Here is a 56,902-nt window from a genome sequence, read left to right on the forward strand (position 1 = left end):
TCGGACAAGTTCCTCGCCCGCTTCGCCGCGCCCGTACTCGAGGCGCGCACCGACATCGTCGGCACCCCGCTGTATCTGCCCAGCCTCGCGCCCCTGCTCGAGCAACTGCTCGACGAGACCGGCGTGGTCCACCTCGCCGGCCCGGAGGCGGTGAGCCGCTACGACCTGCTGACCCGGGTGCGCGACCGCATCGGTGCCCCGGCGCGCATCGTGCCCACCGACGCCGATTCCGGACCGCCGGACTGCCCGCGACCGCGCCGACTGGTCCTGCGCAGCGTCCGGCACCCGCTCACCGGGCCCGATATCGACACCGCCCTGGCCGATCTCATCGACCGGGCGTCGCCGCCGTCTGGGCGCTGATCGCGATCCCCATCCACCGGCGCAGGTAGCGCCGGAGTTCGTCGTCGGTCCGCGGTGGATCGCCCGGCGAGAGGAAGAACGACTGCATGGTGCGCAGCGCGTATTCGACGAGGTCGCGCAGGGCCGCGTCGTCGTATCCGTGTGCGGCCCAGTCGACATCGAAGCGCCGGATCATCGTCATGCCGAAGGCCTGCGCCTCGTCGGAGGTCATGCGGTCGGCGTGCTGGCTCGAGTACGAGCCCGAGAGCAGGATGCCCAGGTGCGGGGTCCGGCGGACCTCGGTGAGGGTGTAGACGACGGCCTCGATCATCGCGTCGGCCGGGTCGCCGAGTCCGGTGACGTGCGCGGTCAGCCGGTCGAGGAAGCCGTCCACCGAGGCGATGGCCGCGGCCGTCATCAGCGCGTCGGCGCTGGGGAAATACCGGTAGACGGTCTGGCGGATGACGCCGAGCGATTCCGCCACGTCGGCGATGCTGATCTCCGCCCCGGTCCGGCCGATGAGATCCACTGCGGCGGCGATGATCCGGCGCGACGCTTCCGCATCGTCCGCCGGTGGACTGCCACCCCATCCACGTCTGCGCGCCACCGGGTGGACGCTAGCACAACCCCAGGTCAGCGCGAATTCCGCGAAAGTGATCATACACATGGATATACATTCGTATGATTACGTCACTCCAGCCGAGCGGCTCGCGCACGCCCGAGAACAACGAGGTACTCCACCGTGACCGATCTCCACGTCCGCAAAATGGACTTCGCCTTCGCCGACTACGATGTGCCGTTCCTGTGGAACCCGCAGAACCCGGCCTTCTCCTCCATGGCCAATGCCGTGTCGTTCCTGGCGATCGGCTTCGAGAAGATGATCGTGCAGCTGATCACGCAGGCGAAGCCGCAGATCACCGACCCCGAGGTGGCCGAAGAGGCCGACGCGTTCATGCGGCAGGAGGGTCAGCACTCGACCGCGCACCGCCAGCACGTGAAGGCGCTGATCCGCCGCTACCCCGGCCTGCAGCAGACCCTCGACGCGGTGATCGCCGAGTTCGACAAGCTCACCGCGAGCACCCCGGTCAAATACCGCCTCGCCTACACCGCCGATCTCGAGGCCACCTTCACCCCGGTGTTCAAGCTGATGCTCGACAACGACGCGAGCCTGTTCGCCCCCGGCGACGACCGGGTGGCCTCGCTGTTCATCTGGCACTTCGTCGAGGAGGTCGAGCACCGCAGTTCGGCGCTGATCATCTTCAACTCGGTGGTGAACAGCGAGCTGTACCGGATGCGGGTGGCGCCCTCGATCTTCCGGCACGTGCTGCAGGTGATCCGGGTGGCCTGCGAAGGCTTCAACGAACATGTGCCGCTGGCGGATCGGCAGGTCGACGCGCTGTCGATGTTCGCCAACTACCGGCGCGGACAGACCCTGCGCCGGCTGCTGCCCGGGCTGCGGCCCGCCGACAACGGCACCATGCCGCGCGCGTTCGACGATCTGGGCCTGGGCGAACAGCTCGTCGCCCTGGGCGGCATCATCCGCAGCCAGATGCCCCGGCACAATCCCGCGCACGAGAACCTGCCCGCGCTCGCCGACGAGTGGTTCCGCCGCTACGACGATGGCTACGACGTGACCCGCTGGTACACCGCCGATTCCGTGAGTTCCTAGGAGCACCCCGATGGCCGAGCACTGCTCCCCCACCTTCGCCGATCTCGCCTCCCAGCTCGGGTTCTCCTGTGCGGAGGCAGGTGGGCTCGTCGAGTTCCGCAATCCGTTCGCCCTGGAGAACTGGACGCTGCCCGTTCTCGAACTCACCATCGTGGTCGGCGCGGTGCTCGCGCTCGTCTACGCGATCGTGCGCCTGCGCCGCCACGGCGACCCCACCGATCTGGTGCTGTGGTTCGGCGCGACCGCCTACCTGTTCGTCATCGAGCCGCCGCTGTACTTCCCGGCCGCGTTCGGCATCGAGGACCACGTCGACACGATGTTCGCGCACAACGTGTTCACCGTCGACTTCCTGTGGGGCAGGCTGCCGATCTACATCATCGCGATCTATCCGCTGATGGCCACGCTGGCCTTCGGGATCGTCCGGATGCTCGGCGTCTTCCGCCGCTACGGCGTCCTCGTCGGCGCGACCTGCGTGGGTTTCGTGCACCACGCGTTCTACGAGATCTTCGACCATCTCGGGCCGCAGCTGCGGTGGTGGGAGTGGTCGATCGACAATCCGATCAACCAGCCGATGTTCGACTCGGTCCCGGTGGGCAGCGTCGTGGTGTTCGCGGCGCTGTGGCCGATGTCGCTGGCGTTCTGCGTGCAGTACTTCGTCGGGCGTCAGGTCGACCAGGGCCGCGACTTCTCCGGTGTCGAATTGGTCTGGCGCACCGTCGTGATCGGCCTGCTGGCCTCGGTCGGCACCTTCCTGCTGCCGCTGCCGGCGACGGTGCTGGGCGCGGGCAGTACGACGGTGCGCGGCGTGGTCTACGCGCTGGAGCTGATCACGCTGTCGGTGGTGGCGGCGGTCGTGCTGGTCCGCCGGTGGCGGGACCTGCGCCGGGGTGAGACGGCGGAACCGCGCTACACGAACCCGTTCGTCCAGCGCTACGCCGTGGTGTACCTGGTGGCGTTCGCCGGACTCTGGCTCGCCGCGCTGCCCGACTTCTTCGACGCGGTGAACGGCGAGACCGCCAACGGCGATCCGATCGGCAATCTCTGGTACACGCTGGCCTGCTTCGTCATCGCGATCCTGTCCGTGCTCGCGACCTTCACCCTGCCGCGCGCCGACACCGCCGTACCGGCACCCACGGTGGCCGACCCGGCGGTGACCGGCTAGGCCCCGGGGCACCCGACGCGTCCGGCCCGCCCGCAGCGGTCACCCCGCGGGCGGGCCGTCGGCGTTAGCATCACCGTCGCGGATGCCGAACCGGAGGAGGACGCCGATGACTGCGCAGCGCACGCCCGACGCCCGTGCCGTCTCCCCGCTGGAACTGTTCTTCGACCTGGTGTTCGTGCTCGCGCTGGGACAGCTCACCCACCATCTCGTTGCGCACCTGACCTGGCGCGGCGCGGCCGAGACCCTGGTGGCGCTCATCGCCGTGGTCGGTATCTGGACCTTCACGACCTTCGAGGTCGCGATGCTCGACATCGAGCGGCGCGGCACCAAGGCGGTCACGGTGGTCGTGATGGCGCTCGGGCTGTTCGCGAACGCGGGCATCGCGCACGCCTTCGACGACAGTCCGTGGCTGTTCGTGATCCCCATGCTGGCCGCGCTCATCGGGCCCTCGGCCTACGCGACGCTGACCGCGCCGAACGCGCCGCTCCGCGCGCATTTCGGCCGGGTGCTGATCTGGTTCGCGGTGTCGACGCCGTTCTGGCTCATCGGTGCCGCGATGGCACCGGACGCCCGGCTGGCGTTCTGGGCGGTGGGCGCCGCGATCGACCTCGTCGGCACGTGGCTGGCGCATCCACTCCCCGGGCACCGGATGCGCAGCACCGCACTGTCGTTCGATGCCGAGCACATCGTCGAACGCATGCGGCTGTTCCTGATCATCATGCTCGGCGAGACGGTGCTGACGCTCGGCCGCGTCATCGCCGACCACCACGACGACGCCCTCATCCTGACACTCGCCTTCGGCTGCTTCCTCGCCCTGGTCTGCCTGTGGCAGATGTATTTCGCCCGCGCCGAACAACAGGTGGTCGACCATCTCACCGGCAGCGCCGACCCGATCGCCGCCGTGCATATCGGCCTGAGCGCGATCTACGGCGTGGTCGCGGGTCTGGTCCTCTTCGCCGCGGGTGCCGAAACCCTGCTGGCCCACGCCCATGAGCCGGCCGCGCACGTCGCAGGCGTCCTCATTCTGCTCGGCCCGGCCGTCTACCTGCTGTCACAGGCCTTCTACTTCCGCCGCGAGACCGGCACCGGCTGGATTCCCCGGGTCGTCGGCGCGGCGGTGCTGTGCGTCGCCGCGGCCGCCGCCTACTGGCTCCCCGCGTGGCTCGTCGTCCTCACGCTGGTGGTGATCCTCGGCGCCCTGGCCATCCAGTTCTCCCGCGACACCACCCGCGCCACCACCGGATAGCCGCGCCGGTGCGACCACTGGTCGGGGCGACCCGCGCGGCTCCGTACGATCGATCCATGAGCGTCACCGACCATACCGAGCAGCGGGCCGAGACGAAGACGCCCGAGGCCGGTCCGCAGACGGCGGCGCCGGAGCGGGTGGTGCGGCGGCGGCCGAAGAACCGGCGCGCCCAGATCGCGGCGGAAGCGGCCACCGCGTTCGGCGCGCACGGGTATCACGGTGTGAGCATGGAGGACATCGCCGGTCGGCTCGGCATCAGCTCGGCGGCGCTGTACCGGCACTATCGCAGCAAGTACGCCCTCTTCCGCGAGGAGCTGTTCCGGCTGGCCGAGGTGACCGTGCAGGCGGTGACCCTGCCCGACGACGCCGCGAGCTGGACGCCGCGGGAGCGCCTCGATCACGTCATCGACGCCATCATCGCCAAGACCATCGGCAACCGGTCCACCACGGCGCTGGTCCGCTGGGAACGCCGCTACCTCGACGACGAGGACCGCCAGGCGCTCGACGACAAGTTCGCCGAGGCCGTGCGCCTGCTCGGCGCCATCGTCCGCGAGCTGCACCCCGATTTCGCCCGCGACGATGTCGCGGTCCGCTCGGTCGCGGTGTTCAGCGTGGTCAGCAGCATCGGCGATCACCACGCGACGCTGCCGACCCGGCTCCTCACGCCCCTGCTCGCCGCGACCTGCCGGGCCCTGATCGACGTCGAGCTGCCCGCACCGGAGCCGACGCCGGCCCCGCCGGAGCCGGAGCCGGGATCGCCGTTCATGCACGAAGTGCTGCTGACGAAGTCGGTCGAGTTGTTCCACGAGCGCGGCTACCAGAACGTCAGCGTGGAGGACATCGCCACCGCCGCCGAGCTGGCCACCGCCTCGGCCGTGTACCGCTACTACCGCAGCAAGAGCGACCTGCTCGCCGCCGCCTTCCGGCGCGCGGCCGATATCGTCTCGGGCGCGATCGGACCGATGGTGACCGCGTCGGCCACCCCCGCCGACGCGCTGTCGGGCCTGATCGACCTGTATGTCGACGGCTCGTTCGCCGAGCGGGCGCTGACCTACGTCTACTACGCCGAATTCGGCAATGTCGCGGCCGAGGACCGGGTGACGCTGCATCACATCCAGCAGCTGGTCATCGCCGAGTGGACCAAGCTCCTGGTCCAAGTCCGCCCCGAGCTCTCCGACGCCGAGGCCCGCATCCTCGTCCATGCCGGGTTCGCGCTGGTCGTCGACCTCGGCCGCGCCTTCGGCGACGACGGCATCGCGCCACGCAACCGCGTCACCACGCTGCACCGCACCACGCTGTTCGGCCACGCCTGACCCCTCGCCGCCGCCGGGAGAGGGTGCGGCGGCGAGGGGTCGGTGGACCGCTACAGACCCAGGGTGCGACCGATGATGTCGCGCTGGATCTCGCTGGTACCACCGAAAATGGTCGACACGAGCGCGCCGCGGACGTGCTTCTCCATGTCGAACTCGCGGGCGTAGCCGTAGCCGCCCATCATCTGCATGCCTTCCAGCGCCACCCGCTTGCTGACCTCGGTGGCCTTCAGCTTCGCCATCGACGCCTCCCTGGCCAGCACCTTGGTCGGGTTGGCGTCGGCCTCCTTGGCCACGCTGTAGATCAGCAGCTTGGTGCACTCGATCTCGGTGGCCAGATCGGCGAGGCGGTGCCGCAGCGACTGGAACGAACCGACCGGACGGCCGAACTGCTTGCGCTGGGTGACGAAGGCGATCGTGTCCTCGAACGCGCGCTCGGCGGCGCCCAGGCTCATGGCGGCCAGGATGAGCCGCTCGAAGTTCAGCCCGGTCATCAGCTGACGCCAGCCGTTGCCCTCCTCACCGACCACCGCGTCCTCGGGCAGCACGCAGTCGGTGAAGTACAGGTCGTTGGTCTCCTTCTGATTGCCCATCAGCTCGATCGGCGAGATCTGCAGACCGGGCGTATCGGCGGGCACGTGGAACATCGTCATGCCCTCGTGCTTGCCGCCCTCCTTGGAGGTCCGCGCGACGAGCAGGATGTTCTCGGAGATGTGCGCGTTGGAACACCAGGTCTTCTGGCCGTTGATCAGCCAGCCGTCGGCGGTCTTGACCGCCTTGGTCGACAGGTTGCCCACATCCGAGCCCGCCTCGGGCTCCGACATCGAGATCGACTGCGACGCACCGCGCACGATGCCGCGCAGCACGTTGTCCTTCTGCGCCTCGGTACCGAACTTGGCGTAGGCGCCACCGGTGATCAGCGTCGGGCCGATCGCGCCGATCGGCAGCATGCCGCGCAGCGACTCCTCGAGCAGGATGCACATGTCGACCATCGAGGCGTCCGAGCCGCCGTACTCCTCGGGCACCGTCAGCCCCAGCCAGCCGAGCTCGGCCATCTTCGCGTACACGCCGGGGTTGTGCTGTTCCCTGTCGTGGTCGGTCAGCGCGTCGCGCTGTTCCCGCGTCCCCGCCTCACGCTTGGCGAACGCGGCCACGGCCGCGGCGAAATCCTTCTGTTCCGGGCTGAATTCGACGCCCATACTGTCCCTCTTCTTTCCGTACCGATCGATGGATGGGTCTACTTGGCTCGCCCGAAGCGGCGAGCGGTGAGCTTGCGCACCGTCGACAGCGTCGACTCGGTGCGGGCGAACGAGAGCAACGCCATGCCGGGAATCACGAAGCGCTGCCGCGCGATCGAGTGCGGCCGGGTGAACCCGAGCAGGCCGGCGGCGCCGTGGATGCGGCCGATCCCGGACTCGCCGACACCGCCGAAGGGCAGCGCCGGGATCGCCGCGTAGGCGGCCGGGCTGTTCACCGAGGTCGCGCCCGCCCGCAGCTGCCGGGCGATCGCCATGCCGCGCTTGCGCGAGAACACCGAAGAGGCCAGCCCGTACTCGGAGGCGTTGGCCAGCTCGATCGCCTCTTCGACATTGCGCACCGAGCGCACGGTGAGCGTGGGCCCGAAGGTCTCCTCGCGGACCGCGATCGAGTCCTCCGGCACATCGAGCAGCACGATCGGCCCGACGAACGGCGCCTCGATCGATGCGGGCCCGCCCACCACGGCGGTGCCGCCCTTGGCCAGCGCGTCCTCGACATGCTTGGTGATCACGTCGACCTGGCTCGGCAGCGTCATCGGACCGTAGGAGGCGTCCGTGCCGGAGCCCGGCCGCAGGTCGGTGACCCGCTTGGTCAGCTCGGCCAGGAACTCGTCGAGCACGGAGGCGACGACGTAGCAGCGCTCGGTACCCACACAGGTCTGCCCGGAGTTGGCCATCGCCGACCAGGCGATCGCGTCGGCGGCGGCCGCGATGTCGGCGTCCTCGGCCACGATCGCGGCGTCCTTGCCACCGCATTCCAGCACGACCGGGGTCAGCCGCGCGGCGGCAGCGGCCATGATCCGCTTGCCCGTCGCGGTCGACCCGGTGAACGCGATCATGTCGACGCCCGACTCGACCAGCGCCCGGCCGGTCTCCCCCGGACCGCTCACCACACTCAGAATGCCCTCGGGCAGTGCGGGATTCGCCGCGGCGAAGGCGTCGGCGTACCAGTGGCCGACGCCGGTGGTCAGCTCACTGGGCTTGAAGACGACGGTGTTGCCCGCGGCCAGCGCGTAGGCGATCGACCCGTTCGGCGTGTACACCGGGTAGTTCCACGGCCCGATCACGCCGACCACGCCGTGCGGGCGCTGCTCGATCACGGCCTCGTGGTTGGCCATCATCATTCCGGGCCACACCTTCTTCGGCCCCAGGATCTTGCGGGCGTTCACCGCGGCCCAGTTCAGGTGCTCGACGGCGGTGACCACCTCGAGGTAGGCGTCGTCGGCGGTCTTGCCGTTCTCGGCGCTGATCAGCGCCACGAACTCGTCGACATTGACGACGAGGTGGGCGGCCCATCGTTGTAAGGCCCGCTTCCGCTCCGTGAACCCGAGTTCACGCCAGGTCTGCGCCGCCACGCGGGCACGCTCGACCGCCGCGGCGACCGCGGCGGCGTCGTCGACCGGCCAGCTGCCGACCGGCTCGCCCGTCGCCGGGTTCGCGGTGGCGATCATTGTCGCAGAAATAGGTGCGGTAGTGGGGGTTTCGGTCATCCTCGACCATCCTTCGGCCAACTCGGTGATCATCCCGCGGCCGGACGGCCGAGCGGGACGCTCCTGGGATCCAACGGGGCGGCGCGGACTGTTGACAGGTCGCGCCGACCGCCGTTAAGTTAATCACAATTCTCGTTAAGTTAATCATGGTTCTCGTCGGTTGCAAAGCATTCCCAGCGGACTGCGGCCGACGGGAACGTCGAATCCGGAGGGAGGGCGCGATGTTGCGCACCCGATTCACCGAGGCTTTCGGTGTCGAGCACCCGATCGTGCAGGGCGGCATGATGTGGGTCGGCCGAGCCGAGCTCGCCGCGGCCGTGTCCAACGCGGGCGGCCTCGGCATCGTCACCGGGCTGACCCAGCCGACGCCGCAGGCGCTGCGCGAGGAGATCGCCCGCACCAGGGACCTCACCGACAAGCCGTTCGGGGTGAATCTGACGATCCTGCCGTCGATCACGCCGCCGCCGTACGAGGAGTACCGGCAGGCGATCATCGACGGCGGTGTGCCCATCGTGGAGATCGCGGGCGGCAACCCGGCCACCCACCTGCCCTTCCTCAAGGACGCCGGGATCAAGGTGCTGCACAAGTGCACCAGCGTCAAGCACGCGCTCAAGGCGCAGCAGGTCGGCGTCGACGGCGTGAGCATCGACGGCTTCGAATGCGCCGGTCACCCCGGCGAGAACGACACCCCGGGCCTGGTGCTGATCCCCGCAGCCGCGCGCGAACTCGAGATCCCGATGATCGCCTCCGGCGGCATCGCCGACGCGCGCGGCCTGGTCGCCGCGATGGCGCTGGGCGCCGACGGCGTCAACATGGGCACCCGGTTCCTGTGCACCGTCGAGTCGCCGATCGCGCACGCGGTCAAGGAGCAGATCGTCGCCAATACCGAGCTCGACACCAAGCTGATCTTCCGCACCATGAACAACACCGCCCGGGTCGCCGACAACGCCGTCAGCCGCCAGGTCGTCGAGATCGAGCGCGGCGGTGGCACCTTCGCCGATGTGCGCGATCTCGTCGCGGGCGCGCGGGGCCGCAAGGTCTACGAGGAGGGCGATGTGGACGCCGGCATCTGGAGCGTCGGCCAGTGTCAGGGCCTGATCCACGACATTCCCACCTGCGGTGATCTGGTCGCGCGGATCGTGCGCGAGGCCGAGGACCTCATCGCGGGCCGGCTGTCGGGCAGCATCGTCGAGGCGGTCGCCCGATGAGCGATAGCCTGCACGTCGACACCGAACACGGCGTCCTGCGCATCACCATCGATCGGCAGGCCAGGATGAACGCGGTCGACCTCGCGACCATGGCCGACCTGTCCCAGGCGATCAGGGCGGCCGCCGACGACCCGACCACCCGGGTGATCGTGCTGACCGGCGCTGGCAAGGCGTTCTGCACCGGCGCCGATCTCGCCGCGGCGGCCGCCGCGGGCGGCAACGAGGCGTCGCCGGAGGTGGTGATGGACACCGCCAACGGCGTGATCCGCGCGATCGTCGACTCGCCACTCCCGGTGATCGCGCAGGTCAACGGCCCCGCCGCCGGGGTGGGCACCTCGATCGCGCTGGCCGCCGATCTCATCTACGCGGCCGAGGACACCTATCTGCTGCTGCCGTTCACCTCCATCGGCCTGATGCCCGACGGGGGCGCGACGGCACTGGTCGCGGCGGCGATGGGACGGGCGCGGGCCGCGGAGATGGCGCTGCTCGGTGCCCGCCTGCCCGCGGGCGAGGCCGCCGCGGCCGGCCTGATCACCGGCAGCGTGCCCGCCGCCGACCTCACCGAGCACGTCGACACCGTCGCCGCGAAGCTCGCGACGGGCCCCCGCCGGGCGCTCGAGCTGACCAAGGCCGCGATCAACGCCGCCACCCTGTCCGAGCTCGACGGGGCGCTCGCGCGAGAGAAGGACGGCCAGTCCGAACTGCTCACCTCCGCCGACTTCCTGGAGGGGATGACCGCGATGCTCACCCGTCGCGCCCCGAATTTCGCCGGCGCTCCCCGCCCGATCGCCGACCCGGCCTAGCTCTCTCGAGGAGACGACGATGTCCATTGCCGCAGAACCGATGCGCTCGCGACGCAATCACTGGATGAACCAGATCGCGATGCACGCCACCGCCATCCCGGACGCGCCCGCGCTGCGCTACCTCGGCGAGACCACCACCTGGCGCGAGCTGCACGAGCGGGTGCAGAAGCTGGCCGACGCCCTGTCCCGGCGCGGTGTCGGCGCCGGCGACCGGGTGCTGATCCTGATGCTCAACAACACCGAGTACATCGAGTCGGTGTTCGCCGTCAATACGCTCGGCGCCATCGCGGTGCCGGTGAACTTCCGGCTCACCCCGCCCGAGATCGCCTACCTGGTCACCGACAGCGGCGCCACGACGATCATCACCGAGGCGATGTTCGCCCCGCTGGTCACCGCGGTCGCCGCCCAGACCGGTGGCCTGGACACCCGCATCGTGGTCGGCGTCGGCACCTGCGAGGGCATGCTCGGCTACGACGACCTGCTCGCCGAGGAGGGTGACCCGCACGAGCCGATCGACGTGCCCGAGGACACCGCCGCGCTGATCATGTACACCTCCGGCACCACCGGCAACCCCAAGGGCGCGGTGCTGACCCACCTCAATATGAACGCGCAGGCGCTGACCTGTATCCGGGCCATGCGCTACGGCCCCGACGACATCGCCTTCTGCGCCTCACCGCTGTTCCACATCGCCGGATTGGGTTCGATCGCTTCCTGTTTCGTGCTCGGCTCGCTGACGGTGATCCATCCGCTCAAGGCGTTCGACGCGACCGAGGTCCTCGACGCGTGGGAGCGCGAGCGGGCCACCTCGGTGTTCCTGGTCCCGGCGCAGTGGCAGATCGTCTGTGCCGATCCCTCGGTGCCGCAGCGTGATCTGCGCCTGCGGGTGATCAGCTGGGGCGCCGCGCCGGCCTCGGACACGGTGCTGCGCGCCATGGCCGAGACCTTCCCCGACGCGCTCAATGTGGCGGTCTTCGGCCAGACCGAGATGTCGCCGATCACCTGCGTGCTCGACGGCGAGGACGCGATCCGCAAGCTCGGGTCGGTCGGCAAGCCGATCCCGACCATCGCCACCCGGATCGTGGACGACGAGATGAACGATGTCGCACCCGGCGAGATCGGCGAAATCGTCTATCGCGGACCGACGTTGATGCGCGAGTACTGGAACAACCCGCGTGCCACCGCCGACGCGTTCGCGGGCGGCTGGTTCCACTCCGGGGATCTGGTCCGCCGGGACGAGGAGGGGTTCGTCTACGTCGTCGACCGCAAGAAGGACATGATCATCTCCGGCGGTGAGAACATCTACTGCGCCGAGGTCGAGAACGTGCTCTTCAGTCATCCCCGCATCCGCGAGGCCGCGGTGATCGGCCGGGCCGACGACAAGTGGGGCGAGGTGCCGGTGGCGATCGTCGCCGTCGAGGACACCGACGTGATCACCCTCGCCGATCTCGAAGCGCACCTCAACGCCCACCTGGCCCGCTACAAGCATCCGAAGGATCTCGTCGTGGTGGACACGCTGCCGCGCAATGCCGGCGGCAAGGTGGTCAAGCACGAACTGCGCAAGCTGCACGGTTCGGCGCCGGTCGCCGGCTGACGAGCCGATGCGACAGGGCCCGGTGACGCCACGTCACCGGGCCCTGTCGCGTGGTGGAACCGGTCAGCCCCGGAGGAATTCCTCGATCGCGGGCCAGGTGGTCTCGGCGGCGGCCGGACCCGCGAGCAGGCCGAGGTGGCCGCCGGGGACGTCGACGAAGCGGGTCTCGGCGGCGTTCGGGAGGATCTCGAGACCGCGCCGCACCGCGCGCGCGGGCACGACGAGGTCGGCGCGGCTGCCGACCAGCAGGACCCGGCAGGTCACCTTGGCCAGTTCGACGACCAGGTCCGAGCGCAGCCGGATCGACCCGCTCGCCAGTTCGTTGCGCAGCACGAGACTGCGATAGATCTGCCAGTACGACCGCCCCGGGTACCCGGGCATGCTGGACATGAACCGGTCGGTGGCCTCCATCCGCGCCAGCGCCTCGGTGTCGAGGGCGTTGCGCAGCAGGAACATCGGCCGGGCGAGTTCGCGATCGAACGCCTGGAGCCGGAAGCCGAGCTGGACGAACTCCTGCGGAATACCGCCCATCAGACGGGTGGCCACGGCCATCTCGCGACCACCGGTGACCCGGCCCGCCCAGCGCAGCGGTTGCAGCATCGGCGTGCGAGCCTGGTCGATCGGGGTGGCCAGGCCGGTGATCGAGGCGATCGGCAGGTCGGGGTGGGCGGCGGCGGTCAGCAGGGCCATCGCCCCGCCCAGCGACCAGCCGACGACGTCGACCGGGCCGTCGTGCTCGTGCGCGACCCGCAGGATCGCCTCGGGCAGGATGTCGTGGGTCCAGTCCTCGAGCCCGAGATCGCGGTCGGCGTAACCGAATCGGCCGTAGTCGATGACGAACGGCTGTCTGCCCTGGTCCAGCAGGAAGCGCACCAGGCTCTGCCCGGGGCGCAGGTCGAAGCAGGCGGGCGTCACCGCCAGCGGCGGCACCAGCAGCACGGGGTTGCCGGTCGCCGGTGTCGTCCGGTCGTAGCGCTTCAGCTGCCGGTGCTGACCCTCGTACACCGTGGTCGACGGCGCGGGCCGCGCCTGCTCGAGCCCACCGCCGAACGACACCGACCACACATTGCGCACCGCGCGCCGCGCGTCCGCCACGATCCCCTGCACCACAGAACCCTCACTTCACCTTTTCCTGCCGGACGGCAGTCGTCACCGATCGAATCGTCACGCCGCGTGGCGGTCCGCGCCGGGCCGCGCGCCGCGGACGGGCCCGCTCGCCGCGCCGGTCAGCGGCCGGCCGAACAGCACCTGCGCGGCGGCCCGGACGAACCCCGCCAGGCCGTGGCGGCCCGCGGGCAGTCCGAGCACGCTCCACACCGTGCGGGTCTGCGACGGTGTCGCGGGCGCGCCGGCGAACCGGTCGGCGAGCCAGTTCAGGCTCAGCGGTGTCGACAACGCCAGCAGGGTGATGTGCTCGCTGAGCCGGTCGCGCAGGTAGGTGACGTGCGCGCCGTGGGCGCGATAGCGGTCGACCAGCGCGTCGATATCGGCGGTCGCGATGATCTGGTCGTGCACCGCCTGCACGACCAGCAGCGGTACCGCGGGCGCCCTGGTCCCCAGTTCGGCATCGGCGAACACCGCCACCAGATCCTCGAGCGCGAGCAGTTCGGCGATCGGCATGGTCGTGTGCCGGTCGACGTCGTAGCGCGCCAGGCGCAGCACCGACGCGCCGGTGGTCGAGCGGGCCGCCCGCTCCAACACGGCGTGACCGGCCTCGCTGACATGCTCGCCGAGGACGGCGTCGAACGCCGGATACACCCGGCGCAGCGCGGCGACGACCAGCGTCGGCAGGCCCGCGTGCAGGCTGCCGTTGAGCCGGTGGAAGGTCGAGAGCAGATCACCCACCGGCGAGCCCAGGACCGCCCCGACGATGTCGAGTTCCGGTGCGTAGGTGGGCGCCATCTCGGCGGCCCACGACGTCGCCAGGCCACCGCCGGAGTATCCCCACAGCCCCACCTGGGCCCGCGGGTCCAGGCCGAGCGGTGCGAACGACAGCGCGGCCCGAACGCCGTCGAGCGCGCGGTAGCCGGGCTCGCGCGGCGCGCCCCAGGCGCCGAGCATTCCCTCGTGATCGGGGATGGACACGGCCCAGCCCCGGCTCAGCGCGTCGGCGAAGCACAGCAGCTCGACGTGGGCGAAGGTGCCGATCGCGCGGGAGCCGCGCTGCAAGGCGTAGGACGGGAAGCCGCGCGAGGACACCGCGTCGATCGCGCACTGGAACGACAGCAGCGGCGTCGCCGGTCCGGCACCACCGGCCGGGGCGATCACCGTCGTCACCGCGGCCTCGGGCCGCCCGTTCAGGTCGGTGGTGCGGTACAGCAACTGCCACGCCGACACCTTCAGCGGGATCAGCCCGAAGGCGGCGAGCTCGATCGGCCGCGACCGCAGGATCGTGCCCTCGGCGAGCTGCTCGAATCCGGCCCGCGGCTGATAGAACGGGTCGTTGTCGGGCAGGACGGCCCAGGCGGGAGCCGTCCAGGTCTCGGCGCGCGATCGGATGGGGTCGGCAGTCAACGGTGTACTCCAGGGGAAGGTGCGGACGACGGGCCGGTCGCGGCGACCGGCCCGTCGGGGCGGATCATCGTGGTCAGGCGGCCCTGCGGGCAGGCTCGCTGCGATAGCGCGACGCGGCGCCATCGATCCCGAGCAGGCGCCAGGTGAGCCGGGCGACCGGGTTCATCAGGCCGGTGCCGACCGCCAGCGCGCGCACGTCACCGAAGACGTCGCGCTTGGTGGCCTGCGACTCCGGGCTGCCCCAGTACGCCTCGCGCATCACCTCGTCCGGAATGCCGAACTTGTCGACGAACTGCTTCGGCGGCGTCGCGATCATCGACAGCATGACCCGCATGGCGATCGGGAAGGCCACCGACAGCACGGTTTTCGTGATCGGATGCATCGACGGCACGTTCTTGCGCAGGTACTCGTGCGCGAACGAGATGTGCCGCGCTTCTTCCGCCACGTGGATCTGCATGACCCGATGGACCATCGGATGCATGTCCACGCCACCGCGCAGCAGCGACTTCTGCAGGTGGTCGATCGGTTCCTCGCCACCAAGGATCATCGTGAAGAACAGCTCGGGGAAGTACTTCACCGCGGGCCAGATGATCATGGTCAGCTTGCGGTCGATGGTGCCCATGCCGACCACATCGCGGTAGCCGATGCGGTTGATCATCTCCTGGAACATCATCGTGTGGTTGCACTCTTCGGCCGCCTCGTGGGTGACGTAGCGGAACTCCGGGTCACCGTTGGGCACCGAGATCAGGTACTGCATCAGCCCGCGGATCAGCAGCTGCTCGAAATCCAGGCCGACCTTGGCGATCCCGGCCTGGCGCCACATCCCCATCGCGATCTGCTTGTCCACGGGCTGGGCCTTGTACCAGGGATGCCGGCCCAGCGGGTCCTCGTCGGGCATGATCCAGCGCGGATCGTCGGAGTGCACGGCGAACTCCGGTGACTCCCAGTCGATATCGACATAGGGGTCGAAGTGCTTGGTCACAGATCCCTCGGACAGACTGCGCAGGATCTCGTGGTATCCGGGTTCCCCCGGACGCGCGGCGGCGGTGGACAGCGTCATCGATGTCTCCTCAGTAGGTGCTGCCTCCAGTTTAGTGGTACCGGCAGTACCATACAAGGGTTGGCGCTACTTCGCGTTACACCTACCTTGCCACCCCGCTAGACGAGCGATTTCCCCGCCGCGTCGCGCTTGCGCATATCGATGAGCAGGCGCGGGAACGGCTGGTGCCGCGCACCCTGCGGCAGCACCGTGAGCACACGCCCGAAACCACGCATGACCAGCTCGAACGCGCGCTGCCGACGGGGACTCCACGCCAGCCCCAGGCTGTCGCGGAACCGCTGCGGGAGATATCCCGTGACGAAGAACCGATTGATCCGGCGGCCCGCGATCCGGATGGGCCAGGGCTGCGGACCGAGGTCGACGACGTGCTCGAGCAGATACCCGCGCACCTCGGCATCGAGGGCGAGCTCGTCGAGCATCGAGTCCCAGTAGCGGTCGAACGCCGCCCGGTCGGCGGGCCACAGCTCCGCGGGCATCTGCAGGGTCGTGCCGAACCGCGCCGAGTCCTGATACAGCTCGTCGGCGAAGGTCTCGTCCAGCGCGCCGAACAGCAGCTCGAGACTGTCGCGGGTCCCGCGGTAGATGCACGCGGCCACCCACAGCTGCAGCCGCGGGTCGAAGGCGTTGTACTTCACCGGCCCGCCGGGCCGGTTGCGCACCTGCCGATGGGAGGTACCGACCGCCTCCCGGAACACCGCCCGATCCTCCTCGGTGCCGAGCATCGCCACCGCGAGATAGGTCAGGGTCGTCTTGGCGCGCTTGCCCGGATTCCGCGCGTAGCTCCCGGATTCGACCGTGCTCTCCACCACGCCACGCCCGACCGGAAGCAGGCTCAGCTGCATCACGACATTGGCGGGTCCACCGAGGATCGCCCCGGCGCCGGTGAGGTAGCGATGCCTGCGCTCGGCGTTGTCGTCGACGGGATGCTGCGGCTGCGCTGCCGCGCGGGGCTGAGACACGACCAACCTCCAAGAGAGTGAGAGATTTACTCCATCAGACTCTCATCCACCCACCCATCGACGCAAGGCCGCAACGGGGAATCCATCCTCACATGAAAGGCGATTCACGCGGCATATGACTGTCTTATAGACAGAATGCAGAGTAACTTACTGCTCGGATCACGATGGAGGGGGTATCCATGACCGAGCAGGCCGGGCCGCTGTTGCGGCGTCACCTCGGCGACCGGCGATTCCTGTTGACGTTGCCGCGCGCGGTCGGGTTGCAGGTCCTGCACCCCGTCATCGCGACCGCGCTGTGCGAGCACGCGCCGAATCGCCTGTGGGAACACAAGAAACGCACCGTTTCGCAGATGATCTATCTGGCGCACACGGGCCGGGCCGCGGATTCGGTGATCCGCTTCGCCCACGAGCGCGTGAAGGGCGTCGACGACCGGGGACACCGCTACCACGCGCTGCATCCCGAGGTCTTCCTCTTCCAGCACGCCACCTACGTGGAGACGCTGCTGACCGCCGCCGACCTGTTCGGCCCGGCGCTCTCCCCGGACGACCGCGACCAGCTCTACCCGGAGACCCTGGCCTGGTACCGGACCTACGGCGTCAGCGATCGCCTGCTCCCCCGGACCCGCCCGGAATTCACCGAGTACTTCGCCGACGCCTGCGCGACCCAGCTGCGCGACGGTCCCGCCGCGCGCGAATTCCGCGATCAGGTGCTGCGCCCCGACGCCTGGATCGTCCGCCACCTGCCCGCCGGGGCCGCCAGGGCGATGCAGCATCCGCGGGCGCTCGCGCTGTTCGACGTCGCCCCCACCGCCGCCGACACCGCGGCACTGCGCGCCGTCGCGCTCACCGCGCGCACCGGATTCACGATGGCGCCCCGGCGACTTCGCTACGTGCCACAGACCCGGGTCGCGCGCTGACCGGGGCCGCCGGCTCGACGAACCGGCGGCCCCCTCCCCCTGGACGGGTCAGATGATCGCCTTGTGCTTGCGGATCCGGCGCCGCACGTCCGCCATCATCGCGTTGGTGCCGGAGAACCGGATGAACCGCGGAATGAACCGGTTGACGAAGCCGACGAAGAGGAACAGATTCTCGAATCGCCGCTGATCGGCCGCACTCCACTCGACACCCATCTGCTCCTGGAAGTGCGGCGGCAGGAAGCCCGCCGTCAGGAACCGCAGCAGCCCGCCCAGCAGCAGGCGCAGCGACCAGTGGATCATCCGCAGGTGCAGCAGGTCGTCGATGTAGGCGCGGAAATCGTCGTCGCACACCACGTCCCGGCACGCCTGCACCCAGTACGCGTCGAACTCGGCGTGGGTCTTGGGCCACATGTCGGGGTGCACCTGCAGAGTGGTGCCGAAGGTGTCCGCGCCCTGGTAGAACTGCTCGAGCTCGGCCTCGGTCATCTTGCCGCACAGCAGTTGATGGGTGTCCTCGTAGCCGATGTAGATCGCCGCCGCCACGTACAGCTGCAGGTTCCGGTCGAAGGCGTTGTACTTCACCTTCGAGTTCGGCCCCGACCGCACCTGCCGATGGGCGACGTTCACCGCCTCGCGCATCGCCCGCTTCTCCTCGTCGGAGCCGAGCACCGCCACCGCCAGATAGGCCGCGGTGGTCCGCAACCGCTTCCACGGGTGCACCATCAGCGCCCCCGACTCGACCGGGCTCTCCATCACGCCCGCCGCGACCCCGCGATGCGCGAACTGCATCGCCACATTCGCCGCCGCGCCCGCGAACGCCCAGAAGTCGAGCGCGTCCGCCAGTTGCGCGGGCCGCTTCCGCGGCGAACGGTGACTGTCGGGCAGCGGGATCCGCACCTGCGCCAGCGTCAACGGCGCGTGCGAGGCCGGGTCCGGCGCGGGTGCCGCGCTCGTCCCCGGCATGGGGACGTGACCCGGCCCCTCGGCCACGTACATCGCGCTGGTCGGGTCGTCGTAGTCGGGCTCGCCGGACTTCGCCGCGGTGGTCATCGCCGTCACACCCGTTCGATGATCGTCGCGTTGGCCATGCCGCCGGCCTCGCACATCGTCTGCAACCCGTAGCGACCGCCGGTCTGCTCGAGATGGTTGACCATGGTGGCGAGCAGCCGGGTACCCGATCCGCCGAGCGGGTGACCCAGCGCGATCGCGCCGCCGCGCGGGTTCACCCGCTCCGGATCGGCGCCGAGCTCGTGCTGCCACACCAGCGGAACCGGCGCGAACGCCTCGTTGACCTCGAAGGTATCGATGTCGTCGACGGTGAGCGAGACGCGCTCGAGCGCCTTGCGGGTCGCCGGGACGACCGCGGTCAGCATGAGCGTCGGGTCGTCGCCCGCCACCGCGAAGGAATGGAACCGCGCGCGCGGGGTCAGTCCCAGCTTCGCCGCCATCCGCTCACTCATGATCAGCGCCGCCGACGCGCCGTCGGTCAGCGGCGAGGAGTTGCCCGGGGTCACCGACCAGGAGATCTCCGGAAACCGTTCCAGCGCGGCGGCATCGGTGAACGCCGGACGCAGGTTCGCCAGACCCTCGACGGTCGTGCCAGGCCGGATCGTCTCGTCCGCGTCGAGGACACCGGCGGAGATCAGCTCCGCGTCGAAACCGCCCGCGGCCGCGGTAGCGGCCGCCAGCCGGTGTGAGCGTGCCGCGAACTCGTCGAGCGTGGTGCGGTCCAGTTTCCATCGGGCGGCGAGGATTTCGGCGGCGATGCCCTGGCCGATCAGCCCGGCCGGGTAGCGCACCGCGAGCGGACCGCGCAGCGCGTCCTTACCCTGCGCGTTGGAGAACATCGGCGCCCGGCTCATCGACTCCACGCCGCAGGCGATCGCCACGTCGTACGCGCCGGCGAGCACGCCCTGGGCCGCGAAGTGCACCGCCTGCTGGCTCGAGCCGCACTGCCGGTCGACCGTGGTGGCGGGCACGGACTCCGGGAAGTCCGCCGCCAGCACGGCCGTGCGGGTGATGTTGCTCGACTGTTCACCGCTCTGGGTGACGCATCCGCCGATCACATCGTCGACCAGGGCCGGATCGATCCCGGTCCGGTCGACCAGTTCGGCCAGCACCCCGGCTAGCAGGGTCGCCGGGTGGACCGACGACAGGCCACCACCGGGTTTTCCCCGCCCGGACGGTGTTCGGACAACATCGACGATGACCGCGGACATCATGATCCTCCTGCGCAACCGCCGACCGTCGGCGGCCTCAACGCCATAAGTTAATCACGATTCCGGCAGATTTCATCGATATTTCCACTGCTTCATGCACCGTAGACGGCAATCAGTGGACCATGTTACCGTCAATTCCGCATCGTGCGGTTGGGGTCGGGGGCGCGATGCGGGGGCCACATCGGCGACGGGCGACGCCGCCGCGACGCCGATGTGGCCACCGGACGAGCAGCCGCCGAACCCCGGAAACGTTACCGGCGATTTTGCTCACATTTCCCAGAATCCGTAGTAACTTAGCTCAGGCGATCAACGCGAATCGCCGCCAACTCTGCGGATCTGCTGTGTATTCACTGGGAGATCAGCCGAAGAAGTACCCGCCGACGACAGAATGCTCGGCAACATCATCGGACCGTCAGCGACGTCGGCCACCAGCCGTCGATGCCACCGGTCCCGCGGAAAGGAACACCGGTACACCATGTTGCGACGGCTCGACAGACTCTTGAGCTACGAGATGAAGGTCTCCGAGTTCCTCGGCACCCTGATCATCATCGGCATCCCGTACGGCATCGTCGGCGTCGTCTGGACGCTCACCCACACCGCGCATCTGCGCAACCTCTACGGCGTCGACCTGGTCATCTCGTTCCTCGGATCGATCGTCTGCTGGCCGGTGCTCACCTTCGCGAATGTGACGATGACCTGATGATGGCGCTGGTCTGGGTCATCGACATCGTGGTGACCGTCGTCAAGATCCTGGGTGGCCGAACGCAGGTCAATCCCGTTCTCCGCGTGGGCATGTGGATCTCGCTGCTGTGCGTCGTCGCGGCCGGTCTCGCCGCGGGCGCCGGCTTCCTCGTCTTACTCGAACGCTGGCTGAGCACGCTCTGAACCGCCGCGCTCCGGCGCGACAAGAAAGGATTCGGTGCGGCGTGACCTCCACCGAGCATTCCCCGGCGGGCACCGCGCCGCCGCAACCCTCCGAGGTCGGCCGGATCGCCGACAGCGTCACCGGTCTGTGGCAACGCCACCCCCAGCAGTCGGTCGAGACCCTGGGCAGGCAGGTGCTGCTCGGCCGGGCCGCGATCGCCCAGCTGTTCCTGTCCCTGGTGCAGCGGCGATTCCCGTTCCAGGAGTTCATCCGGCAGTGCGCCTTCATGGCCAATGTCTCCGCCGTGCCGACGGTGTTCGTCGCGATCCCGGTCGCGGTCGTCGTCTCCATCCAGGTCGGCGCGCTGGTCAACCAGGTCGGCGCGACCACCTTCATCGGCGCGGTGGCCGGGCTCGGCATCATCCGGCAGGGGGCGCCGCTGGTCACCTCGCTGATGATCGCGGGCGCGGTCGGTTCGGCCATCTGCGCCGACCTGGGCTCGCGCACCATCCGCGAGGAGATCGACGCCATGAAGGTGATGGGTGTCGATCCGGTGCGCCGGCTGGTCGCGCCGCGACTGGCGGCCGCGGTACTGGTCAGCATGCTGCTGTGCGGATTCATCGTGTTCGTCGGCTTCGCCACCGCCTACCTGTTCAACGTCTACGCCCAGCACGGCACCCCGGGGTCGTTCATCAGCTCCTTCGCGTCCTTCGCGGTCGCCAACGACCTGCTCGTGGCGCTGGTGAAGGCGGCGATCTTCGGAGCGCTCACCTCGATCATCGCCTGCGATATCGGTCTGCACACCAAGGGCGGGCCCGGCGGGGTGGCCAACTCGGTCAACTCGGCGGTGGTCTCCTCGGCGCTGATGCTGTTCGCCACCAACATCATCGTCACCCAGCTGTACAACACGCTGTTCCCCGCGAAGGTGGTGTGAGATGGCCGCCGAGTACATCCCGCCCGCGCTGCGCCCGGTCCGCGCCGTCGGCGCGGCCGCCAAGATCCCCGTCCAGGCCAATCAGCGGCTCGGGCACCAGGCCATCGTCTTCTTCCAGGCCCTGATCGCGATTCCGTTCACGCTGCGGCACTACCGCAAGGAGGTCGCGCGCCTGGTCGCCGATGTCGGCTGGGGCAACGGTTCGCTGATCGTGGGCGGTGGCACCGTCGGTGTCGTCATCGTGCTGTGCGCGTTCGGCGGCATCACCGTCGGCATGGAGTCCTACTCCGCGCTGAACCTGCTGACCATGGGCCCGCTGACCGGGGCCATCTCCGGTTTCGCCACCACCCGCGAGATCGCGCCGATTCTGGCCACCCTCGCCTTCGCCATCCAGTCCGGCTGCCGGTTCACCGCCCAGCTCGGCTCGATGCGGATCTCCGAGGAGATCGACGCGCTGGAATCGATCGCGATCCGGCCGCTGCCCTACCTGGTCACCACCCGGATGATCGCGGCCACGGTCACCATCGTCCCGCTCTACACCCTCGGCCTGGCGGTGGCCTACCTGGCGACCAAGCTGTCGGTGCTGTTCCTCGGCGGCACCACCGCAGGCACCTACGACCACTACTTCTTCCAGTTCCTGATCGGCGGCGACGTGTTCTTCTCGCTGTTCAAGGTGGTGGTGTTCGTCCTGATCGCCGCCTTCATCCAGTGCTACTACGGCTTCGTCGCCGCCGGTGGCCCCGAAGGTGTCGGGGTCGCGGCGGGACGGGCGATCAAGATGGTCATCGTCGTGATGGTCTTCACCAATCTGTTTCTCACCCTTGCTATCTGGGGCATCGACCCCGGATTCCGGATCTCGGGATAGGTCGATCGGATGATTCTCGATCCCAGTGGACGCGGGCCGACCGGTCGTCAGTTGACCGTCGCGGGCCTGGCCATGGTGTCCGCGGTCGCGGCCGCGCTGTATCTGCTCGGACTGCGCTACAACGGCGAGTTCGAAAGCACGGTGGTGGTCGGCGCCGAGCTGACCAGCACCGGTGACGGGTTGCCGCAGCGCGCCGACGTGAAGTATCGCGGCATGGTCGTCGGCGTGGTCGGCGACGTGGCGATGGTCGCCAAGGGCGAACGTCAGCACGCCACCTTCGAACTGAAACCCGGTATCGCCGAGACGATCCCGGATACGGTGACCGCCCGGGTGGTCCCCGACAACATCTTCGGCGTCTCCTCGATCCAGCTGGTCGACAACGGCGCCGCCACCGGCACGCTGCGCAGCGGTCACACCATCCACGAGGACACCAGCGCGGAGACGATCCAGCTGCAGTCCACCCTCAACACGCTGCGCGACGTCCTGGCCACCATCCAGCCCGAGAAGCTCGGCCGGGTGCTGGCGACACTGTCCGCGGCGCTCGACCCGGGTTCCCGGGTCCCGGGCTCCACCATCGAGCGGCTCGACACCTGGCTCACCTCGATCCACCAGATTCCCGAGATCGGCAACCTGCTCGGTGATTTCGGGCAGGCGGCCACCGCGCTGAGCCAGTCGGCGCCCGAGCTGGTCGGCGTGCTGGCCGACTCGGTGACCTCGGCGCGCACCCTCAACGAGCACCGCACCCAGCTGGTCGAGCTGCTCACCCAGGGCAATTCCGCGGTCGAGGCCGTCAACAGTCTCTTCGCCGCCAATCCCGATTCCGGCAAGGAGCTGGTGTCGGGCCTGGACGGACTGCTCGGCGGCATCGCCAAGGACCCGGGGGCGCTGCAGTCCGCGGCGGCCAATCTCAATGTCTCGCTGGCCAAACTGCAGCAGACCTTCACCTTCGGCCCGCGCAAGCAGATGGCGTGGCGGATGGACGTGTCGTTCACCCCGTTCCAGCAGTACACCGCCGAGGACTGCCCGCGCTACGGCGAGATGACCGGGCCGCGCTGCGGCGGACCGACCGTGCCCACGGTCGCACCGCCGCAGGAATACCCGGCGCAGCTCCTGCCACAGCGCCTGGAGGCAGCGGGTCCGGCGCCGGTGGTGCCGTCGGTGCCGATCCCGGGACTGCCCGCACTGCCGAGCATCTCGGTGCCCACGCTGCCCGGGCTGCCGACGATCCCCGGCCTGCCCGCCATCCCGGGCATCACCGCGCCCGCCGCGGCGACCGATCAGCCGCAGGCGACACCGCCGCGCAGGCTGACCGGCGTCTCCGCGGTGTCGGCGCTGGTCGGCGGGCGGCCGAACTTCACCCAGCTGCTGCTGCTCGGGTCGATCATCGGCACCGTCCCCCTCGTTCCCGATACCGAAGGTGGCCTGCGCCAGTGAAATACACCAAACCACTGGTCGGCTTCAGCTTCTTCGTGGTGCTGACGACCGTGCTCACCTACACCATCTGGTCCACGCTGCAACGCAGCGTCGCGGGCGAGACGAGTTCGTATTCCGCGGTGTTCACCGATGTCCTCGGGCTGCGGGTGGGTGACGACGTCCGCATGGCCGGGGTCCGGGTCGGCCGGGTCGACAAGATCGACTTCACCCCCGAGTACACCGCCAGGGTGGACTTCCGGATCGAGGCGAGACAGCACCTGACCGAGACGACGAAAGCCCTGGTCCGATACCAGAACCTGATCGGCCAGCGCTACCTCGCGCTGGCCCCGGGCGACGGCGCGGGCGCGGTCGTCCCGGTCGGCGCGCAGATTCCGCTGCACCGCACCGAGCCCTCGTTCGACGTCTCGACGCTGCTGTCCGGCTTCGAGCCGCTGTTCAGTGTCCTGCAACCCGATCAGATCAACTCGCTGTCGGAAACGCTGATCCAGGCGTTGCAGGGCAACGAGGTGTCGCTGGCGGCGTTGATCACCCAGGCCGCCGAGCTGGCGAGCACCTTCGGGGAGCGCGACCAGATCCTCGGCGACGTGCTCAGCAATCTGAGCTCGGTCCTCGCCGGCCTGGCCAATCGCAGCGGCGAGCTGGAAACCCTGATCACCCAGACCCGCGCCCTGATGGACGGGTTGTATGCCGAAGGGGAGTCGTTGAAGAGCTCCGTGGAACGTGTCGCGGGCGCGACGGACTCGCTGGTCTCGCTGATCGGCCAGGTCAAGCCGGGCCTCGGCGCCGCCCAGCGCGACGCCACCACCGGCGTGATGATGCTGCTCTACAACGGCGCGGCCCTGGACCGCGGCGCGGTCGAGCTGCCCGACTTCCTCAACGGCGTCGCCCGCTTCACCAGCTACGGCACCTACGGCAACGCCTACATCTGCCGGCTCGATGTCTCGCTGTGGGGCGTGGTGCTCCCCGAAGGCCTGTTCTCCCAGGTCGGCGGCAACTCGCAGTCGGGAGTGTGCCGATGATGCGGGTACGGGTTCCGGAGTTCTGGCGACGCAACAGGTACCTGCGTCTGGGCCTGTCCGCGGCGCTCGCGGTGGTCGTGCTGCTCGGTGGGTCCAGCCTGCTGGCCCAGGTCCGCCTGGGCGACAAGACGATCGACGCGGAGTTCGCCCAGGCGGCGGGTCTGCGGCCGGGCGCGACGGTCGACATCGCCGGCATCGAGGTCGGCGCCGTCCAGTCGGTGCGGCTGGTGAACGACCGGGTGGAGGTGGCGCTGCGGATCCGCGGCGACATCCGGCTCGGTCCCGACGCGCGGGCCGCGATCAAGATGTCGACGATCCTCGGCCGTCTGCACATCGAGCTGACGCCGGGCAACGGAAAGGGCTTGCCCGGCAACCGGATCGTGCTCGACCGCACCTCGGTGCCGTACAACCTGAGCAAGGTCGTGCAGGACCCGAAGTACACCTCCTCGTTCGAGCGCATCGAACGCATCGACGCGGCCAAGCTGCGCGACGCGCTCGATGTGCTCAACACCCAGCTCGGCGACTCGCCCGCGCTGGCGGTGCAGGCCCTCGACAGCATCGGCGCGCTGGCCCAGGTGATCAACAGCAGGCGCGACGAGGTCGACACGCTGTTGAAGAGCATGGACCAGGTCTCCCAGCTGGTCTCGGACAACCGCAACAGTGTGCTCCTGCTGCTGACCAGGGGCGAGGCCATCGGCGCCGCCGTCCAGCAGCGCCAGACCCTGCTCACCCAGCTGCTCGACAATGTCGCCGCCATGTCGAAGCTGCTGCAGGACATGGGCATCGAGAACAACGGCGAGCTGGGTCCGCTGATCCAGAACCTCAACACCATGGCCGACGGGTTGACCAAGAACAAGGAGAACCTGGACCGGCTCTACGAGATCTCCCCGGTCGCGTTGCGCCAGTTCAACAACGTGGTCGGCAACGGGCCCTACGGCGAGATCTGGGCGCCGTGGATCTTCCCGGACAACTGGCTGTGCTTCGCGCAAGCCGTACAGGGGTGCAACTGATGAACACACGACACACGAGCAAGGTGGCGGCGGTGTGCCTGACCGCGCTGCTCGCCTCGGGCTGCGCGCTGCTGCCCGAGAGCGTGACCGGGCTGGGTGACCGGATGGTGAGCCAGCAGAAGCGGATCAGCGCCGACTTCGAGAACGTCGCCGGGCTGTACCCGGGCAACGAGGTCTCGGTGCTCGGCGTTCCGGTCGGCGTCGTCGATTCGGTGACCCCGCGCGGCAGCTACGTGGAGGTGGTCATGTCGGTCGACCGGGACGTCCGGATCCCGGCCGAGGCGATGGCGGCGCTGGTGTCGCCGCAGCTGATCACCAACCGGCACGTCGAACTCGCGCCCGCCTACACCGGGTCGGGTCCCGAACTCGCCGACGGTGCGCATCTGCCGCTGGCGCGCACCAGGACACCGGTCGAACTCGACCGCATCCTGGCCAACTTCGATCAGCTCGGCGAGGCGCTCAAAGGTGGCAGCGAGACCGGGCCGATGGCGAGCCGGGTCCTGTTCCCGCTCCTCGACGGCAACGGTGACCGCCTGCGCGAGACCCTCGACGAGCTCTCGGCCGCGTTCGAGGTGACCTTCGCCAACAAGGACCAGATCGCCAACACGATCGTGAAGCTGAGCGAGATCACCCAGATCATCGCCGAGAACGACCAGACCGTCCGGGATTTCAGCGGCCGGATCACCGAACTGATCGCCCTGTTCGGCCAGCAGTCCCCCGGCCTGCAGGCGGTGCTCACCCAGCTCGACGACTTCATCACCAACACCTCCTCGGTGCTGGGCCAGAACCAGGACCAGCTCGCGGGCGCGCTCACCAAGTTCGTGGCGATCGCGGCCCAGATGCGGGCCAATGCCCGCAATCTCACCGAGGTCGTCGACGTGGCGCCGCTGCTGTTCCAGAACGTCGACAACGCGGTCAGCCGGGAGCGCCAGGCCCTGCGCCTGCACGGTCTGCTCGACAAGATCGTGCTCGACAGCGAGGCGCTGTCGCTGTTCTGCGAGCGCGTCCAGATGCGCCTCGACGGCTGCCGCACCGGAAAGATCGCCGATATGGGCCCGGATTTCGGGCTCACCGCCGCGCTGTTGGGACTGACGAAATGAATCTCCGCTCGGCCCTGGCGGCCACCGTGTGCGCCGCCGCCGTCGCCTCGACGAGCACCGCGTGCTCGATGACCGTGGCCGACCTGCCCATGCCGGAACCCGGCATCGGCGGGCCCGGCTACACCCTGCACGCCACCTTCCGCGACGCGCTGAACCTGCCCGATCGGGCCCACGTCAAGATCGGCGGCACCGATATCGGTGTCGTCACCGGCATTTCGACGACCTCGTTCCTGGCCGATGTGGAAATGCAGATCCGCGCCGACATCCAGTTGCCGCAGGGCACCACCGCGGAGCTGCGCCAGGCGACGCCGCTGGGCGACATCTTCGTCGCCATGACACTGCCCAGCGCCGAGACGGCCGGGCCGCCCCTGGTCGCGGGCGCGACCATCGGCGCCGAGCACACCGCGTCGGCGGCCTCGGTGGAGCAGTTGATGATCTCGATCTCGATGCTGCTCAACGGCGGTGGGCTCAATCAGGCCGCGCGGGTCACCGCCGAGCTCGACTCGATCTTCGCGGGCAAGGCGCCCCAGCTGCGGCACCTGGTCGGGGAGATGACCTCGGTCATCTCCGCGCTCAACCAGCGGACCGGCGATCTCGACGCCACGCTCGGCGGGCTGTCGGTGCTGACCGGCGAATTGGCCAGGCGCAAAACCGAACTCGGGGCCGCGGCGGACAGTTTCCCGCAGCTGATCGGCCTGTTCGCGGAGAACAATCAGGCCATCGTCGACCTGATCAACCGGGTCGCGGTCACCATGGACGCGCTCGGCGACTTCAGCGCGACCAACGGGCCGCAGTTCGTCAGCCTGTTCCAGAGCATCCAGAACCTCATGAACGGCTTCTCCCAGATGGGCGACGACCTCACCGGCACTCTCGACGGCTTCCACGCGCTGTACCCGTCGCTGGTCGACAGCCTGCGCGGCCCGAACCTGGCCGTGGCGGCCACTCTGTCCTATCTCGACGTCGGCGCGCTCACCGATCCCACCGGCAGCCGCTGGCCCGAGGCCGGGGACGTGCCCGCGTTCCTCGGCAGCCTCGCGGAGGTCATCGCCAAGGTGATCGGCCGCGTCACCAGTACCCCGCAGGCGCCGCAGCCGCAGCAGGAGGGACCCCGATGAATCCACCCCTGTGGCAGTGGCTGGTCCGCCATCGTGTCGCGGTCGCCAATGTCGGACTGGTCGTGGTGCTGGTCCTGGGCAGCCTCTATCTGGGCGGCGCGGTCCTGCGGTTCGACCCGACCCGCAGCCAGTACGACGTCACCGTGGAACTGGCGACGTCGGGCGGTCTCACGACGGGCAGCGACGTGACCTTCCGCGGCGTGCGCGTCGGCCGGGTCGGTGATGTGCGTGTCGCCGGCGACGGCATCGCCGCGGTCGCCGAGATCGACGGGAACACCCGGATTCCGGTGGGCGGCACCGTGGCCGTCGCCCGGTTGTCCGCCGCCGGTGAGCAGTATCTGGACTTCCGTCCCGCCGGTGAGTCCGGGCCGTTCCTGGCCGACGGCGCGGTCGTGCGCCGGGCCGACACCGCGGTCCCGGTCCAGATGCAGTCGGTGCTGGGCAATCTGAGCGGGCTGGTCGGCGGGATGAATCCCGAACGACTCAATGTCATCGTCGACGAACTCGACAAGGCGCTGGCCGGCGGCCCGGACGGGTTGCGCAACATGATCTCCGGGCTCAGCCGCGCCATGGCGGGCCTCACCGATCTGCTCCCGCAGACCGAACAGCTCATCCGCAATCTCGAGGTGATCGCGGCGACGACCTCGCACGCGCAGCCGGATCTCGGCACGCTGACCACCGCGGGCAGCGCGCTGTTCCGCCAGTTCACCGCCGCCGACGCGGAACTGCGGCATCTGCTCGAACAGGGTCCGGGACAGCTCGCCACCCTCGGCGGGTTCGTCTCCCGCACGCAGAACCCGATGACCGATCTGGTGACGAACCTGGTCGCCATCACCCGGGCGGCCAAACTGCGCCAGCCCGCCATCGAAGCGCTCTTCCCGTCGCTGAGCCGCTTCGCCGAGGCGGTCGGTGTCCCCGCCCACGACGGCATGTATTTCACGATGGTCGATCCCTGGCCGCGCCCGACCTGCGACTACGACACCGTGCCCGTGGTGGCCACCACGCCGACCACCGACACCAGGGTGCGCCTCTACAACTACTGCGTGACCAACAATCCGGCGCTGCAGATCCGCGGCTCGGCCAATGCCCCGCGGCCCGCCGGTCCCGACAACGGCTCCGGTCCCCCGCCCGGCGCCACCGGCAACGAGTTGTCCCAGCCCGCGGTCCCGGCACCTCGATAAGGAGTCCCCACGATGAACAACGAACAGACCACCACCGACGAGTCCCCGGTTGCCGAGCTGACCGCCGCCGACACCGAAACGCTCACTGCCGAAACAACATCCACGGCCCCGACTGTCGGGTTGGCATCGCGCCTGCGGGCGATGGACCGAAGGCGGCTCGGCCTGCGGGGCGCGGCGGCCGTCCTGCTCGGCGCCTCGCTGGCGGCCTCGGTGTTCCTGTTCTTCGAGAACCAGAACACCAAGGACCTGCTGGCGGCCCAGCAGCAGGCGCGCGAGGCCGCCTGCCACTACGGTCCGGTGCTGGCCGACTACGACAGCAAGAAGCTCGACGCGTACTTCGCCGCGGTCCTCGACGGCTCGACCGGCGACTGGAAGAAGCAGTTCGAGGCCACCAGCGGGGAACTGCGTGAGGTCCTCACCCAGGGCGAAGTCACCTCGAAGGTCACCGACACCCAGTGCGCGATCCGCACCGGCGACGAGGAGTCCGCCGAGGCGATCGTGGTGATCGGCCAGACCATCTCCAGCCTGGGCACCGAGCACAAGCCCAAGCCGGGGCAGCTGTCCATGGTGCTGCGCCTGCACAACGACAACGGCCGCTGGCTGGTCGAGAAGGTGAACTCCCCGCTGACGACGGCACCCGCCCAGTGACCGAACCCGGCGCGCTATCCCCCCGGCGCCGCGGCGGTTCCGCGCGCGCGGCCGAGGGCAGATCGCCGGGCACGCACGCCGACGCGCCGTCCTCGGACGCACCGGCGCGCACGGTCCGGCGCAGGCCCAAGAATCGCAGGGCGCAGATCGCCGCGGAATCGGCGGCGGCGTTCGGCGCGCACGGCTACCACGGCGTGAGCATGGACGACATCGCCCGCAGGCTCGATATCAGTTCGACCGCCCTGTACCGGCATTTCCCGAGCAAGTACGCGCTGTTCCGCGCCGAGCTGCTCCGGTTGTCGGGCCTGGCGCTACGGGCGGTCGAACTCCCCGAGGAGGCGGCGGGCTGGACACCACGGCAGCGCCTCGAGCACGTGCTCGCCGCCATCGTCGCCGCGACCATCGCCAACCGGCCCACCGCCGCCCTGGCCCGCTGGGAACGCCGCTATCTGGAACCGGAGGACCTCCGGGCGTTCAGCGATCAGTTCGCCGCCGCGATCGCGAGCCTGCGCGCGCGCATCGGCGAGGTCAGGCCGGAGCTGGACGGGCACGATCGCGCCGTGCGCGCGGTGTCCATCTACGCCGTCATCAGCAGCATCGGCGACCATCACGCGACGGTGCCCGCGAAAACCCTGGCCGCCCTGCTCGGTTCGCTGAGCTGGGCCGTGGTCGACGCCGACCTGTCGGGCCCGCGCACCGCGCCCCGCGTGCGCCGGACCAGTGACCGAGCGCCCCTGTTCAAACACGAGTTGCTGCTGCATCGGGCGGTCGAGCTGTTCCACGAGCGCGGATACCCGAATGTCAGCGTGGAGGACATCGCCGCGGCCGCCGAGCTGTCCTCGGCATCGGCGGTCTACCGCTATCACCGCAGCAAAAGCGATCTGCTGGTCGCGGCGTTCCGCCGGGCGGCCGACCGGGTGTCGGCGGCGATCCGGCCCGCGACCGCCGCCGCGCGCACGCCGGCCGCCGCGCTGGGCACGCTGATCGAGCTGTACGTGTCGGGGTCGTTCGACGAACGCGCGCTGACCTTCGTCTACTACGCGGAATTCCGGCATGTCGACCAGACCGACCAGGTGACGCTGCGCCATCTCCAGCAGCTGATCGTCACCGAGTGGGCCCGGCTGGTGGTCGCGGCCCGGCCGGAGCTCTCGCTCGGCGAGGCCCGCATCCTGGTGCACGCCGCCTTCAGCCTGGTCGTCGACCTCGGACGCACCTTCGGTGACGACGGAATCTGCCCGCAGGACACCGTGATCGGGCTGCTGGAGACCGTTCTGCTCGGCCGTCCACTGCCGCACTAGGCCCCGCCTGCCCGGCGCACGGCGGCCGGAACCGGCACATCGACTCCGGCCGCCGCGCTTCTCGATCACCCGTTCCCCGCGACAGTGAGTTCGCTGGGCTGCCGCACGGAACACGTGAGGAGGCACGACGCGCGATCACGCTGTGGCGAGGGGCACTTCCGCCACACACGTCGTCGCCGGGCACTTCGAACAGTACCTCGAGTTAACGGAATTGTCATCAACTTATTGATCTCGACAACCGGCATTGCGCCGCATGAGTATCAGCGAATTCGCATTGCCTAGCCAGAATCGTCAGTAACATAAGGCAGGGGTATCGACACCCGGCAACGGCGCGCACACGTCGAGGACGGCCGGGCAGACGACTGGACGAGACATGGGAATCACCTGGCAGTCCGCGCGACGCGGCTTCCTGCGATCGACCAACCGCCGGGCGGCGGCCGCGCCGGGCGGGCGCACCGTCGCCGTGTTCGGCGCCGGGCTCGCCGGACTGACCACCGCGCACGAACTCGCCGAACGCGGCTTCGCGCTCACCGTCTACGAACGGCTCGGCGCGGCGGGCGGGAAGTGCCGCAGCATCGTCAGCGATCGGGCCCTGCCCGGCGAGCACGGCTTCCACACCTTCTTCGGCTGCCACCGCGATCTGCCCGACACGCTGCGCCGTATTCCGTTCCGCCGCAACCGCGACGGCGTGTACGACAATCTGGTCCGGGTCGACGCGGCGACGATCGCGGGGATGGGACGCGCCGACTCGACCGCCGCGCTGCCGTTTCCCTTGCCGTCGCGCCAGAGCCCGAGGACGCCACGGCAGTTCGCCGATTCCTTCGCCTCGGTGTTCGAGACGCTGTTCCGCCTGCTCCCGCACGAGGCGCTGTTCGCCGCCGAACGGCTGGCGGTCTACATCTCGAGCTGCGAGGAACGCAGACTCGGCCAGTGGGAACGGATGAGCTGGAGCGAATTCGCGGGCCTGGACAACGCGTCGGCCGAATACCACCGCTTCCTCGGCGACGGTTTCCTCCGCACGCTGATGGCGACGCAAGCCCGCGCCTGCAGCGCGCATTCGATCGGCCTGACCGGCGAGGACTTCGTCCGGTCACTGCTGAACCCGGACGACGACCGCGACGACCGGGTGCTCAACGGGCCGACCTCGGCGACCTTCATCGATCCGTGGGTCACCCACCTGCGCTCACTCGGCGTCACCTTCGCGTTCGGCGCGCAGCTGTCGGGCTTCGATACCGACGGCGCGCACCTTCGGGCCGCCACGGTGACCGACCACACCGGAGCCAGGCATCGCGTCGAGGCCGACTACTACGTCTGCGCGATCCCGCCGGACAAGGCGACCGCGGTCTTCACCGCGGACGTTCTCGCCGCCGACCCCCGGCTCGACGGGGTGTCCTGGTTGCCGTCGATGGGGATGGTCGGCGTCCAGTTCTTCCTACGCAGACGGGCCGATCTCGCGACCGGCCATGTCGCCTACGTAGATTCGCCGTGGGGGCTGACCTCGATCGGCCAGGCACCGTACCGGCGGACCTCGGTCAGCGATCCCGGCACCCCGGATGTCTCCTACGACGGCGCGGGCTTCCTCCCGAAACCCGGCTCGTGGGCCGACCGGCCGGACGCGACCACCGCCATCGACAACCTGTTCCTCGCGGGCGACTGGATCCGGACCCCGGCGAATGTCGCGTGCATGGAAAGCGCGAACGAGGGCGGACGGCTGGCGGCGAACGCGGTTCTGCACGTCAGCGGTTCGGCGGCGGGCCGCGTCCCGATCACGCCCCGATTCCGGATGCCGCTGTGGGAGCCGTTGGAGCTCGCCGACAGCGCGCTCTATCACGCGGGTCAGCCCCACGCCTTCGACCTGACCGACCGCAGGTATCCGGTGCGCTGATCACGTCGCCCACCAGGCCGGATACGGCCACCCGTCCGCACTACCCGATTCCAGGCGGCCCGCACCAAGGGCCGCGGAAGGTGTTCACTCCATGCGCTCCGCTCCTCTCGCCGCGACCACGATCCTCGCGGCCGGGCTGCTCGTCACCGGTTCGGCCCGCGTCACCGCACCGGCCGTGCCCGAATTCATCGCCGCGCCGGCCACTGTCGAGTCGCTGCCGACCGAGTCGACCGTCGTCGGACTGCTCGCGCCCACGCCACCCACACCGCGCAAGCTGCGGACCGCGACGCCGCCGATCGAGCCGATCGCGGTCGCGGTCCCGTCGACCGGTACCACCGGCGGCCTCGGCATCCCCGAGATCGTCCTCGCCGCCTATCGCAATGCCGAACTGTCCCTGCAGACCTCGGCCCCGGGGTGTGGCGTGAGCTGGCATCTGCTGGCGGGCATCGGCAAGATCGAGTCCGATCACGCCGACCGGGGCAACACCGACGCCGAGGGCACCACGCTGCGCCCCATCTTCGGTCCGGCCCTCGACGGCACGCTGCCCGGCAACGAGGTGATCCCCGCCGCCGGGGGTGGATTCGTGCGCGCGGTCGGCCCGATGCAATTCCTGCCGAGCACCTGGAGCCGCTACGCCACCGACGGCAACGGCGACGGAACGACGGACCCGCACAATGTGTTCGACGCCGCGCTGGCCGCGGGCCGCTACCTGTGTGCCGACGGCACCGATCTGCGGGACGCCGCGGCGCGGCAGCGTGCGGTGCTGCGCTACAACTACTCGGCGGCCTACGCGGCCGACGTCCTCGGCTGGTCGGAGCGCTACCGCACCGGCGGTGCCCCGGTGCGCGTCGACGTCGTCCTCGACCCGGCGGCACCCACCCGGCCACCGGTCGACACCGCACCCGAAACTCCCGCTCCCACCGGGGAATCCCCGCTGGCACTCGAGCCCATGGCACCGACCCCGGCCCCGCCACGTGAGCCGGTGATTCTCGTGTCGCTCCCGGTGATCGGCGCGATCGAGTGCGGGATCCTGTGCGGCGAGCAGCCTTCGGACACCGAACAACCGCCGACCGAACCCGGCCCCACCCCGGGTCCACGGCTCGAATTGCCACTCGGCGTGGTGATTCCGCTGCCGATGCCGCAGGGCTGAGGAGTGTCGCGGGAACACCACGCACGGTCGTCGCATGCGGCCGGACGGCCTGTTCGACCGTGCGAGCACGAGTCCTAGCTGGGCGGACCCCGGATAGTTGCTCATGTATGCTGATTCTTGCTCACCCGAGCAAAACCGCGGATCGCGACCGCACGACACCGAGGAGTGCCGATGAGTTTCGCGCCGGACAGGCAGGCCCTGGCCCAACGGCCGGTCCCGGACTGGTACCGCGGAGCCAAGCTCGGCATCTTCGTGCACTGGGGCCCGTACTCGGTGCCCGCCTTCGCCGCACGCGGCACCGCGGACTACACCGCGTTCATGCGCGACCTCACCACCGGCGCGACGACCGCCGACCGGATCCCGTACGCGGAGTGGTACCTCAATTCGCTGCGGGTTCCCGGTTCCCCCACCGCGATCCACCATGCCGCCACCTACGGCGACGGTGTCGACTACACCGGCTTCCGGCCCCGCTTCGACGCGGCCGCGCGGGCGGTGGACTTCGACGAGTGGGCGGAGCTGTTCACCGGGGCGGGCGCCCGGTATGTCGTCCTGGTGACCCGGCATCTCGACGGATATCCCCTGTGGCCCACGGATATCGGCAATCCGCATATGCCCGCGGACTATCGCGCGTCCCGCGATCTCGTCGGCGACCTGTCGGCCGCCGTGCGGCAGCGGGGCGCGCGGATGGGCCTGTACTACTGCGGCGGCATGAACTGGACTTTCCGGACCGCGCCGCTGCGGACCATGACCGATCTGATCCGGCATCAGGCGCTGGGACCCGAATACGCCCGCTACGCCACCGCGCAGTGGCGTGAACTCATCGACACCTACGCGCCGTCGATCCTCTGGAACGACATGGGCTGGCCCGCCGAGGTGGATCCGCACGAGATCATGGCGCACTACTACGACACCGTCCCCGAGGGCCTGGTGAACGATCGCTGGATGCAAGCGAAGCTGCCGGCGAACCGGGTCGCCCGGGCCGCCTATCTGCGCTTTCTGGGCGGGGCGCTGCGGGTGATGGGCGCGCTCGGCAAGCCGATTCCCGACCCGCCCAAGGACTTCCACCACGACTTCACCACCTACGAGTACACCCCGCCCACCGACCCGCCGTCCGGCGCGTGGGAACTGACCAGGGGGTTGGGCAGGTCGTTCGGGTACAACGCCGAGGAGACCGCCGCGGACACCCTCACCGGGGCCGAGGTGATCCACCTGCTGGTGGACGTGGTGGCCGGGGGTGGCAATCTCCTGCTCAATGTCGGCCCCGACGGCGACGGGCGGATCCCCGACCTCCAGCGGGCGCCGTTGCGCGCGCTCGGTACCTGGCTCGGGCGCAACGCGGCGGCGATCTACGACACGGTCCCGTGGGAGCGGTCCGCCACCACCACGACGGACGGTCACCCGGTGCGCTTCACCCGGCGCGGCGACACCGTGCACGCGATCGTGCTGGCCGATCAGCCCGCGGGCGCGATCACCCTGCGCGACCTGACGATCCCCGACAGCGCCACGGTCGCCCTGGTTGGCGGGCCACCCGCACCGACCTGGCAGCAGCACGGCCCCGACCTGCTCGTCGAGCTACCGGCCCAGGCCGCACCGCAGCGGCACGCCTTCGCGCTCGCGATCACGGGGTGGTGATGGCCGGACAGCAGCGGCGTGCGGTGCTCACGATCACCGAACAGGCCCGCCGCGCCCAGATCGTGCGCGCCGCCATCGACACCATCGCCGAGACGGACTACGCCCGTGCCTCGTTCGCGGCCATCGCGCGCCGGGCCTGCCTCAGCAGCACCGGGATGATCTCGTACCACTTCCAGGGCAAACAGGACCTGATCACCGAGGTGATGCGCACGGTCCTGGCCGATTTCGCCGCCTTCGTGGTGGCGCGCACGGCGCCGGGTACCGCGTCCGAGGAGCTGGCCGGGTTCCTCCTCGCGAACAGCGAATTCCTGCGCGAGCACCGGCATCACCTGGTGGCGATGCTGCGCATCCAGGCCGCCGCGCCCGACAGCGCGGACCTGGGCGGACTGGCGGCCGCGGACCGGGCGAAGCTGGCCGAACTGCTGGCCCGCGGGCAGCGCGACGGCGAGTTCCGGGAGTTCGACACCGATCTGATGGCCGGGTTCGTCCTGTCGCTGCGCAACGGGGTGATCACCCGGGTCGCCGCCGAGCCCGATTTCGACCTGTCGGCGTGCACGCGCGAACTGCTCGCCACGGTCCGGGCGGCCACCGAACGGTGAGTCAGTCCTCGGCAGCCGGCGCGACCAGATCCGCCATCGGTGTCAGCGGATTGAGCATCACGCCGACCTTGCGCAGACTGCTGTCCACGATCGCCCAGATCGCTTCCTGCAGATAGGACGACAGCTCGGCGGCGTCCATCGGCTGCATGGCGCGGCTCAGCCAGCGGTTCACGCTGCCGTCGACGAAGCCGACCAGGCCGAAGGCCATCGGCTCGGCGATCGTCACCGGGGCGGACTGGGCGCGCAGCGCGTTCTCGAACACCTCCCGGACGGTGCCCGCGATGGCGATCTTGGTGCCGGACACGATCGGCGAATTGGGCCGCTTCTCCGCCGCCGACCCGGCACCGAGGAAATAGTGCAGTCGCGGGTTGGCGGCGATCCAGCCCACGTAGGCGTCCACCGAGCGTGCGATGGCCTCGGCGACGGTGCCTTCGGGGTTCAGGGTCGGGGCGAGCACGGCCATCAGGTCGTCGACGATGCGGGCCCGCAGTTGCTCGTCGAGGTCCTGGCGGTCCTTGAACAGCCGGTACAGCACCGATCGCGGCACCTCCGCGAGATCGGCGATCTCCTGCACCCCCACCGAGGCACCCTGGGCCTGCACGGCCGTCAGCGCCGCCGTGAGGATCCGGTCCCGGCGCTCGGCGCGATGCCGGTCCCACCGGCTGGCCCGGCCATCGGCGCGCTGTGCGGTCACGTTCCTCCCATCGGGCACCGGAACGGGGCGATCCGGCCCGGACAGTATCCCAGCCGGGTCCGGCACCCGGCCGACGCGGACTCGGGACAGATCACCGCCGATCGGCGATCCTGGTCTGGTCGGCGAGGATCACCGACGGAGAGGACCCGATCGATATGACGACCGCGTTGGCCGTGCTCGCCGCGGCCACATTCTGCTGGCTGGGCATGGTGCTGGCCATCTCGTTCCTGGAGGCGCCGCTGAAATTCCGCGCGCCCGGGGTCACCGTGCCGATCGGGCTCGGCATCGGCAGGCTCGTCTTCCGTGCCCTCAATATCGCCGAACTCGTCCTCGCCGCAACGATTCTCGCCGCGATCCTGGTCGACTCCCCCGGCACCGCGGCCACCCGGACCCTCACGGTGGCGATGGTCGTGTTCGCCGCGCAGGTCGCGGTCGTGCGCCCGCGCCTGACCCGCCGCAGCGACGCCGTGCTCGCCGGTGCCGACGTGCCACGATCGCACAGCCATTTCGCCTATATCGCCCTCGAGGTCGTGAAGGTGCTCGCCCTGCTGGTCGGCGGCATCCTCGTGCTGGCGCACAGCATGCCCTGACCGGCCGCGCCACGCCCGGCGATCGGGTTGACATCGTGCGTAATAATGTAACGCATGAGCTCCAGCCGGATCGGGACGACGATCACCGACGAGTCCGCGATCGGCCTGGCTGCTGCCCTCCGCGCAGGTGAGGTGAGTGCCCGCGCGGTGGTCGATGCCCACATCGCCGTGCTCGAACGCTTCGCCCCGGCGACGAACGCCGTCGTCGTCGAGCGCTACGCGGCCGCGCGCGCCCAGGCCGACGCGGCCGACGCGCAGCTGGCGACCGGCCCCGCGACGCTGCCGCCGCTGTTCGGCGTGCCGATCACCGTCAAGGAGTCGCTGGCCGTGGCGGGCCTGCCCCACACGGCGGGTGTGCTGGCCCGCAGGCACCTGCGCCCGTCCGCGAACGCGACGGTGGTGCAGCGGGTGCTCGACGCCGGGGCCATCCTGCTCGGGCTGACCAACACCTCCGAGGGCTGCATGTGGATCGAGTCCGACAATCGGGTCTACGGCCGCACCAGCAATGTCCACGACCGGACCCGCACGGCGGGTGGATCCTCCGGTGGTGAGGGCGCGGCGGTCGGCAGCGGCGGGTCCCCGCTCGGCCTGGCCACCGACACACTCGGGTCCATCCGCATTCCGGCGTTCTGCAACGGCGTCTTCGGCCACCGCCCGTCGACCGGCCTGCTGCCGACCACCGGCGCGTGGCCGCCGCCCTACGGCGTCGCCGCCCTCTGCGCGAACGGCCTGATCGCCCGCCGCGCCGAGGATCTGATGCCCCTGCTGCGGATCATGGCCGGTCCGGACGGCGTGGACCCGCTCGCGCGGGAGATGACGCTCGGTGATCCGGCGACCACCTCGCTGGGTGGGGTGCGGGTCGTGCTGCTCGACGGCGCGTTCGCCCCCGGCGTCGGCCGGGAGGTGCTCGCCGCGCGTGATCGCGCGGCCGCCGCGCTGGCGAGCGCGGGCGCCGAGATCGTCCGCGTCCGGACGGGGTCGCTGCGGATGATCGGACTGTTCACCACGATGGTGCTCGCGAAGGAGACCGGCATCAGCTTCGCCGAGATCATGCGCGGCGAGGGCGCCGACATCCTGGCCGCACGGCAGCTCGCGGGCCTGCCCGGCGACCACACCCTGCCCACCCGGCTGCTCGCGCTCGGCGAACTGCTCGCCGCTCGCGTGCCCGCCGGACCGGCCCGGCGGATCACCGGGGCCGCTCACGCGGCCGCCGCAGAGATCGCCGGGGCCATCGGCGACGGTCTGCTCCTGCATCCCACACTCACCTCCGTCGCGCCGCGCCACGGTCGCACCACCGGGCAGCCGTGGCGTACCGACGCGGTCGCCCCGTTCAGCCTCGCCGGGCTGCCGGTGACCCAGGTTCCGCTGGGCCGGGGTGCGCACGGGCTGCCGCTGGGTGTGCAGGTGGTCGCGGGTGCCGGCCGCGACCACCTGTCGATCGCCGCGGCCCTCACCCTCCAGGACGCCTTCGGCGGGTGGGTGCGGCCGCGGCCGTGACCGCGCTCAGGCGGTCACCGAGGCGTCCCTGGGCAGGCCGAGCATCCGCTCACCGATGACATTGAGCTGCACCTCGGTGGTGCCACCGTAGATGGTGGTGGCGCGACCGGCGATCAACTGTTCCATCGCGTGATCGCTGCGCTCGCCCGGCACCGAGACCACCCCCGCGACCCCGAGCTCGGCGACGACGAACTCCGAGATCGCCTGTCCCAGGCCCATTCCCAGCAGCTTGCCGACGCTGGATGTGGTCGACACATCGATGCCGGAGAGCTGCTTGAGCACCACCCGCGACCCGATCACGTCCACCGCCCGGCTCTCGGCCATCAGCTCGCCGACGTGATAGCGCGCCACCGGCGAGAGCTCCCGGCCGATGGCGAACCGCAGCAGATCGGTGTCGGTGGCGTAGGCCTCCATCTTCTGGCTCAGCGCCACCCGCTCACCGGCCAGCGTCGTGCGGGCCACGTGCCAGCCGTCGTCGACCGCCCCGACCACGTTCGCGTCGGGGATGAACACGTCGTCCAGGAACACCTCGTTGAACAGCGCCGATCCGGTCATCTCCCGCAGCGGCCGCACGGTGATCCCCGGCGTCGACATGTCCAGCACGAAATAGGTGATGCCCTCGTGCTTGGGCTTGTCCGGGCTGGTGCGGGCGATCAGCATCGCCCAGTCGGCGAACTGCGCGACCGTGGTCCAGATCTTCTGGCCGGAGATCCGCCAGCCACCGTCGACCTTGGTGGCCTTGGTGGTCAGGCTCGCCAGGTCCGACCCCGCGCCCGGCTCGCTGAACAGCTGGCACCACACCAGTTCCCCGCGCAGGGTCGGCACGACCAGTTCCCGCTGCTGCCGTTCGTCACCGTGCGGGACGATCGCGCCGACCGCCCAGGTGCCCATCAGCAGCTGCGGCATCGGAATCCCCGAGGCCTTGATCTCCTGCGAGATCACCACCTGCTCGAGCGGCGATGCCGACCGGCCGTAGGGACGCGGCAGGTGCGGCAGGTTCCAGCCGCCGTCACCGAGGGCGACCAGCTGCTCGTCCTCGTCGTCGATCGCGGCGATCACCGCGAGCTCCGCGCGGATCCCGGCCCGGATCTGTTCGGCCTCGGCGGGCAGTTCCAGCTCGCTCGACAGCGTCGCGCCCGACAGCGCGTAGCCCGCGACCGTCTCGGCCCGTTCGTCCCGTGCCCCGAGCTGTCCCCGCAGCGCGAGCGCGCGCCGGTAGTACAGGTGCGCGTCGTGCTCCCAGGTGAAGCCGATGCCGCCGTGGACCTGGATGCAGTCCTGGGCCACCTGAACCGCGGCGTCGGGAATGATCAGTGCGGCGACCGCGGCCGCGTAGTCGGCGTTCTCGTCGTCGCGGTCGAGCGCGAACGCGGCGTCCCACAGGACCGCCCGCGCCTTCTCCAGCGCGATGCCCATGTGCGCGCACTTGTGCTTGACACCCTGGAACTGCCCGATCGGCCTGCCGAACTGCACGCGGGTCTTGGCGTACTCCGCCGCGGTGGAGACACACCACGACATCACCCCGACCGCCTCGGCGCCCAGCACCACCGCCGCCACCGAGCGCACTCGCGCCGTGGACACCGCGAGCACCCGCTCGGCGGACACCTCGACCGCATCCGCGTGCAGCCGGGCCGCGCCGCGCAGCACGTCGACGGAATCCTGTGCGCTCACGGTCAGATCCACGTTCTCGAACGCCACCCACCGCCGGTCACCGTCCACGGTGACCGGCGCCAGGATGACGTCCGCCGACACCGCCCCGGTCACGCCGTCGGCCGTCCCGTCGACGATCAGCGCACCGTCACGCAGCACACCCGTCAGCCCCGACGACAAGGCGACGGCGCCGGTGCGCGATCCGTCGGCCAGCCCGGGCAGCTGGGCCCGCGCCCACGTCCCGCCGTCCTGGGCGAGCACCGCGCTGGTCAGCACGGTCGGTACAAACGGACCGGTGTGCAGACCGCGGCCGAGCGGTTCGAGCGCGACGGCCAGGGTGAGCAGACCCGCGCCCTGGCCGCCCAGGTCCTCGGAGACGTGCAGACTCAGCAGATCCTGGGCGACGAGCGCGTCCCAGTACGGCAGCTGCTTGCCCGCCTCGGTGGATTCGACGGCCGCGCGGACGATCTCGGCGGTGACGGTGCGCTCGACGAATCCGCTGACCGCGTCGGCGAGCGCCAGGTGGTCCTCGCTGACGCCGACGCCGAGCTCATAGCTGTTGCGTGCCATGACTAGCTGGTCTCCTTCAGCCGGGCGGCGACCTCGTCGATGGTCCACGGGCCGTCGGTCTCGACCGTGCGCACGTCGTGCCACCCGGCCAGTTCGACGATCGCGCCGCCCTGCACCGCGAACACCTTGCCGGTGAGCGGGCAGCCGGCCTCGGCCAGGTGCGCGACCAGCGGTGAGATATTGGCGGGGGCGAACGCGTCGAACTCCCCCTCGGGCACCTCGGCGGCGAATAGCGCCCCCATGCCCGGGGTCGCCAGCGTCAGCCGGGTGCGGGCGATCGGGGCGATCGCGTTGACCCGCACGCCGTAGCGTTCGAGCTCGTCGGCGGCCACCAGCGTCAGCGCGGCGATGCCCGCTTTCGCGGCGCCGTAGTTGCCCTGGCCCGCGTTGGGCATGAACGTGCCCGAGGCCGAGGCGGTGTTGATCACCGAGGCCGCGACCGGAGTGCCCGCCTTGGCCTGCGCCTTCCAGTACGCCGCGGCGTGGTGCAGGGTGGCGGCATGGCCCTTGAGGTGCACGGCGATGACGGCGTCCCACTGGGACTCCTCCATCCCCGCGATGAACGCGTCGCGCAGGATGCCGGCGTTGTTGACCAGCACATCGAGCGAGCCGTACTCGCTGATCGCTTGGTCGACAAGGGCTTTCGCGCCGTCCCACGTAGCGATGTTGTCGGTGTTGGCGACCGCCCGGCCCCCGGCGGCGACGATCTCGTCGACCACCTGCTGGGCGGGACCGGCGTCGCTGCCGGAACCGTCGTTGGCGCCGCCGAGATCGTTCACCACGACCTGCGCGCCCTCGCGGGCGAACAGCAGCGCGTGTTCGCGGCCGATACCGCGTCCGGCGCCGGTGACGACGGCGACGCGACCGTCAAGTTTTCCCATGAGTCTTCAGTCTCCTAGTTGAATTCGACGCGGCCGTCGGTGATGGCGATCTGCCCGGCGGCTTCGGTCTCGAAGGCGTAGGCGGTGACTCCCGGCGCGGACTCGGTGCGCCACAGGGTCGTGGTGATGTCCTGGCCCGGCAGCACCGGCTTGGCGAAGCGCACGGCGAGCCGGCGCAGGCGGGCGGTGTCCCCCTCGGCGAGTTCGGTCAGTGCCGCCCAGGACGTGAACGCCATGGTGCACAGGCCGTGGTTGATGATGCCGGGAAGCCCGGCCATGCGGGCGATCTCGTCGTCGAGGTGGATCGGCATGGGATCGCCGGAGGCCGGCGAGTAGCGGAAGGTCTGGTCCTGGTCGATGTGGGCGGTGACCCGCGCGACCGGCTCCCCGGCCCGATCAGCGTCGGTGATCCGATGATCGGGTGCGGGCTCCCCTTCACCGGGCCCGGCGTCGACCTTGCGAAAGAACGCGGTCATCCACTGCTCGTTGACGAGTTCGCCTGCCGCGTCTCGTGTTTCGGCGTAGACAACCACGGTCGAGCCGTTGGGCCTGCCCACGTAGCCGATCGGCTTGGCCCGCACCACCAGGTCGTCACCGGCCCGGATCGGGCGATGGAACCGGAAGTCCTGCTCGCCGTGGACCAGCTTCATCAGCAGCTCCACCGGCGCCACCGACAGGGCGGCGGGCGCCATCGAGGTGAACACCGGGACCACCGCGAACACCGGCGGCGCGATCTCGCCGCCGCGGTGCGCCTCGATCGGATCATTGGTCGCCGCCGCGTATTCCGCGATCCGTTCGGCGGTGACCGTGAAGTGCTCGGGGTCGGTCCACTCCCCCAGGCCGGAGCCGTCGAAGACGACTCCGGCCGATTCCGAGGTGGTCACGCGGCCGAGCCGACGAGCTCGGTGAACTTGGCCATCGACTCCTTCAGGTCGGCCTCGGCATGCTTGGCGACGGCCTTGCCGATCGGGCCGACGATCATCGTGCCCTTGAAGCTCGCGTCGAAGACCGCGCTCGAGCCGGTGGCCGTCGGCTCCACCTTCAACGCGAATTCGACCGTGACCCCGGCCATGCCGGTGCCGGTGATCTTGAGATACGTGTTCGGGTCGACCTCGGCCACGGTCCACTCGATCTTGTTGGCCATGTTCATCACCGACACGACCTCGATGAACCGCGCGCCCGCGGTCAGCTCGGCGGGCAGCTCGCTGCGCCAGCCCTGGTGGATGGTCAGCCAGTCCGCCCAGTTCGCCAGATCGCTCAGGCGTGCCCACGCCTGCTCGGGGGTGACGGGAAGATCGGTGGAAACGCTCACAGACGCCATGGGGTTACTCCTCGATGAATCGTGGGGGGTGGATCAGCGGACAGCCGGGCGGTAGGCGGTCACCACGACCGCGCCGCCGAGACCGATGTTGTGCTGCAGGGCGATGCGCGCGCCGTCGACCTGGCGGGCGTCGGCGGTGCCGCGCAACTGCCAGGTGAGTTCGCTGCACTGGGCCAGACCGGTCGCGCCCAGCGGGTGACCCTTCGAGATCAGGCCGCCGGACGGGTTGACGACCCAGGTGCCGCCGTAGGTGGTGGCGCCGTCGTCGACGAGGCGGCCGCCCTCACCCGGCGCGCACAGGCCCAGCGCCTCGTAGGTCAGCAGTTCGTTGGTGGAGAAGCAGTCGTGCAGCTCGATGACGTCGACGTCCTCGGGACCGATCCCGGCCTGCTCGTACACCTTCAGCGCCGCGGTCCGCGACATGTCGGCGCCGACCAGGTTGATCGCGGTCGGATCGGTGAAGGTGGACTGGAGATCGGTGACCATGGCCTGCCCGACCATCTCCACCGCGCGATCGGCCAGCCCGTGGCGGTCGACGAAGGCCTCGTTGGCGAGGATCACCGCGCCGGAGCCGTCGGAGGTCGGCGAGCACTGCAGCTTGGTGAGCGGGCCGTAGATCTGCTTGGCCGCGAGCACTTCGTCGAGGCTGTATTCCTTCTGGAACTGCGCGTACGGGTTGTTCACCGAATGCTTGTGGTTCTTCACGCCGATCTTGGCGAACTGCTCGGCGGTGGTGCCGTAGCGCTCCATGTGCTCCTTGCCCGCGGCGCCGAACATGTAGGGCGCGGGCGGCATCGCGAACTCCTGCAGCTCGGCCAGCGCCAGCAGATGCCGCATCATCGGCTGCTCGCGGTCGTCGAAAGTCGAACCGAGCGAGCCCTTCTGCATCTTCTCGAAGCCGAGGGCGAGCGTGCATTCGGCCAGCCCACCGCGAATCGCCTGCGCCGCCAGGTACAGCGCGGTCGACCCGGTCGAACAGTTGTTGTTGACGTTCACCACCGGGATGCCGGTGAGGCCGAGCTCGTAGACCGCGCGCTGACCCGAGGTGGACTCGCCGTAGACATAGCCGACATAGGCCTGCTCGACCAGCCGGTACTCGATCCCGGCGTCGGCGAGCGCCTTCGTGCCCGCCTCCCTGGCCATGTCGGGGTAGTCCCACTCCAGTTCGCCCGGCTTCTCGAACTTCGTCATGCCGACGCCGACGACGAACACCTTCTGTGTCATGTACGCACTCCTGTGTGCCGCGCGTCCCCAGTATGTGGGACACGGTGTCCCTGCAATTTAGGTTGGACATCGCGTCCAGGTCAATACCTCGAACGGAACCAGATCTGGGCACAGCAGAACGGCAGGCCTACCGGAAACGGCGATGACCTGCGCGGATTTAGTGAGTCAGAAGTCCCGGATAGATGAGCACGGGACGGCAAGTCCCCGAGAGAGGGACCAGGAATGAACTAGTCGACCAGCGGGTCGACGGGGATGCCTTCGACGGCGCGCAGCCGCTCGGCGAATCCGATCAGAATCTCGTGCGACTCGGTCGAGAGGCCGTCGACCAAGGCGATGAAGCGATCGAAGCAGGGATCGGAGAACGGTCTGCGCCGGCCGACGACGACCCGAGCACCGATCGGAACACTCGACGACATCCGCACTCCCTGGGCGCAGCAGCGAACCTCACCCGACCGCCTGCTGCCCCGGCGATCGAGCCGAAGGAAAACTAACATAGCTGAGCGTTTGCGGATACCTCAGCGGCGAGATCGCGGTGTCGTATTCCACCGCATCTTCGGCAGCGCGTCCTCGTTCTCGATCTCGGACAGGCTCACGCTGATCAGCACGAGCATGGTCACCATGCTGATGATCCCGATCAGCGGCCCGAGCAACTGCATCGCCTGCACGCCCGGCGGCGGCGCCAAGGTGTGATGCCCCTCGTGCGCGCGCATCGCGGCCATGCCGGTGTAGTGCATCCCGCAGACCGCGACACCCATGATCATCGCCGCGCCGACCGTCGCCAGGAATCCCTTGACGCGCAGGGTGAACCACAGCGCCACGATCGAGGCGACCACCGCGATCACCATCGATGCCGCGACCAGCCACGGATCGTAGGAGATGACCGCATGGGACTTCATCGCGTACATGCCGGCGTAGTGCATGGCGCCGACCCCGAGCCCGGCGATCGTGCCGCCGCCGATCAGCGACGCGAGCGTCGGTTGCGGTTTGTTCACCATGAACAGCCCGATCCCGACGACGATTATCGCCGTCACCGCGCTGAACAGCGTGAGCGGAACGTCGTAGCGGATCTCCGAGCCCGCGATGGAGAAGCCGAGCATGGCGATGAAATGCATGACCCAGATACCGGTTCCACCGATGGCGACCGCGGCGCTGATCAACCAGCCGGCGCGTCCCCTGCCCGCATTGCGTCCACGGGCCGCGCACTGCAGGCCGAGCAGGCAGCCGAGAAAGGACATGAAGTAGGCGAGAACGGGGGTGATCCAGCCATAGGAGAAGTGATAGATGTCGAGCACGCCGTGAAACCCTCGCATCGGTGCCACAGCCCTGCTGCGGCACAACGAAATCCGACCTGCGGTGAGAGTACTGGACTTCCGGCAAATTTCCAGCACCTGGACGTACGTCCAGGTAGTTGCCTTCGTCACACTTAGCTCTTATCAGCGAATATGTGACGACACGCATCCTTGCTCCGGCTAACTACTGCCGGGATTTCGCCCCCGATTCGCCAGCAATCCATCGCATGGAAACCATCTGGCATTCGATCAGCAATTCACTGTAACAACCCGCCTGATTGAGCATGTGTCCCCATATTCAGCTGGTGCGGAACATGTTTCACGCCGCCGTGCGATAGATTGCCGAGAATCGAATCGATACGTTCATCGGAGGACCGTGGCACAGTGCCCAGCGGCAAGCGGCACCGCCGGATGATCGCGGTGCCCGCGGCGTTCGCCGGCAAGTATGTCGACGCCCCGGGACGCGCCTGGCTCGCGGCTCTGCCGGGCATGGTCGACGACCTGCTCGAGCTGTGGTCGTGCGTCCCCGATGGGCCGATGATGCACGGCGAGGTCGGCATCGTGGTGCCGGTCCGGCCGCGCGCGCGGCCACCCGCGGTCATCAAGATCTCGTACCCGCATCCCGACATCCGCCACGAACCCGATGCTTTCACCGTGTGGAAGGGCCGCGGCGCCGTCCATCTCCACGAGCGCGACGACGACCGGTGCGCGATGCTGCTCGAGCGCGCGGGCGCCACCCTCGCCACCGTGACCGACCCCGAGAAGGCCATCGCGATCCAGGGCGCGCTCACCCGACGACTGGCTGTCGAAGCTCCCGCCGGACTCCCCCGGCTCACCGATCAGGCCAGGGACTGGGCGCGCTCGATCCGGGCCACCGCGGCGGAGCTGGGTGACCCGCTGCCCGGCCGCGTCGTCGACGCGGCGCTGGCCACGCTCCGCGACCTCGGGCCCGACCAGCCGAACCTGCTGGTCCACGGGGACCTGCACGATGCCAATGTGCTGGCGTCCGAGCGGGAACCATGGCTGGCGATCGACCCCAAGTGCGCGGTCGGCGATCCCGCCCGCGACGCGCTCGATGTCATCCGGAGTCCCCGATTCGACCACGAACTCCGGGCGGCGAGCCCGAAGGCGAGGATTCTGCGCCTGCTCGATATCTACTGTGAGGCGGCCGAGCTCGACCCGGTACGGGTGCGCCGCTGGACGCAGGCGGGCGCGGTGCGGGAGGCGCTGTGGGGGCGGGTCGGCGGCGATCCCGGGTGGCTGGTGTTCGCGACCGATCAGCTCGCCGAAGCGCTCACCTGAGCATCTCCGCGAACAGGTCGGCCCTCGATGTCTCGGGGAGTCGACATCGAGGGCCGCCGCGCGCGGGCTGACCGGGGTCAGTAGGTGTACAGGTCCCAGCCGCCGATGACCTCGACGCACTCCCACTGCGCACCACCGGTGCTCGGCGAGTTGCCGTCGGCGGCGCAGGCTTCGTAGGTGGCGTAGGTGCCGACGTAGCCGCTCAGCATCGGAGCGGGGGCGGCCGAGGCCAGGCCGGCGCCCGCGACGGAGGCGGCGGCGATCGCGGTGGCGGCGATCACGGACTTGATGCTCATGGGTGTTCCTTTCGTACCGGCCCGGTCGTTTCCGGGCCGGGATCAGAGAACCAAAGCGCGCGTGAGGATTTCATGAGGCGCGGTGATGAGCTTTTCGTGATGCCGCGATGACGCCGGGCCTGCCGGGGGTTGCCTTACGCTCGCTTCTCGTGCGTGTGCTGGTGGTGGAGGACGACGAGGGACTGGGCCGGGAGATCGCGACGGGGCTGCGGGCCGCCGGATTCGCGGTCGATCTGGTGCATCTGCTCGTCGACGCCGATGTGAACATCTCGGTGAACAGCTACGACGTGCTCGTCGTCGACCGTGGCATGCCCGACGGCGACGGCCTGCAGTTGCTCGGCGCGCTGCGCTCGCGCGGCTGCCGGATCCCGGCGCTGGTCCTCACCGCGCGCGACGGATTGTCCGACCGGATCGCCGGTTTCGAGCACGGCGCCGACGACTATCTCAGCAAGCCCTTCGCGCTCGCCGAACTGGCCGCACGGGTGCGGGCGCTGTGCCGCCGCCGCGACCACCCGCTCCCGGCGCTGCTGCGGCTGGGCGATATCGAGATCGATCTGCCGCGTCGCCGGGTACAGCGGGCGGGCATCCTGCGTTCGCTGACGCCCAAGGAGTTCGCGGTGCTGGAACTGCTGGCGACCCGGGCAGGCACGGTGGTGTCGCGCTCGGAGCTGATCGAGGCGTGCTGGGACGAGATGGCCGAACCGAATTCGAATGTGGTCGACGCGGTGATGGCCGGATTGCGCCGCAAACTCGGACCACCGCAGGTGATCGACACCGTCCGCGGCGCGGGCTTCGTCCTCGGTGGCGTGGCGTGCGTGTCCTGATCTCCACCTCCGACGCTCGTCCCGCGGTGGCTCGGCTGCACCGCACCCGGGTACAGCTCACGGTCCTGATCACCGCGATCACGACGCTGTGCATGATCGTGCTCGGCCTGGTGGCCGCGGTGATCGACGCGCGTTCCCGGGACCAGGCCCTCGACGGCGCCCTCGACCGGGTGCTGACCGGGCTCGCGCCGCGGGTGTATCTGAACGACGACGATTCGGTCGACACCTCCGACCTACCGAGCGATCAGCTCGTCGGCGGCGAGATCGCCATCCTGGTGCTGACCGCGGACGGTACCGGCGGGTGGACCGTCCACTACGGCCATCTGCGCTCGCACATGCCCGCCGAGTCGGGGATCGCGGCCACCGCCGACGCCGCGACGCGTGCGGCGGGCGACACCGTGTACCGGGACTCGATCGACAGCGCGGGCCGCCGGGTGCGCTTGGCGACGGCGGTGTTCGGCTGGGAGGACTCCGATCGGGAGGTCGTGCTGATCACCGGCGCGGACCCGGACGGCTGGGACCGGGGACGCGCGCTGCTGTGGTGGGCGCTGATCGTCGGCGGCACGGTGATGGTGGCGGCGTCGGCGGTGGGCGGGCATCTGCTGTCGGGGCGCAGCATGCGCCAGGCGCTGGTGCTGCTCGACGATCAGGAGCGTTTCCTCTCCGACGCCGCGCACGAACTGCGCACCCCGCTCGCCACCCATCGCCTGGCGACCGCGCCGGGCAGGCGCACGCAGGCCGAGGCCGAACAGGTGCTGGCCGATGTACACGCGCTCGGCGCGAAGATGGAACGGGTGGTGACCGGGCTGCTCGCCCGGGCGCGCATGCAGTCCGGGGTCACCACGATGGAGCGGGTGCAGCTGCTGCTCGACCAGCTGACCGAGTCGGTGGTCGACGAATTCGACAACCCCCGCCTCGTCCTCCAGCCGAATCCGACCGTGGTGATGGGTGATCCGCACCTGCTCGCGCTGGCGATCCGCAACCTGGTGGAGAACGCGCTCACCCACGGCGCGGTCAATCCGCGGGCGCCGGTGGAGATCTACGTCGGTGAGGGCCGGGTCTGCGTCCGCGACCACGGCACGGGTCTGGCGCCGCGGCTGTCGTCGAACCCGTTCGACCGTGGTGTCACCGCGGGGCGCGGCAGCGGTATCGGTCTGGCGCTGGTGGCGTGGATCGCCGAATTGCACGGTGGTACCGCCACGATCGAGCCGGTGGCGGGCGGCGGGACGATCGCGACGCTGCTGCTGCCGCCACCCACCGCCGTGCCTACGGGAACCGCTTCGCGATCGCGGCCGTGATCGTCTCCGGATCGTGTTCCTGGATGAAGTGCCCGGCGCCCGCGAGCTCGATCACCTCGAGGTCGCTGAAGGTGGCCCGGATGCGCGGCAGATACGCCTTCGGACGAAAAGCCATGTCCCGCATTCCCCACACCGCCAGGGTCGGCTTGTCGCCGAGCAGTTCCGGCACCTCCCGGCCCAGCCGCTCCAGGAGGGGCCGCGCGGCGCGAATCTCCTTGGGTGTCGCGGCCAGACCGCACCGGGCCTGCGCGGTGGGCTGTACCGCGCGATAGTGCTCGGCCTCGAGGGGCGTGAGGACGCGCCCCAGTTCGGCGAGCAGGACGCGTTCGACGAGGAAGTTCTGTTCCAGGATCCGGCGTTGCATCGGACGGCTGTTCATGATCACGCTGAACGCCCGGTTGACCAGCGCCTCGGTCGGCCAGAACAGCGTGTTGCCCAGCACGATCCCACGCACCCGGTCCGCGCGGGTGACGGCCGCGCCCAGGCCGATCGGGCCGCCCCAGTCGTGGCCCATCACCACGAAGCCGTCGAGCTGGAGGTGATCGATCAGCTCACCGAGGACCGCGGTGTGCTCGGCGACGGTGTAGCCGTATCCCGCCGGGCGCTCCGACAATCCGAAACCCGGGTTGTCGACGGCGATACAGCGGTACCGATCGCGCAGGCCGACCACGAGGTGGCGGTACAGGAAACTCCACGCCGGCGCCCCGTGACAGAACAGGATCACCGGACCGGACCCCTCGTCGAGGTAGTGCACCCGCCCGGCGGACGAGTCGAACCACCGCGACTCGAACGGGTACAGCGACTTGTCGGGAACGAAATCGATGAGCACGGACAGCCTCCCCCTCGGACACCAGATCGTCTGAGTGGCAACCTACGTGGTGTCGGTCCCCGGCGCTAGATTCCTCCGATGACACAGTTCGTTCGCGTTCAGAACTTCTCGATCTCCCGCGACGGCTACGGGGCCGGCGAAGGGCAGAGCCTCGAGCACCCGTTCGGCCACGCCGACCCCGCGGACTTCATGTCCTGGGCCGGTGCCACCGCGCACTGGGTCAACCGGACCGACCCCGGTGGCACCTACGGTCTCGACGACTACATCACCCGTGACTTCGCGAACAATATCGGCGCGGAGATCATGGGGCGCAACAAGTTCGGCCCGCAGCGTGGACCGTGGGAGAACTACGACTGGCAGGGCTGGTGGGGCGCCGAACCGCCGTTCCACACCCCGGTCTTCGTCCTCACCCACCACGCGCGGCCGTCGTTCACCCTGTCCGACACCACGTTCCACTTCGTCGACGCGTCACCACAGGACGCCCTCGCGCAGGCCAAGGTGGCTGCCGACGGCAAGGACGTCCGGATCGGCGGTGGTGTCGCGACCGTCCGGTCATTCCTCGCGGCCGACCTGATCGACATGATGCACGTGGTCGTCGCCCCGGTGGAACTCGGTCGCGGTGAACGATTCTGGAACGGCCCCGACGACTACGCCGACCGTTTCCACCACGAGCAGGTGCCGAGTCCGAGCGGCGTGGTGCACCACTTCTTCTGGCGACGCTGAACACACTGAGACGAATTCAGCTACCAATATCAGTGGGCCGCGCGGCTACGCGCCACCCGCGACGACGGCTCTCGCCGCGGTGTCCGCGATCTGTTCGTCGGTGAGCGCGCTGTGCTCGATCAGCGCGTGGGAGAGCACGATGCGCACCACGACCTCGGCCGCCGCCGCGGGCGGCAGCGCTAGATCGTCACCCGCCCTGGCCGCGATGAGCGGCGCAGCCAGGGCGGCGACCGTCTCGACCAGATTGAGTTCGGCGTCGCCGTGCTGGACGGCGACGCCGAGCAGCCAGCGGGGCTCGTTGGTCCGGATATAGCCGAACGCCGGATGCTTTCGCAGGTAGGCCAGCGCGAACAGGGTGGCCGACCGCACGACCTCGGGCAGTGGCGCGAAGAGATCGATCGCGCCGTAGGCGGCCCCGACCATCGCCGCGATCTCACCGCGCCCGACCGCCGCCACGAGCCCGTCCTTGTCGCCGAACTCGCGGTAGGCGGTCGCGCGCGAGACCCCCGCCCGCTCGGCGACCGCGAGCAGGGTCAGCGAATCGAGGCCGCTCTCGGCGATCAGCGCGAGGGCCGCCGCCCGCAGCGCGTCCGATGATCGGGTCGTCGAAGCCATGTCTCTTTCTACACCGACGGTTGCCAGGTCTCGACCACTGAGACTAATCTCCCTATTCGTATCAGTTCGAGCGGCGTAGACGTCGGCGTGGACTGACCTGACAACGGAGTCGGAGGACAGATGAACCCCAGGGCAGGCCTCGAACGGGGACGGCGCGGCCATGCCGTGGTGTTGGGCGCGAGCATGGCGGGGCTCCTGACCGCCCGGGTGCTGAGCGAGACGTTCGACACCGTCACCGTGGTCGAGCGCGACGATCTCTCGACGCCGGGCGACCGGCGGGGTGTCCCGCAGGGCAGGCACGTGCACGCGCTGCTCGCCCGGGGCAAGCAGAATGTCGAGGCGCTCTTCCCCGGCATCACGGCGGAGCTGCTCGCCGACGGCGCGGTGGACTGCCGGTCCCTGACCGAGATGCGGATGACCATCTCCGGGCACACCCTGCACCGGTCCGACGGCGGATACTCCCTCCTGCAGGCCAGTCGGCCGTTTCTGGAGTGGCGGGTGCGGCAGCGCGTCCGCGCGCTCGCCAACGTCCGGATCCTCGACCGCACGAATGCCCATGCCCTGACCACCGACACGGCGAACAGGAGGGTCACCGGAGTCGATGTCGAAGACGACAGCGGCCGCCGCGACCTCTCCGCCGACCTGGTGGTCAGCTGCCTCGGCCGCCACGGCCCGATCACCGACTGGCTCGCCGAGCTCGGCTACGACCGCCCCGCCGAGGAGGGCCTGCGGATCGACATGATGTACGCCAGCCGCTACCTGCGCCTGCCCGGCGGCAGCGTCGGCGACAAGGAGATCGTCATCGCGGGCCGGGATCCCGCCCGGGGCTTGGCCCTGTTCGCGATCGAGGACGGCCTGCACATCCTCACCCTCATCGGCTACGGCGGAGACCATCCGCCGACCGATTCCGACGGGTTCTGGCGCTTCGCCGCCTCGGTCGCGCCGCCGGACGTGCGCCGGGCGCTGGTGGACGCGGAACCACTCGGCGAGATCAGCACCTACCGCTACCTGGCCAATCAGCGGCGCCGCTACGAGCGTCTGCGCCGATTCCCGGACGGTCTGCTGGTGTTGGGTGACGCGGTATGCAGCTTCAGCCCCGCGTTCGGCCAGGGCATGACGGTGTCCTCGCTCCAGGCGCTGGAACTGCGCGCGGTGCTCGCCGCGGGCGACCACGACCTGGCGTCCCGTTTCTTCCGCGCCGCGGCCGGCGTCGTCGACGACGCGTGGATGATCACCCGGCTGTTCGACCTGGCCATGCCCCACGTGGACGCGCAGGGCGAGCCACGACTGCGGGCGATCGGCTCACTGACCCAGGTCGCCGTCGCCCTCGGCGCCCGCGACGCGACACTGGGACAGCAGATCTCCCGCATCGCCGGGCTCCTGGACGGCCCGGCGACCGTCCTGTCGCCGCGTGTTCTCGCCGGTGCGGCCCGAGCCGCCGTCGCCCTGGGTACCGACCGGCTCCGGTCCATCCGCTCGACCAGCGGATCACCGTCGCGGCCCAGTGCCTTCGATCCGCTGCCGACCGGCCCCGCGCCCGGATTCCATCTGCTGCCCGTCGCGACCGTGCACCGGGATACGCCGGACAGCACCCTGATCGAATTCGCGGTGCCCGACCTGCTCGCGGACCGGTACTCCTATCTGGCCGGACAGCACGTCGTGATCCGTGGTGTCCATCGGGGCCGACCGATCCGCCGTAGCTATTCGCTGTGCGACGCGACGGGCGACGGGCGTCTACGGATCGCTGTCAAACACCAGGACGGCGGCGCCTTCTCGGACTTCGCTCGTGACCAGCTGACCCCGGGCACGCTGCTGCATGTCTCCGAGCCGACCGGAACCTTCACCGCCACACCGTGTTCCGGCCGGGCCGACCACTACGCGGCGGTCGCGGCGGGCAGCGGCATCACGCCGATCGTCTCGATCATCGCGACCGTGCTGGCCGAGGAGCCCGCCAGCACGGTCACCCTGCACTACGGCAGCCGTGATCAGGGCAGCACCATGCTGGCCGACCCGCTGACCGCCTTGAGCGCCCGATTCCCCGCTCGGCTGCGCGTCGTGCACCACCTGTCGCGTCAGCACCCACCGACCGGCACCGGGAATGTCCACTATCGGCACGGTCGCCTCGCCGCCGCGGATCTCGATGCCGTCGACGCCGACCACTGGTTCGTCTGCGGGCCCGCGGAACTCACCCGCTCGATCGTGACCGCACTGTCCGCCCGGGGAGTCGACACCGATCGGGTGCACCTCGAACTGTTCGCGACCTCCACGCCGGAACCCCCCGTGGCCCAGCCGGACACGCCGCCGTGCGAGGTAACGCTCACCGGCTACGGAGACGATCTGGTGTTCACGATGCCGCAGGGCCGCCCGATTCTCGGCGACGCCGTCCGGCATCGCGACGACCTCCCCTATTCCTGCCTGGGCGGCTCCTGCGGCACCTGCCTGGCCTCGGTGCGGTCGGGCAGGGTCGTGATGGACCCCGATCCCCTGCTGGCGATCGGCGCCGCCGACCTGGCGGCGGGCAAGGTGCTGGCCTGCCGGGCCTACGCCGACGACGACGCGGTCACCCTCCGGTTCGGTGACTGACGCCTGGCCCGGTCACCCGGCGGCATCCCGGTAGACCGACAGCAGGCGGTCGAGATGACGGGATTGGCGTGGCTCGTCCCCGGACGCGGCCAGGACCTCCCGCATCGCGCCCAGGCGCGCGCGGTCCCCGGCGAGCGCCCCGAGGACATCGGCGAACGCGCGCACGGTCGGATCACCGGTGCGGACACCGCCGCCCTCGGGCACGGTTTCGGACAGTTCGGGGTCGCAGAACACGATCGGCAGTCCCGTCGCGACCGCTTCCAGCAGCACCATGCCCTGGGTGTCGCAGTCGGAGGTGAGCAGCAGGACATCGTGCGCGCGCATGGCGGCCAGAATGTCGGCCTGCGTGACCGCACCGTGCAGGCGCACCCGCTCCCCCGCCGCGCCGGTCGCCGCGCCGACCTGGTCGGCCAGGGGGCCGCTGCCGTAGACATCGAGCGTGCAGTGCTCGGTCCGGCGGACGGCCTCGATCGCCTCGAGCGGGCGCTTCTCCGCCGAGAACCGGCCGCACCACAGCACCCGCAGCGGCGCCCCGGTAGCGGGTGCCGCGCGCTCGGCCCGCCGGACGCGATCGAGCAGCGCGTCGTCAATGCCGTTGGACACCACGTGGATCGGGCGGTCGACACCGCGGGCGGCCAGTCGGCGCGCGAAGTGCTCGGTCGGCACCACCACCCGGTCGGCCGATTGCGCCTGGGCGAGCAGCGGCCGCCAGGCGAGCCGCGCGGTCCGGCCGTCGCCGTCGTGGCGTTGGTCGCCCCGCAGCGGCACGAACCAGCCGTGCAGCATCCGCATGGTCAGGGCCGCGAAATACGGTGACGGCGAGTACTTCTCGATCATCGTGTCGTCGCGGCTCTGCATGCTCTGGACGACCGGGACGCCATGGCGGCGGGCGGCGCGCACGCCCGCGATGCCGACGCCGTAGGTGGTCAGCGTGTGCACGACATCGACCGGCCCGCGCTCGGCGAACGCCGCGTCGAGCAGACGCCGGTTGGCGCGGGTCGGCAGGACAACAGGCAGGCCGTTGTTCATCGACAGCGGCACCGTGCGGAGCGGGATCGTGTCGTCGCTGTCCCCGGAACCCGGTGCGGGCGCGGTGAAGACGCTCACCCGGTGCCCGCGGCCGCGGAGTCCGTCGCACAGGGCGCGCTGGGCGGTCTGGACACCGCCGAGGGTGTCCGGGTGGAAGTCGGTGAACAGGGCGATGTGCACGCGGCCGCCCGGCTCAGGCCGTCGCCGCGACGACGAGGCGTTCCACCGCGTCCGCGGCCGCGCCGACACCGTTCTCGGCCGCGACCGCGCGCCCGAGTTCCGCCGCCCGGTCGCGGGCTCCGGGGGTCAAGGTACGGGCCAGGGCGTCGTGCAGCCGGTCGGCGGTGAGCGCGGGATACGGGAAGTCCGCGCCGATGCCGAGGTCGGCGATGCGCCAGCCGTAGAAGAACTGGTCGCTGTGCACGCCGATGACCACCGCGGGCAGACCGGCGCGCAGCACGTCGTGGGTGTTGCCGCTGCCGCCGTGGTGGACGACCGCGCGGCAACGCGGCAGCACCCGGTCGTAGTCGAAGGAGTCCAGCACGAACAGGTTCCGGTCGTAGCCGATGCCGCGCGGGTACCCCTCGCCCTTCACCGTCACCAGGGCCCGGACGCCGAGGCGGCGGCACACCTCGGCGATCAGGTCACAGCTGCCGACGGGGTCGAGGATCGGCATGCCGGTCAGGCAGAAGTAGACCGGTGGCTCGCCCTCGTCGAGCCACCCGGTCAGCGTCGGGTCCAGCTCGGCTTCGCCCCAGGCGCCGCGCAGCCGGGGCGGCAGGATCGGCGCACCGACGACGGTCGACCGCTCGGGCCAGTCGGCGGGCTTGGGCAGCAGCACCGGACTGACCATGTGCACCAGCGGAATCCCGTCCTCCCGGATCCGGCGGAACGGATTGCGCGGCGCGCCGGGCAGTTCCATGAGTTCCCTGACCCGGCGGTCCACCCGCCGATACGCGACCCCGTAGGCGAACTCGAACCCCGCGTAGCTGGCCAGCCGCAGCCACCGCGACGCGACCATCTTCTTGACCATGAACGAGGACGGAAACTCCCGCGTCCGCTCCAGCGGATACGGCAGGCAGCCGACCACCCGCTGGCCCGTCTTCTCGCCGCGTTCCATCGCCCACGGCAGCGTGGACGCGCACGAGACGATCACGTCGGCCCCCTCGCACGCTTCGGTGAGCACCTGGTGCATCCGCTCGCCGCGTT

Annotated in this window: 54 protein-coding genes (2 of these 54 cut by a window edge); 32 read left to right on the forward strand and 22 right to left on the reverse strand. The window is 69.9% G+C overall.

The genetic code is table 11. The features are described from left to right. Positions 1-360 carry the end of an SDR family oxidoreductase gene (locus AB0H54_RS30025; RefSeq protein WP_357349915.1) on the forward strand. Its footprint begins 477 nt before the window's first position, so only the last 360 of its 837 coding nucleotides appear in the window; its start codon lies off the left edge, out of view; it ends in the stop codon at positions 358-360. Here AB0H54_RS30025 and AB0H54_RS30030 read toward each other — a convergent pair. After that, a complete protein-coding gene (locus AB0H54_RS30030) occupies positions 326-946 on the reverse strand; it encodes a TetR/AcrR family transcriptional regulator (RefSeq protein WP_355281886.1) in 621 nt (206 codons plus the stop codon). The genes AB0H54_RS30025 and AB0H54_RS30030 overlap by 35 nt on opposite strands. A gap of 135 nt (positions 947-1,081) precedes the next feature. Between AB0H54_RS30030 and AB0H54_RS30035 the strand changes: the two genes are divergently transcribed. The 4 genes from AB0H54_RS30035 to AB0H54_RS30050 all read left to right on the forward strand — a co-directional run bounded on the left by AB0H54_RS30035 (position 1,082) and on the right by AB0H54_RS30050 (position 5,729). Next, a complete protein-coding gene (locus AB0H54_RS30035; RefSeq protein WP_357349917.1) occupies positions 1,082-2,008 on the forward strand; it encodes a metal-dependent hydrolase in 927 nt (308 codons plus the stop codon). Positions 2,009-2,018: 10 nt separating this feature from the next. Further along, a complete protein-coding gene (locus AB0H54_RS30040; RefSeq protein WP_357349919.1) occupies positions 2,019-3,170 on the forward strand; it encodes a hypothetical protein in 1,152 nt (383 codons plus the stop codon). A 106-nt stretch (positions 3,171-3,276) separates the two neighbouring features. Next, on the forward strand, positions 3,277-4,416 hold the full coding sequence (locus tag AB0H54_RS30045; RefSeq protein WP_357349921.1) for a low temperature requirement protein A: 1,140 nt from the start codon (positions 3,277-3,279) through the stop codon (positions 4,414-4,416). 56 nt (positions 4,417-4,472) lie between these two features. Continuing rightward, complete coding sequence (locus AB0H54_RS30050; protein WP_357349923.1) at positions 4,473-5,729, forward strand: TetR/AcrR family transcriptional regulator; 1,257 nt, start codon at positions 4,473-4,475, stop codon at positions 5,727-5,729. A gap of 50 nt (positions 5,730-5,779) precedes the next feature. On the opposite strand, the gene AB0H54_RS30055 is transcribed toward AB0H54_RS30050, so the two are convergent. Both AB0H54_RS30055 and AB0H54_RS30060 read right to left on the reverse strand, forming a co-directional pair. After that, positions 5,780-6,925, reverse strand: coding sequence for an acyl-CoA dehydrogenase family protein (locus AB0H54_RS30055; RefSeq protein WP_357349925.1), 1,146 nt, complete (start codon positions 6,923-6,925; stop codon positions 5,780-5,782). A 38-nt stretch (positions 6,926-6,963) separates the two neighbouring features. Further along, positions 6,964-8,472 (reverse strand): aldehyde dehydrogenase family protein, encoded by a 1,509-nt coding sequence (locus tag AB0H54_RS30060; protein ID WP_357349927.1) that lies wholly within the window; start codon positions 8,470-8,472, stop codon positions 6,964-6,966. 221 nt (positions 8,473-8,693) lie between these two features. Here AB0H54_RS30060 and AB0H54_RS30065 point away from each other — a divergent pair, with 221 nt between their 5' ends. The 3 genes from AB0H54_RS30065 to fadD5 are packed head-to-tail and all read left to right on the forward strand — an operon-like array spanning position 8,694 to position 12,074. Next, the gene (locus AB0H54_RS30065; RefSeq protein ID WP_355281868.1) at positions 8,694-9,680 is read left to right on the forward strand and encodes a nitronate monooxygenase family protein; all 987 of its coding nucleotides are present in this window, start codon (positions 8,694-8,696) and stop codon (positions 9,678-9,680) included. Next, positions 9,677-10,483, forward strand: coding sequence for an enoyl-CoA hydratase (locus AB0H54_RS30070; RefSeq protein ID WP_357349929.1), 807 nt, complete (start codon positions 9,677-9,679; stop codon positions 10,481-10,483). Before AB0H54_RS30065 ends, AB0H54_RS30070 begins: the two co-directional genes overlap by 4 nt. Before the next feature lie 19 nt (positions 10,484-10,502). Then, entirely contained in the window at positions 10,503-12,074 is a 1,572-nt protein-coding gene (gene fadD5 / locus AB0H54_RS30075) for a fatty-acid--CoA ligase FadD5 (protein ID WP_357349931.1), read from the forward strand. Between the two features lie 63 nt (positions 12,075-12,137). Here fadD5 and AB0H54_RS30080 read toward each other — a convergent pair whose 3' ends face one another. From AB0H54_RS30080 to AB0H54_RS30095, 4 genes are all read right to left on the reverse strand, one after another. Next, the gene (locus AB0H54_RS30080) at positions 12,138-13,181 is read right to left on the reverse strand and encodes an alpha/beta fold hydrolase (protein ID WP_357349933.1); all 1,044 of its coding nucleotides are present in this window, start codon (positions 13,179-13,181) and stop codon (positions 12,138-12,140) included. Between the two features lie 57 nt (positions 13,182-13,238). Beyond that, a complete protein-coding gene (locus AB0H54_RS30085; RefSeq protein ID WP_357349935.1) occupies positions 13,239-14,588 on the reverse strand; it encodes a lipase family protein in 1,350 nt (449 codons plus the stop codon). A 73-nt stretch (positions 14,589-14,661) separates the two neighbouring features. Next, on the reverse strand, positions 14,662-15,648 hold the full coding sequence (locus AB0H54_RS30090) for a diiron oxygenase (protein WP_357349937.1): 987 nt from the start codon (positions 15,646-15,648) through the stop codon (positions 14,662-14,664). A 98-nt stretch (positions 15,649-15,746) separates the two neighbouring features. Beyond that, positions 15,747-16,607, reverse strand: coding sequence for an oxygenase MpaB family protein (locus AB0H54_RS30095; protein ID WP_357349939.1), 861 nt, complete (start codon positions 16,605-16,607; stop codon positions 15,747-15,749). Between the two features lie 179 nt (positions 16,608-16,786). Between AB0H54_RS30095 and AB0H54_RS30100 the strand changes: the two genes are divergently transcribed. Continuing rightward, the gene (locus tag AB0H54_RS30100) at positions 16,787-17,524 is read left to right on the forward strand and encodes an oxygenase MpaB family protein (RefSeq protein ID WP_357349941.1); all 738 of its coding nucleotides are present in this window, start codon (positions 16,787-16,789) and stop codon (positions 17,522-17,524) included. 48 nt (positions 17,525-17,572) lie between these two features. Here AB0H54_RS30100 and AB0H54_RS30105 read toward each other — a convergent pair whose 3' ends face one another. Both AB0H54_RS30105 and AB0H54_RS30110 read right to left on the reverse strand, forming a co-directional pair. After that, on the reverse strand, positions 17,573-18,487 hold the full coding sequence (locus AB0H54_RS30105; RefSeq protein WP_355283954.1) for an oxygenase MpaB family protein: 915 nt from the start codon (positions 18,485-18,487) through the stop codon (positions 17,573-17,575). Positions 18,488-18,579: 92 nt separating this feature from the next. Continuing rightward, positions 18,580-19,746, reverse strand: a complete 1,167-nt coding sequence (locus tag AB0H54_RS30110; RefSeq protein WP_357349943.1) for a thiolase family protein — start codon at positions 19,744-19,746, stop codon at positions 18,580-18,582. A 472-nt stretch (positions 19,747-20,218) separates the two neighbouring features. Here AB0H54_RS30110 and AB0H54_RS30115 point away from each other — a divergent pair, with 472 nt between their 5' ends. The 16 genes from AB0H54_RS30115 (at position 20,219) to AB0H54_RS30190 (ending at position 36,478) form a co-directional block, all read left to right on the forward strand. After that, a complete protein-coding gene (locus tag AB0H54_RS30115; RefSeq protein ID WP_357349945.1) occupies positions 20,219-20,443 on the forward strand; it encodes a hypothetical protein in 225 nt (74 codons plus the stop codon). Beyond that, a complete protein-coding gene (locus AB0H54_RS30120) occupies positions 20,443-20,628 on the forward strand; it encodes a hypothetical protein (protein WP_357349947.1) in 186 nt (61 codons plus the stop codon). The genes AB0H54_RS30115 and AB0H54_RS30120 overlap by 1 nt, the downstream gene beginning before the upstream one ends. A 104-nt stretch (positions 20,629-20,732) precedes the next feature. Then, complete coding sequence (locus AB0H54_RS30125; RefSeq protein ID WP_357350045.1) at positions 20,733-21,542, forward strand: ABC transporter permease; 810 nt, start codon at positions 20,733-20,735, stop codon at positions 21,540-21,542. A 1-nt stretch (position 21,543) separates the two neighbouring features. After that, positions 21,544-22,407 carry an ABC transporter permease gene (locus AB0H54_RS30130; protein WP_355283853.1) on the forward strand — a complete coding sequence of 288 codons (864 nt, stop codon included), beginning with the start codon at positions 21,544-21,546 and terminating at the stop codon, positions 22,405-22,407. A gap of 9 nt (positions 22,408-22,416) precedes the next feature. Further along, on the forward strand, positions 22,417-23,841 hold the full coding sequence (locus tag AB0H54_RS30135; protein WP_357349950.1) for an MCE family protein: 1,425 nt from the start codon (positions 22,417-22,419) through the stop codon (positions 23,839-23,841). Next, positions 23,838-24,860: an MlaD family protein gene (locus AB0H54_RS30140; protein WP_357349952.1), complete on the forward strand. Its 1,023-nt coding sequence runs from the start codon at positions 23,838-23,840 to the stop codon at positions 24,858-24,860. Before AB0H54_RS30135 ends, AB0H54_RS30140 begins: the two co-directional genes overlap by 4 nt. Continuing rightward, a complete protein-coding gene (locus AB0H54_RS30145) occupies positions 24,857-25,870 on the forward strand; it encodes an MCE family protein (RefSeq protein WP_357349953.1) in 1,014 nt (337 codons plus the stop codon). Before AB0H54_RS30140 ends, AB0H54_RS30145 begins: the two co-directional genes overlap by 4 nt. Then, a complete protein-coding gene (locus tag AB0H54_RS30150) occupies positions 25,870-26,970 on the forward strand; it encodes an MCE family protein (protein ID WP_357349955.1) in 1,101 nt (366 codons plus the stop codon). The genes AB0H54_RS30145 and AB0H54_RS30150 overlap by 1 nt, the downstream gene beginning before the upstream one ends. Further along, the gene (locus AB0H54_RS30155; RefSeq protein WP_357349957.1) at positions 26,967-28,085 is read left to right on the forward strand and encodes an MCE family protein; all 1,119 of its coding nucleotides are present in this window, start codon (positions 26,967-26,969) and stop codon (positions 28,083-28,085) included. Before AB0H54_RS30150 ends, AB0H54_RS30155 begins: the two co-directional genes overlap by 4 nt. After that, on the forward strand, positions 28,082-29,266 hold the full coding sequence (locus AB0H54_RS30160; RefSeq protein WP_357349959.1) for an MCE family protein: 1,185 nt from the start codon (positions 28,082-28,084) through the stop codon (positions 29,264-29,266). The genes AB0H54_RS30155 and AB0H54_RS30160 overlap by 4 nt, the downstream gene beginning before the upstream one ends. 12 nt (positions 29,267-29,278) lie before the next feature. Further along, positions 29,279-29,914 carry a hypothetical protein gene (locus AB0H54_RS30165; RefSeq protein ID WP_357349961.1) on the forward strand — a complete coding sequence of 212 codons (636 nt, stop codon included), beginning with the start codon at positions 29,279-29,281 and terminating at the stop codon, positions 29,912-29,914. Next, a complete protein-coding gene (locus tag AB0H54_RS30170) occupies positions 29,911-31,212 on the forward strand; it encodes a TetR family transcriptional regulator (protein WP_357349963.1) in 1,302 nt (433 codons plus the stop codon). Before AB0H54_RS30165 ends, AB0H54_RS30170 begins: the two co-directional genes overlap by 4 nt. A 373-nt stretch (positions 31,213-31,585) precedes the next feature. Next, on the forward strand, positions 31,586-33,097 hold the full coding sequence (locus tag AB0H54_RS30175; protein WP_357349965.1) for an FAD-dependent oxidoreductase: 1,512 nt from the start codon (positions 31,586-31,588) through the stop codon (positions 33,095-33,097). Between the two features lie 91 nt (positions 33,098-33,188). Beyond that, on the forward strand, positions 33,189-34,247 hold the full coding sequence (locus AB0H54_RS30180; protein ID WP_357349967.1) for a lytic murein transglycosylase: 1,059 nt from the start codon (positions 33,189-33,191) through the stop codon (positions 34,245-34,247). A 171-nt stretch (positions 34,248-34,418) separates the two neighbouring features. After that, complete coding sequence (locus tag AB0H54_RS30185) at positions 34,419-35,879, forward strand: alpha-L-fucosidase (RefSeq protein WP_357349969.1); 1,461 nt, start codon at positions 34,419-34,421, stop codon at positions 35,877-35,879. Then, positions 35,879-36,478, forward strand: coding sequence for a TetR family transcriptional regulator (locus AB0H54_RS30190; RefSeq protein ID WP_357349971.1), 600 nt, complete (start codon positions 35,879-35,881; stop codon positions 36,476-36,478). Before AB0H54_RS30185 ends, AB0H54_RS30190 begins: the two co-directional genes overlap by 1 nt. A 1-nt stretch (position 36,479) precedes the next feature. Here AB0H54_RS30190 and AB0H54_RS30195 read toward each other — a convergent pair whose 3' ends face one another. After that, positions 36,480-37,172: a TetR/AcrR family transcriptional regulator gene (locus AB0H54_RS30195; RefSeq protein ID WP_357349973.1), complete on the reverse strand. Its 693-nt coding sequence runs from the start codon at positions 37,170-37,172 to the stop codon at positions 36,480-36,482. A 155-nt stretch (positions 37,173-37,327) separates the two neighbouring features. On the opposite strand from AB0H54_RS30195, the gene AB0H54_RS30200 reads away from it, so the two are divergent. Continuing rightward, a complete protein-coding gene (locus AB0H54_RS30200; protein WP_357349975.1) occupies positions 37,328-37,762 on the forward strand; it encodes a hypothetical protein in 435 nt (144 codons plus the stop codon). A gap of 54 nt (positions 37,763-37,816) precedes the next feature. Then, positions 37,817-39,259, forward strand: coding sequence for an amidase (locus tag AB0H54_RS30205; protein WP_357349976.1), 1,443 nt, complete (start codon positions 37,817-37,819; stop codon positions 39,257-39,259). Positions 39,260-39,265: 6 nt separating this feature from the next. On the opposite strand, the gene AB0H54_RS30210 is transcribed toward AB0H54_RS30205, so the two are convergent. The 7 genes from AB0H54_RS30210 to AB0H54_RS30240 all read right to left on the reverse strand — a co-directional run bounded on the left by AB0H54_RS30210 (position 39,266) and on the right by AB0H54_RS30240 (position 46,215). After that, positions 39,266-41,479 (reverse strand): acyl-CoA dehydrogenase, encoded by a 2,214-nt coding sequence (locus AB0H54_RS30210; protein ID WP_357349978.1) that lies wholly within the window; start codon positions 41,477-41,479, stop codon positions 39,266-39,268. A 2-nt stretch (positions 41,480-41,481) separates the two neighbouring features. Continuing rightward, positions 41,482-42,360, reverse strand: coding sequence for an SDR family oxidoreductase (locus tag AB0H54_RS30215; protein ID WP_357349980.1), 879 nt, complete (start codon positions 42,358-42,360; stop codon positions 41,482-41,484). A gap of 14 nt (positions 42,361-42,374) precedes the next feature. Next, positions 42,375-43,244 carry a MaoC/PaaZ C-terminal domain-containing protein gene (locus AB0H54_RS30220; RefSeq protein WP_357349982.1) on the reverse strand — a complete coding sequence of 290 codons (870 nt, stop codon included), beginning with the start codon at positions 43,242-43,244 and terminating at the stop codon, positions 42,375-42,377. Continuing rightward, on the reverse strand, positions 43,241-43,681 hold the full coding sequence (locus tag AB0H54_RS30225) for an SRPBCC family protein (RefSeq protein WP_355283898.1): 441 nt from the start codon (positions 43,679-43,681) through the stop codon (positions 43,241-43,243). Before AB0H54_RS30225 ends, AB0H54_RS30220 begins: the two co-directional genes overlap by 4 nt. Before the next feature lie 33 nt (positions 43,682-43,714). Beyond that, complete coding sequence (locus AB0H54_RS30230; protein ID WP_357349984.1) at positions 43,715-44,905, reverse strand: lipid-transfer protein; 1,191 nt, start codon at positions 44,903-44,905, stop codon at positions 43,715-43,717. A gap of 227 nt (positions 44,906-45,132) precedes the next feature. Continuing rightward, a complete protein-coding gene (locus tag AB0H54_RS30235; protein ID WP_355283903.1) occupies positions 45,133-45,321 on the reverse strand; it encodes a hypothetical protein in 189 nt (62 codons plus the stop codon). Between the two features lie 99 nt (positions 45,322-45,420). Beyond that, entirely contained in the window at positions 45,421-46,215 is a 795-nt protein-coding gene (locus tag AB0H54_RS30240) for an MHYT domain-containing protein (protein ID WP_357349986.1), read from the reverse strand. A 363-nt stretch (positions 46,216-46,578) separates the two neighbouring features. On the opposite strand from AB0H54_RS30240, the gene AB0H54_RS30245 reads away from it, so the two are divergent. After that, positions 46,579-47,496, forward strand: coding sequence for an aminoglycoside phosphotransferase family protein (locus AB0H54_RS30245; protein ID WP_357349988.1), 918 nt, complete (start codon positions 46,579-46,581; stop codon positions 47,494-47,496). Positions 47,497-47,573: 77 nt separating this feature from the next. Here the strand turns inward: AB0H54_RS30245 and AB0H54_RS30250 are convergent, their stop codons facing one another. Further along, positions 47,574-47,792, reverse strand: coding sequence for a hypothetical protein (locus tag AB0H54_RS30250; RefSeq protein ID WP_355283910.1), 219 nt, complete (start codon positions 47,790-47,792; stop codon positions 47,574-47,576). A 149-nt stretch (positions 47,793-47,941) separates the two neighbouring features. Here AB0H54_RS30250 and AB0H54_RS30255 point away from each other — a divergent pair, with 149 nt between their 5' ends. After that, positions 47,942-48,616 carry a response regulator transcription factor gene (locus tag AB0H54_RS30255; protein WP_355283913.1) on the forward strand — a complete coding sequence of 225 codons (675 nt, stop codon included), beginning with the start codon at positions 47,942-47,944 and terminating at the stop codon, positions 48,614-48,616. Further along, positions 48,604-49,914, forward strand: a complete 1,311-nt coding sequence (locus AB0H54_RS30260) for a HAMP domain-containing sensor histidine kinase (RefSeq protein ID WP_357349991.1) — start codon at positions 48,604-48,606, stop codon at positions 49,912-49,914. The genes AB0H54_RS30255 and AB0H54_RS30260 overlap by 13 nt, the downstream gene beginning before the upstream one ends. Here the strand turns inward: AB0H54_RS30260 and AB0H54_RS30265 are convergent. Next, positions 49,883-50,743 (reverse strand): haloalkane dehalogenase, encoded by an 861-nt coding sequence (locus AB0H54_RS30265; RefSeq protein ID WP_357349993.1) that lies wholly within the window; start codon positions 50,741-50,743, stop codon positions 49,883-49,885. The two genes, AB0H54_RS30260 and AB0H54_RS30265, sit on opposite strands and share 32 nt — an antisense overlap. A 78-nt stretch (positions 50,744-50,821) precedes the next feature. Between AB0H54_RS30265 and AB0H54_RS30270 the strand changes: the two genes are divergently transcribed. Then, a complete protein-coding gene (locus AB0H54_RS30270) occupies positions 50,822-51,466 on the forward strand; it encodes a dihydrofolate reductase family protein (RefSeq protein WP_357349995.1) in 645 nt (214 codons plus the stop codon). A gap of 45 nt (positions 51,467-51,511) precedes the next feature. Here AB0H54_RS30270 and AB0H54_RS30275 read toward each other — a convergent pair whose 3' ends face one another. Continuing rightward, positions 51,512-52,081: a helix-turn-helix domain-containing protein gene (locus tag AB0H54_RS30275; protein ID WP_357349997.1), complete on the reverse strand. Its 570-nt coding sequence runs from the start codon at positions 52,079-52,081 to the stop codon at positions 51,512-51,514. A 120-nt stretch (positions 52,082-52,201) separates the two neighbouring features. On the opposite strand from AB0H54_RS30275, the gene AB0H54_RS30280 reads away from it, so the two are divergent. Then, positions 52,202-54,664 carry an FAD-dependent monooxygenase gene (locus tag AB0H54_RS30280; RefSeq protein WP_357349999.1) on the forward strand — a complete coding sequence of 821 codons (2,463 nt, stop codon included), beginning with the start codon at positions 52,202-52,204 and terminating at the stop codon, positions 54,662-54,664. Positions 54,665-54,676: 12 nt separating this feature from the next. On the opposite strand, the gene AB0H54_RS30285 is transcribed toward AB0H54_RS30280, so the two are convergent. Together AB0H54_RS30285 and AB0H54_RS30290 are read right to left on the reverse strand one after the other, a co-directional pair. Beyond that, positions 54,677-55,873 carry a glycosyltransferase gene (locus AB0H54_RS30285; protein WP_357350001.1) on the reverse strand — a complete coding sequence of 399 codons (1,197 nt, stop codon included), beginning with the start codon at positions 55,871-55,873 and terminating at the stop codon, positions 54,677-54,679. A gap of 13 nt (positions 55,874-55,886) precedes the next feature. Further along, positions 55,887-56,902, reverse strand: the 3' portion of a protein-coding gene (locus AB0H54_RS30290; protein ID WP_357350003.1) for a glycosyltransferase. 274 nt of this gene lie beyond the right edge of the window; only the last 1,016 of its 1,290 coding nucleotides appear in the window; its start codon lies off the right edge, out of view; the stop codon is at positions 55,887-55,889.

Source organism: Nocardia sp. NPDC050718 (assembly GCF_040654235.1).
Lineage (GTDB): Bacteria > Actinomycetota > Actinomycetes > Mycobacteriales > Mycobacteriaceae > Nocardia.

Excerpts from the sequence above, each read along its gene's own strand:
- AB0H54_RS30135 (WP_357349950.1), top strand. The coding sequence starts at position 22,417 with ATGATTCTCGATCCCAGTGGACGCGGGCCGACCGGTCGTCAGTTGACC.
- AB0H54_RS30100 (WP_357349941.1), top strand. The coding sequence starts at position 16,787 with ATGACCGAGCAGGCCGGGCCGCTGTTGCGGCGTCACCTCGGCGACCGG.
- AB0H54_RS30215 (WP_357349980.1), bottom strand. The coding sequence starts at position 42,360 with ATGGGAAAACTTGACGGTCGCGTCGCCGTCGTCACCGGCGCCGGACGC.
- AB0H54_RS30185 (WP_357349969.1), top strand. The coding sequence starts at position 34,419 with ATGAGTTTCGCGCCGGACAGGCAGGCCCTGGCCCAACGGCCGGTCCCG.
- AB0H54_RS30065 (WP_355281868.1), top strand. The coding sequence starts at position 8,694 with ATGTTGCGCACCCGATTCACCGAGGCTTTCGGTGTCGAGCACCCGATC.
- AB0H54_RS30235 (WP_355283903.1), bottom strand. The coding sequence starts at position 45,321 with ATGTCGTCGAGTGTTCCGATCGGTGCTCGGGTCGTCGTCGGCCGGCGC.
- AB0H54_RS30280 (WP_357349999.1), top strand. The coding sequence starts at position 52,202 with ATGAACCCCAGGGCAGGCCTCGAACGGGGACGGCGCGGCCATGCCGTG.
- AB0H54_RS30165 (WP_357349961.1), top strand. The coding sequence starts at position 29,279 with ATGAACAACGAACAGACCACCACCGACGAGTCCCCGGTTGCCGAGCTG.
- AB0H54_RS30180 (WP_357349967.1), top strand. The coding sequence starts at position 33,189 with ATGCGCTCCGCTCCTCTCGCCGCGACCACGATCCTCGCGGCCGGGCTG.
- AB0H54_RS30055 (WP_357349925.1), bottom strand. The coding sequence starts at position 6,925 with ATGGGCGTCGAATTCAGCCCGGAACAGAAGGATTTCGCCGCGGCCGTG.
- AB0H54_RS30115 (WP_357349945.1), top strand. The coding sequence starts at position 20,219 with ATGTTGCGACGGCTCGACAGACTCTTGAGCTACGAGATGAAGGTCTCC.
- AB0H54_RS30040 (WP_357349919.1), top strand. The coding sequence starts at position 2,019 with ATGGCCGAGCACTGCTCCCCCACCTTCGCCGATCTCGCCTCCCAGCTC.
- AB0H54_RS30160 (WP_357349959.1), top strand. The coding sequence starts at position 28,082 with ATGAATCCACCCCTGTGGCAGTGGCTGGTCCGCCATCGTGTCGCGGTC.
- AB0H54_RS30175 (WP_357349965.1), top strand. The coding sequence starts at position 31,586 with ATGGGAATCACCTGGCAGTCCGCGCGACGCGGCTTCCTGCGATCGACC.
- AB0H54_RS30155 (WP_357349957.1), top strand. The coding sequence starts at position 26,967 with ATGAATCTCCGCTCGGCCCTGGCGGCCACCGTGTGCGCCGCCGCCGTC.
- AB0H54_RS30230 (WP_357349984.1), bottom strand. The coding sequence starts at position 44,905 with ATGACACAGAAGGTGTTCGTCGTCGGCGTCGGCATGACGAAGTTCGAG.
- AB0H54_RS30060 (WP_357349927.1), bottom strand. The coding sequence starts at position 8,472 with ATGACCGAAACCCCCACTACCGCACCTATTTCTGCGACAATGATCGCC.
- AB0H54_RS30225 (WP_355283898.1), bottom strand. The coding sequence starts at position 43,681 with ATGGCGTCTGTGAGCGTTTCCACCGATCTTCCCGTCACCCCCGAGCAG.
- AB0H54_RS30105 (WP_355283954.1), bottom strand. The coding sequence starts at position 18,487 with ATGCCGGGGACGAGCGCGGCACCCGCGCCGGACCCGGCCTCGCACGCG.
- AB0H54_RS30110 (WP_357349943.1), bottom strand. The coding sequence starts at position 19,746 with ATGATGTCCGCGGTCATCGTCGATGTTGTCCGAACACCGTCCGGGCGG.
- AB0H54_RS30150 (WP_357349955.1), top strand. The coding sequence starts at position 25,870 with ATGAACACACGACACACGAGCAAGGTGGCGGCGGTGTGCCTGACCGCG.
- AB0H54_RS30200 (WP_357349975.1), top strand. The coding sequence starts at position 37,328 with ATGACGACCGCGTTGGCCGTGCTCGCCGCGGCCACATTCTGCTGGCTG.
- AB0H54_RS30250 (WP_355283910.1), bottom strand. The coding sequence starts at position 47,792 with ATGAGCATCAAGTCCGTGATCGCCGCCACCGCGATCGCCGCCGCCTCC.
- AB0H54_RS30090 (WP_357349937.1), bottom strand. The coding sequence starts at position 15,648 with ATGACGCTGTCCACCGCCGCCGCGCGTCCGGGGGAACCCGGATACCAC.
- AB0H54_RS30205 (WP_357349976.1), top strand. The coding sequence starts at position 37,817 with ATGAGCTCCAGCCGGATCGGGACGACGATCACCGACGAGTCCGCGATC.
- AB0H54_RS30190 (WP_357349971.1), top strand. The coding sequence starts at position 35,879 with ATGGCCGGACAGCAGCGGCGTGCGGTGCTCACGATCACCGAACAGGCC.
- AB0H54_RS30275 (WP_357349997.1), bottom strand. The coding sequence starts at position 52,081 with ATGGCTTCGACGACCCGATCATCGGACGCGCTGCGGGCGGCGGCCCTC.
- AB0H54_RS30210 (WP_357349978.1), bottom strand. The coding sequence starts at position 41,479 with ATGGCACGCAACAGCTATGAGCTCGGCGTCGGCGTCAGCGAGGACCAC.
- AB0H54_RS30045 (WP_357349921.1), top strand. The coding sequence starts at position 3,277 with ATGACTGCGCAGCGCACGCCCGACGCCCGTGCCGTCTCCCCGCTGGAA.
- AB0H54_RS30270 (WP_357349995.1), top strand. The coding sequence starts at position 50,822 with ATGACACAGTTCGTTCGCGTTCAGAACTTCTCGATCTCCCGCGACGGC.
- fadD5 (WP_357349931.1), top strand. The coding sequence starts at position 10,503 with ATGTCCATTGCCGCAGAACCGATGCGCTCGCGACGCAATCACTGGATG.
- AB0H54_RS30070 (WP_357349929.1), top strand. The coding sequence starts at position 9,677 with ATGAGCGATAGCCTGCACGTCGACACCGAACACGGCGTCCTGCGCATC.
- AB0H54_RS30240 (WP_357349986.1), bottom strand. The coding sequence starts at position 46,215 with ATGCGAGGGTTTCACGGCGTGCTCGACATCTATCACTTCTCCTATGGC.
- AB0H54_RS30130 (WP_355283853.1), top strand. The coding sequence starts at position 21,544 with ATGGCCGCCGAGTACATCCCGCCCGCGCTGCGCCCGGTCCGCGCCGTC.
- AB0H54_RS30050 (WP_357349923.1), top strand. The coding sequence starts at position 4,473 with ATGAGCGTCACCGACCATACCGAGCAGCGGGCCGAGACGAAGACGCCC.
- AB0H54_RS30120 (WP_357349947.1), top strand. The coding sequence starts at position 20,443 with ATGATGGCGCTGGTCTGGGTCATCGACATCGTGGTGACCGTCGTCAAG.
- AB0H54_RS30145 (WP_357349953.1), top strand. The coding sequence starts at position 24,857 with ATGATGCGGGTACGGGTTCCGGAGTTCTGGCGACGCAACAGGTACCTG.